Annotated in this window: 41 protein-coding genes, 3 tRNA genes, 2 rRNA genes and 1 other RNA gene; 33 read left to right on the top strand and 14 right to left on the bottom strand. The window is 58.8% G+C overall.

Annotation, left to right across the window (positions count from 1 at the left end):
- The 3 genes from AC1DA5_RS09350 to AC1DA5_RS09340 form a co-directional block, all read left to right on the top strand.
- Positions 1-485: Imm61 family immunity protein (locus AC1DA5_RS09350; protein WP_480290007.1), on the top strand; the 485-nt coding region annotated here is incomplete at its 5' end.
- Positions 486-518: 33 nt separating this feature from the next.
- The gene (locus tag AC1DA5_RS09345; protein WP_480290009.1) at positions 519-1,058 is read left to right on the top strand and encodes an Imm61 family immunity protein; all 540 of its coding nucleotides are present in this window, start codon (positions 519-521) and stop codon (positions 1,056-1,058) included.
- A 5-nt stretch (positions 1,059-1,063) separates the two neighbouring features.
- The gene (locus tag AC1DA5_RS09340) at positions 1,064-1,633 is read left to right on the top strand and encodes an Imm61 family immunity protein (protein WP_480290005.1); all 570 of its coding nucleotides are present in this window, start codon (positions 1,064-1,066) and stop codon (positions 1,631-1,633) included.
- 99 nt (positions 1,634-1,732) lie between these two features.
- Here AC1DA5_RS09340 and AC1DA5_RS09335 read toward each other — a convergent pair whose 3' ends face one another.
- From AC1DA5_RS09335 to AC1DA5_RS09325, 3 genes are all read right to left on the bottom strand, one after another.
- On the bottom strand, positions 1,733-1,864 hold the full coding sequence (locus AC1DA5_RS09335; protein WP_480290003.1) for a hypothetical protein: 132 nt from the start codon (positions 1,862-1,864) through the stop codon (positions 1,733-1,735).
- 108 nt (positions 1,865-1,972) lie between these two features.
- Positions 1,973-2,045 (bottom strand) — tRNA-Lys (locus tag AC1DA5_RS09330).
- Between the two features lie 12 nt (positions 2,046-2,057).
- A tRNA-Lys gene (locus tag AC1DA5_RS09325) sits at positions 2,058-2,133 on the bottom strand.
- 167 nt (positions 2,134-2,300) lie between these two features.
- Between AC1DA5_RS09325 and AC1DA5_RS09320 the strand changes: the two genes are divergently transcribed.
- Entirely contained in the window at positions 2,301-3,029 is a 729-nt protein-coding gene (locus tag AC1DA5_RS09320; protein WP_058236952.1) for a metal-dependent transcriptional regulator, read from the top strand.
- A 42-nt stretch (positions 3,030-3,071) separates the two neighbouring features.
- Here the strand turns inward: AC1DA5_RS09320 and AC1DA5_RS09315 are convergent, their stop codons facing one another.
- Complete coding sequence (locus tag AC1DA5_RS09315) at positions 3,072-3,518, bottom strand: HIT family protein (protein ID WP_070725198.1); 447 nt, start codon at positions 3,516-3,518, stop codon at positions 3,072-3,074.
- 181 nt (positions 3,519-3,699) lie between these two features.
- Between AC1DA5_RS09315 and AC1DA5_RS09310 the strand changes: the two genes are divergently transcribed.
- Complete coding sequence (locus tag AC1DA5_RS09310) at positions 3,700-6,606, top strand: leucine--tRNA ligase (RefSeq protein WP_480290000.1); 2,907 nt, start codon at positions 3,700-3,702, stop codon at positions 6,604-6,606.
- A gap of 34 nt (positions 6,607-6,640) precedes the next feature.
- Complete coding sequence (locus AC1DA5_RS09305; protein WP_092648656.1) at positions 6,641-7,588, top strand: Fpg/Nei family DNA glycosylase; 948 nt, start codon at positions 6,641-6,643, stop codon at positions 7,586-7,588.
- Between the two features lie 34 nt (positions 7,589-7,622).
- Here the strand turns inward: AC1DA5_RS09305 and AC1DA5_RS09300 are convergent, their stop codons facing one another.
- A complete protein-coding gene (locus AC1DA5_RS09300; protein ID WP_092648655.1) occupies positions 7,623-8,750 on the bottom strand; it encodes a glycoside hydrolase family 172 protein in 1,128 nt (375 codons plus the stop codon).
- Between the two features lie 224 nt (positions 8,751-8,974).
- Between AC1DA5_RS09300 and AC1DA5_RS09295 the strand changes: the two genes are divergently transcribed.
- The 4 genes from AC1DA5_RS09295 to AC1DA5_RS09280 all read left to right on the top strand — a co-directional run bounded on the left by AC1DA5_RS09295 (position 8,975) and on the right by AC1DA5_RS09280 (position 14,220).
- Complete coding sequence (locus AC1DA5_RS09295) at positions 8,975-10,369, top strand: ABC transporter substrate-binding protein (protein ID WP_480289998.1); 1,395 nt, start codon at positions 8,975-8,977, stop codon at positions 10,367-10,369.
- Positions 10,370-10,416: 47 nt separating this feature from the next.
- On the top strand, positions 10,417-11,325 hold the full coding sequence (locus AC1DA5_RS09290) for a carbohydrate ABC transporter permease (RefSeq protein ID WP_058236947.1): 909 nt from the start codon (positions 10,417-10,419) through the stop codon (positions 11,323-11,325).
- A 2-nt stretch (positions 11,326-11,327) separates the two neighbouring features.
- Entirely contained in the window at positions 11,328-12,242 is a 915-nt protein-coding gene (locus AC1DA5_RS09285) for a carbohydrate ABC transporter permease (RefSeq protein WP_480289995.1), read from the top strand.
- Positions 12,243-12,306: 64 nt separating this feature from the next.
- The gene (locus AC1DA5_RS09280) at positions 12,307-14,220 is read left to right on the top strand and encodes a DUF4185 domain-containing protein (protein WP_480289993.1); all 1,914 of its coding nucleotides are present in this window, start codon (positions 12,307-12,309) and stop codon (positions 14,218-14,220) included.
- A gap of 233 nt (positions 14,221-14,453) precedes the next feature.
- Here AC1DA5_RS09280 and AC1DA5_RS09275 read toward each other — a convergent pair whose 3' ends face one another.
- The 4 genes from AC1DA5_RS09275 to AC1DA5_RS09260 all read right to left on the bottom strand — a co-directional run bounded on the left by AC1DA5_RS09275 (position 14,454) and on the right by AC1DA5_RS09260 (position 17,655).
- Positions 14,454-14,972, bottom strand: a complete 519-nt coding sequence (locus tag AC1DA5_RS09275) for a GNAT family N-acetyltransferase (RefSeq protein ID WP_058236944.1) — start codon at positions 14,970-14,972, stop codon at positions 14,454-14,456.
- A 145-nt stretch (positions 14,973-15,117) separates the two neighbouring features.
- Positions 15,118-15,726, bottom strand: coding sequence for a serine O-acetyltransferase (cysE, locus tag AC1DA5_RS09270; protein ID WP_058236943.1), 609 nt, complete (start codon positions 15,724-15,726; stop codon positions 15,118-15,120).
- A gap of 96 nt (positions 15,727-15,822) precedes the next feature.
- Positions 15,823-16,764, bottom strand: coding sequence for a cysteine synthase A (cysK, locus tag AC1DA5_RS09265; RefSeq protein ID WP_070725186.1), 942 nt, complete (start codon positions 16,762-16,764; stop codon positions 15,823-15,825).
- A 249-nt stretch (positions 16,765-17,013) separates the two neighbouring features.
- A complete protein-coding gene (locus AC1DA5_RS09260) occupies positions 17,014-17,655 on the bottom strand; it encodes a YigZ family protein (protein WP_480289991.1) in 642 nt (213 codons plus the stop codon).
- Positions 17,656-17,973: 318 nt separating this feature from the next.
- On the opposite strand from AC1DA5_RS09260, the gene rpmF reads away from it, so the two are divergent.
- The 3 genes from rpmF to dcuC all read left to right on the top strand — a co-directional run bounded on the left by rpmF (position 17,974) and on the right by dcuC (position 20,745).
- Positions 17,974-18,150: a 50S ribosomal protein L32 gene (gene rpmF / locus AC1DA5_RS09255; RefSeq protein ID WP_058236940.1), complete on the top strand. Its 177-nt coding sequence runs from the start codon at positions 17,974-17,976 to the stop codon at positions 18,148-18,150.
- Between the two features lie 255 nt (positions 18,151-18,405).
- Positions 18,406-19,134 carry a Type 1 glutamine amidotransferase-like domain-containing protein gene (locus AC1DA5_RS09250; protein WP_070725182.1) on the top strand — a complete coding sequence of 243 codons (729 nt, stop codon included), beginning with the start codon at positions 18,406-18,408 and terminating at the stop codon, positions 19,132-19,134.
- Positions 19,135-19,251: 117 nt separating this feature from the next.
- On the top strand, positions 19,252-20,745 hold the full coding sequence (gene dcuC, locus AC1DA5_RS09245; protein ID WP_070725181.1) for a C4-dicarboxylate transporter DcuC: 1,494 nt from the start codon (positions 19,252-19,254) through the stop codon (positions 20,743-20,745).
- Between the two features lie 514 nt (positions 20,746-21,259).
- Here dcuC and AC1DA5_RS09240 read toward each other — a convergent pair.
- Together AC1DA5_RS09240 and ilvA are read right to left on the bottom strand one after the other, a co-directional pair.
- Positions 21,260-21,332 (bottom strand) — tRNA-Arg (locus tag AC1DA5_RS09240).
- 66 nt (positions 21,333-21,398) lie between these two features.
- Positions 21,399-22,718: a threonine ammonia-lyase IlvA gene (gene ilvA / locus AC1DA5_RS09235; protein ID WP_480289989.1), complete on the bottom strand. Its 1,320-nt coding sequence runs from the start codon at positions 22,716-22,718 to the stop codon at positions 21,399-21,401.
- A 232-nt stretch (positions 22,719-22,950) separates the two neighbouring features.
- On the opposite strand from ilvA, the gene orn reads away from it, so the two are divergent.
- From orn to rnpB, 6 genes are all read left to right on the top strand, one after another.
- Entirely contained in the window at positions 22,951-23,592 is a 642-nt protein-coding gene (gene orn / locus AC1DA5_RS09230) for an oligoribonuclease (RefSeq protein ID WP_058236937.1), read from the top strand.
- A gap of 165 nt (positions 23,593-23,757) precedes the next feature.
- The gene (locus AC1DA5_RS09225; RefSeq protein WP_480289987.1) at positions 23,758-24,255 is read left to right on the top strand and encodes a single-stranded DNA-binding protein; all 498 of its coding nucleotides are present in this window, start codon (positions 23,758-23,760) and stop codon (positions 24,253-24,255) included.
- Positions 24,256-24,436: 181 nt separating this feature from the next.
- Positions 24,437-26,119 carry an energy-dependent translational throttle protein EttA gene (gene ettA, locus AC1DA5_RS09220; protein ID WP_058236935.1) on the top strand — a complete coding sequence of 561 codons (1,683 nt, stop codon included), beginning with the start codon at positions 24,437-24,439 and terminating at the stop codon, positions 26,117-26,119.
- Between the two features lie 71 nt (positions 26,120-26,190).
- Positions 26,191-27,039: a Nif3-like dinuclear metal center hexameric protein gene (locus tag AC1DA5_RS09215; RefSeq protein ID WP_058236934.1), complete on the top strand. Its 849-nt coding sequence runs from the start codon at positions 26,191-26,193 to the stop codon at positions 27,037-27,039.
- Positions 27,036-27,767 (top strand): zinc ribbon domain-containing protein, encoded by a 732-nt coding sequence (locus tag AC1DA5_RS09210; protein ID WP_058236933.1) that lies wholly within the window; start codon positions 27,036-27,038, stop codon positions 27,765-27,767. Before AC1DA5_RS09215 ends, AC1DA5_RS09210 begins: the two co-directional genes overlap by 4 nt.
- Before the next feature lie 152 nt (positions 27,768-27,919).
- An RNA gene (gene rnpB / locus AC1DA5_RS09205) (RNase P RNA component class A) lies at positions 27,920-28,300 on the top strand.
- 5 nt (positions 28,301-28,305) lie between these two features.
- Here rnpB and map read toward each other — a convergent pair.
- Both map and panB read right to left on the bottom strand, forming a co-directional pair.
- Positions 28,306-29,226, bottom strand: coding sequence for a type I methionyl aminopeptidase (gene map, locus AC1DA5_RS09200; RefSeq protein ID WP_257525473.1), 921 nt, complete (start codon positions 29,224-29,226; stop codon positions 28,306-28,308).
- A gap of 39 nt (positions 29,227-29,265) precedes the next feature.
- A complete protein-coding gene (panB, locus tag AC1DA5_RS09195) occupies positions 29,266-30,120 on the bottom strand; it encodes a 3-methyl-2-oxobutanoate hydroxymethyltransferase (protein ID WP_058236932.1) in 855 nt (284 codons plus the stop codon).
- 176 nt (positions 30,121-30,296) lie between these two features.
- Here panB and pheS point away from each other — a divergent pair, with 176 nt between their 5' ends.
- From pheS to AC1DA5_RS09145, 10 genes are all read left to right on the top strand, one after another.
- Positions 30,297-31,382: a phenylalanine--tRNA ligase subunit alpha gene (gene pheS / locus AC1DA5_RS09190; protein ID WP_058236931.1), complete on the top strand. Its 1,086-nt coding sequence runs from the start codon at positions 30,297-30,299 to the stop codon at positions 31,380-31,382.
- Positions 31,383-31,384: 2 nt separating this feature from the next.
- Complete coding sequence (pheT, locus tag AC1DA5_RS09185) at positions 31,385-34,039, top strand: phenylalanine--tRNA ligase subunit beta (RefSeq protein ID WP_058236930.1); 2,655 nt, start codon at positions 31,385-31,387, stop codon at positions 34,037-34,039.
- Positions 34,040-34,220: 181 nt separating this feature from the next.
- Positions 34,221-34,742, top strand: a complete 522-nt coding sequence (locus AC1DA5_RS09180) for a flavodoxin domain-containing protein (RefSeq protein WP_058236929.1) — start codon at positions 34,221-34,223, stop codon at positions 34,740-34,742.
- A gap of 64 nt (positions 34,743-34,806) precedes the next feature.
- Positions 34,807-35,868, top strand: a complete 1,062-nt coding sequence (gene argC, locus AC1DA5_RS09175; RefSeq protein WP_058237811.1) for an N-acetyl-gamma-glutamyl-phosphate reductase — start codon at positions 34,807-34,809, stop codon at positions 35,866-35,868.
- Positions 35,865-37,061, top strand: a complete 1,197-nt coding sequence (gene argJ / locus AC1DA5_RS09170; RefSeq protein ID WP_480289984.1) for a bifunctional glutamate N-acetyltransferase/amino-acid acetyltransferase ArgJ — start codon at positions 35,865-35,867, stop codon at positions 37,059-37,061. The genes argC and argJ overlap by 4 nt, the downstream gene beginning before the upstream one ends.
- Positions 37,058-37,960, top strand: a complete 903-nt coding sequence (argB, locus tag AC1DA5_RS09165) for an acetylglutamate kinase (RefSeq protein WP_092648636.1) — start codon at positions 37,058-37,060, stop codon at positions 37,958-37,960. Before argJ ends, argB begins: the two co-directional genes overlap by 4 nt.
- The gene (locus tag AC1DA5_RS09160) at positions 37,957-39,210 is read left to right on the top strand and encodes an acetylornithine transaminase (RefSeq protein ID WP_058236926.1); all 1,254 of its coding nucleotides are present in this window, start codon (positions 37,957-37,959) and stop codon (positions 39,208-39,210) included. Before argB ends, AC1DA5_RS09160 begins: the two co-directional genes overlap by 4 nt.
- Positions 39,210-39,728 (top strand): arginine repressor, encoded by a 519-nt coding sequence (argR, locus tag AC1DA5_RS09155; protein ID WP_058236925.1) that lies wholly within the window; start codon positions 39,210-39,212, stop codon positions 39,726-39,728. The genes AC1DA5_RS09160 and argR overlap by 1 nt, the downstream gene beginning before the upstream one ends.
- A 42-nt stretch (positions 39,729-39,770) precedes the next feature.
- On the top strand, positions 39,771-41,009 hold the full coding sequence (locus AC1DA5_RS09150) for an argininosuccinate synthase (RefSeq protein WP_480289982.1): 1,239 nt from the start codon (positions 39,771-39,773) through the stop codon (positions 41,007-41,009).
- Positions 41,010-41,202: 193 nt separating this feature from the next.
- The gene (locus AC1DA5_RS09145) at positions 41,203-42,798 is read left to right on the top strand and encodes an O-antigen ligase family protein (protein ID WP_058236923.1); all 1,596 of its coding nucleotides are present in this window, start codon (positions 41,203-41,205) and stop codon (positions 42,796-42,798) included.
- On the opposite strand, the gene AC1DA5_RS09140 is transcribed toward AC1DA5_RS09145, so the two are convergent.
- Complete coding sequence (locus AC1DA5_RS09140; RefSeq protein ID WP_058236922.1) at positions 42,704-43,933, bottom strand: arginine deiminase; 1,230 nt, start codon at positions 43,931-43,933, stop codon at positions 42,704-42,706. The two genes, AC1DA5_RS09145 and AC1DA5_RS09140, sit on opposite strands and share 95 nt — an antisense overlap.
- A gap of 91 nt (positions 43,934-44,024) precedes the next feature.
- On the opposite strand from AC1DA5_RS09140, the gene argH reads away from it, so the two are divergent.
- The 4 genes from argH to AC1DA5_RS09120 all read left to right on the top strand — a co-directional run.
- Positions 44,025-45,500, top strand: a complete 1,476-nt coding sequence (argH, locus tag AC1DA5_RS09135) for an argininosuccinate lyase (protein ID WP_058236921.1) — start codon at positions 44,025-44,027, stop codon at positions 45,498-45,500.
- A 121-nt stretch (positions 45,501-45,621) separates the two neighbouring features.
- On the top strand, positions 45,622-46,890 hold the full coding sequence (gene tyrS / locus AC1DA5_RS09130; RefSeq protein ID WP_058236920.1) for a tyrosine--tRNA ligase: 1,269 nt from the start codon (positions 45,622-45,624) through the stop codon (positions 46,888-46,890).
- 513 nt (positions 46,891-47,403) lie between these two features.
- Positions 47,404-48,954 (top strand): 16S ribosomal RNA (locus tag AC1DA5_RS09125).
- A 264-nt stretch (positions 48,955-49,218) separates the two neighbouring features.
- A 23S ribosomal RNA gene (locus AC1DA5_RS09120) occupies positions 49,219-51,977 on the top strand; the annotation flags it as partial.

The raw sequence follows: 51,977 nt of genomic DNA, 5'->3' as shown, positions 1-51,977 counted from the left end.
CAGATGTTCATTTTATGCGCAATATACACCATCCTCGTTCGATCAGTATCAGTCATGCTGGTGATCCGATTTACCACGTGGCTCAGCTTGAGGATGGGCAGTTCGCATATGGGGAAAGCACGCGAAATGAGAGGATTTTCTTTTCGTTCTTTTCCCCGGATCTTGACCTGGTGACACGCTGGTTCATCTACCAGGCAGGCGAGGCGTTCCGCGTAAGAGCTGACTGTGCGTCCATGTACTTTCCGTGTTACACCTACGAGCAGCGGCCCGGATACGAACTGGTTGAGGTAGAAAAGTACACGTACGCTCTTAAGACGCCAGCTGGCCAGGTCCTGCCGATGCGTATGGATGACGATCTTATCAACGACTATTCAGACACGGTGCTTTTCTCCTATATCTGTGACATCCCGGTTCGGGATCTTCTTGACTCTTTTCTGGATCCTGATGGTCATCCAGCGCTGGAAGGATTCGTTGTCGAGGAATAACGTGTGTGAGGAAGGTGTAAGGCTGTGTCGTTGATGAGTCTTGACGAGCCGTTTTTCGAAGAGCTGAGGCTGCTGGCGGAATGTCGTAATGCTCTTTTTATGCGCAATATTCACCATCCTCGTTCGATCAGTATCAGTCATGCTGGTGATCCGATTTACCACTTGGCTCAGCTTGAGGATGGGCAGTTCGCATATGGAGGCAGCTCGCGAAACGGGGATATTCAATTTACGTTTTTTTCCCCGGATCTTGACCTGGTGACGCGCTGGTTCATTTATCAGGCGGGCGAATCATTCCGCTGGGCGCAGCGCGGCTACGCGTCCTTGTACTTTCCGTGTTATACCTATGAGCAGTGGTCCGGATATGAACTGGTGGAGGTAGAAAAGTACACGTACGCTCTTAAGACGCCAGCTGGCCAGGTCCTGCCTTTCCGTATGCATGACGATCTCATCAACGACTATTCAGAGACTGTGCTGTTTTCTTATATCTGTGATATTCCGGTTCGGGATCTTCTTGACTCTTTTCTGGATCCTGATGGTCGTCCAGCCCTCGAAGCATTCGTTGTCGAGGAATAACGTGTGTGAGGAAGGTTGTAAAGGCTGTGTCGTTGATGAGTCTTGATGAGCCGTTTTTCGAGGAGCTGAGGCTGCTGGCGGAAAGTTCAGACGCTCTTTTCATGCGCAATGTGTTCCATCCTCGTTCGATCAGTATCAGTCATGCTGGGGATCCGGTCTATCACGTGGCTCAGCTTGAGGATGGGCAGTTCGCATATGGGGAAAGCTCGCGGAATGAGAGGATTTTCTTTTCGTTTTTTTCCCCGGATCTTGACCTGGTGACGCGCTGGTTCATCTACCAGGCGGGCGAATCATTCCGCTGGGCGCAACGCGACTACCCATCCATGTACATTCCCTGCTACACCTACGAACAGCGCCCTGGTTATTCCCTCGTGGAAATCAACAAATTTGACTACACGCTTCAGACACCCGACCGCGGAATCCTTCCCATGCTCATGAGCGATACGTTGACCAATGACTACTCGCGTACGGTGGAGTTCTCCTATGTCTGTGATATTCCGGTTCGGGATCTTCTTGACTCTTTTCTGGATCCTGATGGTCGCCCGGCTTTGGAAGCCTTTATCGTCGAGGAATAACGTGTGTGAGGAAGGTTGTAAAGGCTGTGTCGTTGATGAGTCTTGATGAGCCGTTCTTCGAAGAGCTGAGGCCGCTGGTGGAAAGTTCGGACGCTCTTTTCATGCGCAATGTGTTTCATCCGCACTCGATCCAGCGTCAGCTACTCGAACGGGGATCACGACAATCGCCTCGCCGATCTCGATGACGGGGATGCGCATTGAGACGCCAACCATGGCCGACCCTCGGCTCACTCTGCGCAGTATCTGTGCAGGCTTTGTTGTCGACCGCCAAGACGTGCACGTGACCGAAGAAGCATGAAGAGGTGACAAACTCTCTCGGAGGAGCGGAAGCATAAAAAGTGCGCCGTGAGGGAATCGAACCCCCAACCCGCTGGTTAAGAGCCAGCTGCTCTGCCAATTGAGCTAACGGCGCATGAGTTACGGGTGGTGCGCCGTGAGGGAATCGAACCCCCAACCCGCTGGTTAAGAGCCAGCTGCTCTGCCAATTGAGCTAACGGCGCTACGTCTCGTAACGAAGTAATACTGTACTCGTGTCAAGGGGCTTCAGACAACTTGAAAAGTAGGCGATAGGACACATCTGCAGGACGCATGCACAGGCGCGCATGGGCATCTACAGTAAGAACCGGAGCGCCAACGCGTCTTTGACACTGACAAACCTGGAGGGCTGATGGAACACCACGACGATCTGCGTGACGTGCCCATCACGCAAATGACGCAGGACTACTTGAAGACTATTTACTCCGCAGGGGAGTGGAGTGGTGCCGGAGTGTCGGTGAACGATCTTGCCGCCAGAATGGGGGTCGTCGCATCAACGGCATCTGAAAACGTCAAAAGGCTCAAAGACCAGGGGTTGGTTGAACATGAGCCATACCACAAGGTTCACCTGACCGAAAAGGGCCGCGCAATAGCAGTAGGTGTGGTGCGTCGCCACCGCCTCCTCGAAACATACCTGTACGAAAAGCTCGACTTTGAGTGGGACGAAGTTCACCGAGAAGCAGAAATCCTTGAACATGCGGTCTCCGAGACGCTGCTTGAGCACCTCGACCGTGCGCTTGGTTTCCCGATGCGCGACCCACATGGCGACCCGATTCCGGCTCCTGACGGCACTCGCCTGGCTCCCGGTATGATGCCGCTGTCTGACGTTGTCGAAGGAACTGACACGGTCATCGTGCGAATCTCAGATGGCCATCCGCAGATGCTGCGCGATCTGGCCAGCAGGGGGATCGCCCTGGATGCCCGTATCACGGTGGTGCGCCGCTCACCTGCGCTGGGAACACTCACACTTGACGTGCGTGAATCTGGTGAAGAGCGCGCGCATACCGTCGAAATCGGTGACGTGGCCGCAGATGCCATTTTCGTAGCCACCGACCCCGACGATCTTCACGTCGAACAGTAACGGGCGCAATCGCGCGCCAACTGTCGCAGCCGCGCACCCGAGCTAGCTCAGGGAAGCTGACCCCATCGACGGCGGCACGTTCGCCTCGTACCCCAGGCCCACCAGTGCCTCACGCACCCTCGTCGTAGCATCGTCGAGGGCATCATCACTAGCCTGAGCAGCATTGGCGAATGCAATATCTGCTTCCGACTTCATGGGGACCACATGCAGATGGGTGTGAGGTACCTCAAAACCGGCAATGATCAGGCCGGCTCGTTCCACGTCGAAGGCTTCGATCTGTGCTCGCCCAATGATGTGGGCCACGCGCATCAGGTGCTCGGCAACCTCCACCGGCGCGTCCGTCCACGACGGGTAAGGGTGGCGCGGCACCACCAGCATGTGACCAGCGCGGATCGGCTCAATGGTGGCAAAAACAACACAAACGTCGTCAGCCCATGCGAAGCGTCCCGACCATGTTCCATCAATGATGTTCTCAAATGCTGTACTCATGGCTCTATTCTCACCCATCTTGCGCCCGCATGGGCCACCCTCGTCGCGATACCCCTCCGCACCTGCGCCCGATCGTACGCTGAACGAATCCGGTAGCCAGTGGCGCGATGAGATACCCTTAAGTGGTTGGCAACAGGCCAATTTGACGAGCATGACCGAAGAATTCGAGAGGGATCCATCAATGAGCCAGAATCAAGGTTCGGAGCCGGAATTCCGCTACACCGCACAGATGGCCAACGCCATCGAAGACAAGTGGCACAAGCAGTGGGATGACCGTGGCACATTCAATGCCGATAACCCAACCGGAGACCTTGAAGGGCCACTGGCGCAACTGACCCCTTACTTCCTGCTCGACATGTTCCCCTACCCGTCAGGCAAAGGCCTGCACGTTGGACACCCACTGGGCTATATCGCCACTGACACGATCGCACGTTTCCAGCGCATGCGCGGCTTTAACGTGCTGTACACGATGGGGTTCGACGCATTCGGTCTTCCCGCTGAACAGTACGCCATCCAGACCGGCCAACATCCGCGCATCACGACATACGACAACATTGCGAATATGCGTCGCCAACTGGCGCGCCTGGGACTGTCGCACGACAAGCGCCGCTCATTTGCTACAACCGATGACCTGTTTGTGCGTTGGACGCAGTGGATCTTCCTGAAGATCTTCAACGCGTGGTATGACACTGAAGCGACGAACCCGGCCGGCACGAAAGGCTGCGCCCGTCCGATCAGCGAACTGGAAGACGAATTCCGCTCCGGCACGCGCCCGATCGCCACATCTGAGGGCGAGGAAACATTCGACAAGGCGTGGGACGATCTGACAGCGGTCGAACAGGCCCGCGTGCTTGATTCCTACCGCCTGGCCTATATCAACGAGGCGCCCGTGAACTGGGCTCCCGGCCTGGGCACCGTGCTCGCCAACGAGGAAGTCACCGCCGAGGGACGCTCCGAGCGCGGCAATTTCCCAGTCTTTACCAAGCGCATGCGCCAATGGATGATGCGAATCACCGCCTACGCTGACCGCCTGGACGCTGACCTGGACACAGTGAACTGGCCGGACAAGGTGCGCTCAATGCAGCATCACTGGATTGGCCGCTCCACCGGCGCGCGCGTCACATTTGACGCTGACGGCACGCGGCTCGATGTGTTCACCACCCGCCCTGACACGCTTTTTGGCGCAACATTCATGGTCGTTGCCCCCGAACACCCCCTGCTCGGGGACGAGGGCGACGCTGCTGACCTGAACGTGCCTGCTGAGTGGCCCGATGGAACACGCGAAGCGTGGACAGGTGGATACGCCACACCAGCTACGGCTGTGAAAGCCTACCGTGAACGCGCTGCACGCATGACGGATGCGGAGCGAACCGCCGAAGCAGGGGGGAAGACAGGCGTGTTCTCCGGGCGTTTCGCCACCAACCCTGTTAACGGCACGAGCATCCCGATTTTTGTGGCCGACTATGTCCTGATGGGATACGGCACCGGCGCGATTATGGCTGTGCCCGCGCACGACCAGCGTGACTTTGACTTCGCACGTCGTTTCGACCTGGACATCATCACCACGATCACCCCACCCGAAGACTTCGACCGCGACGAAGCCGCGTGGGTCGGTGACGGTGTCATCACCAACTCGGCCAATGAGGAAGTGGACCTCAACGGTCTGGGCAAGGAAGCAGCCATTGAGCGCATCACACAGTGGTTGGAAGAACGCGGCCTGGGCAAGAAAACCGTGACGTACCGCCTGCGTGACTGGCTGTTCTCACGTCAGCGCTACTGGGGTGAACCGTTCCCCGTGGTGTATTCGGCTGATGGCCGCGTGCACGCGCTGCCTGATGAGATGCTCCCCGTCACCCTGCCGGAAATTGATGACTTTTCGCCGCGCACATTCGATGAGAACGATGCTGCGTCTGAGCCGGAAGCACCGCTGGGTCGGGCAACGGACTGGTTGGACGTTGAACTGGATCTGGGTGAAGGCAAACAGACGTATCGTCGTGACACGAACACCATGCCGAACTGGGCTGGCTCGTGCGCTTACGAAATCCGTTACGGCGACCCGAATAACACCGAACATTTCGCTGATCCGGTCAATGAGCAGTACTGGATGGGGCCGCGCAACCCGGGCGAATCCGGCGGTGCAGACCTGTATGTCGGTGGCGTCGAACACGCCGTTTTGCACCTGCTGTATGCGCGTTTCTGGCAGAAGATCCTCTTCGACCTGGGATACGTCAGCGCATCTGAGCCGTTCCACCGGCTGTTCAACCAGGGCTACATCCAGGCCTACGCCTACACGGATTCACGCGGCGCATACGTGCCGGCCGATGAAGTGACGGGCGACGAGGAAAGCGGATTCACCTGGAAGGGTGAGCCCGTCACACAGGAATACGGCAAGATGGGCAAGTCCCTGAAGAACGTTGTCACACCTGACGAATTCGCTCAGGACTATGGCGCGGACACGCTGCGAGTGTATGAGATGTCGATGGGACCGCTGGATATTTCCCGCCCGTGGGAGACGCGAGCCGTCGTTGGATCTCAGCGCTTCCTGCAGCGCCTGTGGCGCAATGTCCTCGATGAAGAAACTGGTGAGGTCACTGTCAGTGACGAACCGGCCGATCTGGCCACGCGCAAACTGCTGGCCCGCACGATCGCGGATGTGACGGTTGAGTTCGAGAACCTGCGCATTAACACCGCCATTGCCCGCATGATCGTGTTGAATAACCACATCACGTCGATGGATGCGGTACCGCGCGAAATCATCGAACCCCTGGTGCTGATGGTCAGCCCTGTTGCGCCGCACATCGCTGAAGAACTGTGGCACAAACTGGGGCACGGTGAGTCGCTCGCACGTGAACCGTTCCCGGTCGTTGAGGACGAATCACTGCTCGAAGAAGAAACGATTACTGCGATCGTGCAGGTCAACGGCAAGGTTCGTGCCCGCCTCGATGTATCGCCCTCAATTGACGAGGACGATCTGCGCACTCGCGCGCTCGACCTGGAGCCGATCCGCGCCATCCTCGATGGACGTGAGCCGCTGAAAGTTATTGTGCGCGCACCTAAACTGGTGAACCTGGTTCTGCCGAAGAACTAGCCGCGCACTGCCAGATTGGTAGTGGCGAGAACCTATGCCTGAAGGCGACGTTATTCATGCTCTGACCCGCACGTTCGACACGCTGTTTGTCGGACGTGCGGTCCGGGTGTCATCGCCGCAGGGGCGCTTCGCCGGCGGAGCACGCCTGATCAACGGCAGGATAGTGACGTCGGTTCGTGCGCACGGCAAGCATTTCTTCATGCAGTTGAGCGCGCCCGGACCGGTACGCGAGGGACACCCCGACGGTACGCAGGTGGCATATACCGACGACCTGTGGCTGCATGTCCACCTGGGTCTGTATGGGTCGTGGCGTTTATATGGCGGTGAATCGGTGGAGGTTCCGGTATCGATCGGAGCTCCGCGGCTGGCTGGCGACAGCGGCACAACGGACGAGTACGGCCGATGGACTCCACCCGAGCCGGTTGGCCAGGTCAGGGTCCGCATCGAAACAGATGACGCGGTCGCCGACCTGTCAGGTCCCAATCGCTGCGAAGTCATCACACCTGATGAACAGCGCCAGGTGCTGCGGCGTCTGGGTCCCGATCCGCTTTCACCCCACGCGCTGACTCGTCCCGACCTGGAGCGCGCCTTCATCGATGCGATCCGCTCACGATCGCGCACCATCGGCGAACTGGTTATGGATCAGTCTGTGATTGCCGGCGTTGGGAACATTTACCGCGCAGAATCGCTCTTCATTACGGGGATTCATCCCAGACGCCGAGGCAACCGAGTGGCCGAGGCGCGCCTGAGCCTGCTGTGGAAAACGATCTGCCCACTCATGGCACACGGCCTTGAAGTGGGCAGAATCGAAACAGTGAGCGACGAGGATGCTCCGGAACCACCCCTTGAGGGTGATCCTGAAGCATCACGCTGGTATGTCTATCACCGCACCGGTAGGCCGTGCCTGCGTTGCGGCACTCCCGTTGCGGAGGATCTGATGGCTACGAGGCGTCTCTTCTGGTGTCCGAGCTGTCAGCGCTAGGCAAAAGCCCGACGGAGACAGGAAGGCTATGACACTAGGCCAGGTCAGTGGCCGGAGCTGCTCCCAGGTGGACCTCCATGGAATCGTAGGTCGGCGCCTCGGGACGGTTCGTGACCGGACGATCCAGGTAGAACATGGCGGTCGAGGCGATGTCGTCATGCAGCGGCAGGTAGCGGCCACCTGAACGCCAGCCCAAAGCCTGAATGTCGACGCGCGGCAGTCCCTTGGAGAAGTGGATTGCATCCTGAATATGGAAGCGGTACATTCCGAAACGCTGATTGGCGATATACAGGCCATCGGGGCGGATGACCTGCGGCATTCCCAAATACGGCGTGGAGAACGTCGTGTATCCGCGGCCGGGGACATCGAAGTTCCAGGCACCACCGAAATAATCCTCAGTGCCGGTGCCACAGATCGTGGGATAGTCAGTGTCGTCGTCCATGTAGAACTTGATTTCGCCTTCGCCCCACCAGCCATTGTCATTGACTGACCATGCGATGTAGGTGCCCACGTAGTGCCCTTGGCCCTCGATGTTTTCCAGAATCGGGTGTGTGGTGAGCGTCGGCAGGGGGTTGGAGCGGCGCCACTGCGCATGGAAGTAGGCGATATCGTCCTTGGCGGCTGCGCCGTCAGCGGCGGATGAGTCACCCTCGTCAATGTCGTAGGTGATCTGGTAGTAGACGCGGGCATCCTCGTCGGAGGTGTTCTCCAGTGTCAGGCGAGCACCGGACTTGAACGGCATGGGCCAGTAGGAGTTGAAACCACCGTGCGGGTTGGCGGCGATCGGAACAGAATTAACCTGCGAGAACACGGACCAGCCATTGCAGAAGAAGTCGCCGTAGGGCACCTCAACGGCAGGTTCGTCACTGCCGTCCCAGTAGCAGCGGAAGACCAGGCGACGCCACAGTGAGGTGTGAGCGGTCATCCAGATATGAGTGATGCATCCGGCACCTGAGATGTTGGCCAGCTCGAATGTGCCGCGAGCCGGAACGTCAATACTGGGGGAGATCTTCCACGTGGATCCCAGGTCGCGTGCACATTCCGCACCGGTTCCCTCGGTCGCGCGGCCGCCACCCCCAGGTGTGCCGTCGAAGTTTTCCGGAGAGATGGAGCGAGTGGCTACGTTGCGAATTGTGGTCAGACCTGTCAAGGGGGAGAGCATCGTTGATCGCCTTTCCTGAGAAAATATCACAATGTGTGTCGAAATTTCACGAGTTGTAATCGATTACTGTATAGTGTAGAGCACCAGGTAGTCAGGGTCAATTAGCCATTGGCTTCCAGGTGCCATAATCAGCGAGTTTTCCACTGGTGGAATGCTCAAAGATCATCACAACGCGAGATAGGGCTAACGGACTCAACGTTGAGTCATATCGAAGAGGAGACACCATGAATTCAGGAAAGAGCAGGTGGGCGTGGGCAGGGATTGCGTCGTTCACCTTGGCATCTGTTCTCGTAGGAGGATGCGGCTCGGGAACGCCAGGTGAACCCGCAGGTTCAGAAAGCGGCGCAGCAGCCTCGGGGTCATCATCCGAAGGCGGCACGACCATTGAATTCTGGCACCGCACATTCACCCCCGTGGAAAATGAGTGGTACAAGAACATCGTTCAGAAGTTCAACGAAGCGCAGGACGAGATCACCGTAGTCGACACCGAAGTACCGGCCGACGCGTGGGATCAGAAGATGAAGTCGGCGCAGGCAGCAAACAAGAGTCCCGACATTTACACCTTCTCCGGACCGCTCAATGACGGCGTGAATGCCGCTCAGTTCCACGATCTGGATTCGATCGTGTCCAAGGAAGGCCTGGACAAGATGACCGACCTGGCACGTTCGGTTTCCCAGATTGATGGCACTTACTACGCATACCCGCTGGTTCTGGAGCCGCAGACAGTGCTGTTCTGGAACAAGGAAATGGTCTCCGCTGCCGGCCTTGACGCAGAGCAGGCACCGAAGACGTGGCAGGATCTGCTCGACAACTGCGCGAAGATTCAGCCAACCCTGTCGGATGGTCAGTACTGCATTTCCCCGGCATCTGATGCCGGCACATTCGGCTGGGCATCTGTGGGCCAGCAGTTCAATGCTTCTGGACACAACGCATTGACCGATGACTGGAGCGCACCGAACATCAACGACCAGGGCTACCGTGACCTCATGCAGTTCTACAAGGATCTGTGGGACAACGGCTACATGGCCAAGCAGCCTCTGGGCAGCTACCTGGAAGCCAAGGAATTCGGTGAAAAGAAGGTGGCCTACAAGGTGTCCGGTTCCTGGATGATGTCCGAGGTTGGCTCCGACTACCAGGACATGCTGACGAACACGGGTCTGGGCCTGTTCCCGAGCTCACCGAACGGAGAGGGACGAACCACCACCACACTGGGTGACTTCAAGTGGGTTGTTGACGCAAAGGCCAAGCACCCTGAAGAAGCAGGCAAGTTCCTCGAATGGGTTCTGGCCGGAGACGTTGAGAACCTCGTTCCGTTCTATGTTGCCACCCAGTTCACCAAGATTCCTCCGCGCGACGACGTTCAGGAAGGCGTGGCCGCCACTGAAGAGGCCAAATCCGCTCCGTGGTCAGACGTCATCATGACTGAGATTGCTCCTGATGCCATTCCAGGCGTTGCCTACCCGTGGGATGTCTCGATGGCAGTCGGCACGGCGATGGAGACCGTGATGAAGGGTGCCGCGACCGCTGACCAGGCGATCGACACTGCTGAGAAGGCGATCCAGACCGTGATCGATCGTGAGAGCCTTCCCGAGAAAGCACCTGCTCCCGGCGATAAGTAACTCAGCCCTGTCATAGGACTGTTCCCAGGCTGAAGAAAGGAATCCCGATGTCCAGTACAAAGGTGCGGAAGGACTCAAAGAAGTTCCGTTTCCGTGATGGACGACTCGCATACCTCTTGATCCTTCCCGCCTTTGTGCTGCTCGGGATCTTCGTGGTGTGGCCAGCAATTTACGCAGCGTACCTGTCATTCCAGGACTGGAGCTTTTACAAGCCCGCAGTATTCGTTGCGTTCAAGAACTACACGGACGTCCTCAAGGACCCGCTGTTTATCGCCGCCATTAAACGCGGTTTCATGTTCGTTCTGTTCACCGTGCCCACCACGTTGGTTCTCGCATTCCTCTTTTCCAGTCTTGTCGTATCTGTGTCGCGCAGATTTGCTGACACGTTGAAGGTCAGCATCTATCTGCCGACCATTATTTCCGGCGTTATTACCTCGATCATCTTCGTGTTGATCTATGACTACTCCGGCGGCATTTTGAACTGGTTCCTCGGGTTCTTCGGAGTTGAACCAATCGCATGGCTGGGTGACCCCCAGTGGGCGCTTCTGGCCATCGCAGTCCCGGCAATCTGGCTGGGAATGGGCCTCACATCCCTGATCATGGTGGCAGCCATGATTGACATCCCCAGCGAGTTCTACGAAGCCGCCTCGCTCGAGGGAGCGAACTGGTGGCAAAAGACCTTCTACATCACATTGCCGCAGATGAAGAATGTGGGGTTGTATCTGCTGGTAACAGGCATTATCGGCGCGATCCAACAGTACGAGCTCCCGCTGGTCATGACCGGCGGCGGGCCGTTGGATTCGACAACCACACCGAACCTGTTCATCTTCAATCACTTCCGCGGAGACATGAACGTGGGCTACTCGATTGCAGCAGCCCTGCTGATGTTCCTGGTTCTGGGAACCCTCTCCGCACTGATCTTCAAATTCGTGAACTCCGAGAAGCTGGTGGATTAATCATGTCAGTAATGTCAACGTCGACGGGTGTCAGCACCGCAATGGAGACATCGGACTCCACGAAGAAAGAACAGGCAGCAGCACCGCAGTTCCACCGGAAACAATGGTGGCCGGTCATCCTGATCAAAGGCCTGTTCGGTGCGATCTTCATCTTCGCTGCACTGTACCCCCTGCTGTGGATGGTCATCGCAGGATTCAAGGCAAAGACCGAAGTTGTTCAGACCCCCTTCCAGTTCTTCCCCGAAGTGTGGCACTGGGAAAACTACGCGCGCATCGCGCAGGATCCCACGTTCATCCGCGCATTGCTGTGGACGCTTCTGGGTGCGCTGCTCTTCATGACTGCCAGCCTGACCGTCAACTCACTTGCTGCCTATGCGTTCGCACGCCTGGAGTTCCGCTTCAAGAAAATCCTGTGGGTCGTCATGATCACGACGATGTTCATTCCGGGTATGACGATTCTGCTGACCAGCTTCATCGTTGTGACGAAGTTACGCATGCTGGATACTCTGGCCGTTCTGGTTATTCCCGGTATCGCGAACGCGGGAATGATCTTCTTTATCCGACAGTTCTACCTGTCGATCCCCTCATCCCTCGAAGAGGCAGCCATGCTGGATGGGTGCGGGCGTTTCCAGATTTTCGTGCGTCTGTTCCTGCCCCTGTCGAAGCCTCCGTTCGTCGTCATGGGCATCACGTCCTTCCTGGGATACTGGAATGCATACGTGTGGCCGATTCTGACCATCACGTCCCCGGAGAAGTACCAGCTCCAGCAATACCTTGCGACGTTCCGCTCGGAACGTACCTCTGAACTGGGTTTACTCATGGCGGGCTCTGTCCTGTCAGCGGCGCCAGTGATCATCATCTTCCTTATTTTCCAGCGCCAGATCATTGGCAACATCAAAATGTCCGGTCTGAAGTAGGAGCGTCCTCATCGATGAGGACGACGGTCACGGCCGACACACCCATCCAAGGAAAGGACACGCTATGCGTGAGTCTAGCTCACCACCAGGGCGCTGCTTATTCACTCGACGAGGAGCAATCATTGCTGCCTGCGCATGCGCCGGCGCGCTGTGTCTGGCAGGAACAGCGTGCGCTGCCGATCCAGCCGCACCCGAGGCGGAGAAGCCATACGCTCATCCTTCGGCTGCACGCGTTGTCGCTCAGCTGACAGGTGCTAAAGGTTTTACAAACACCGCCCAGACCATGAAAATCCAGGGAACCGACCTTGGAATCATGTGGGATGACGGACACGGTCATGTGTTATTCGCTGTTGGTGACACCTTCGGCGAATGGAGCGGCAATGGTGGCGGCGGAGAAGACTGGCGTTCGAATGCACTGCTGCGTTCGTCCACCAGGAACTTCGCTGAAGACGGAATCCTGTTCGATTCTGCCGTGGTCGATGAGAACGGAAAAGCGCGGGAGATCATTCCCTCGCTCAAGATCCCTGAAACCGAGCACACCACTATTCCCACCGGCGGCATCGCGGTGGGCGGCCGGCAGTATTTGGCGTTCATGTCCGTCAATAAGTGGGGCGTCCCCGGAGAATGGTTCACGAACTATTCCCGTATCGCGTACTCCGATGACGGGGGAGAAACCTGGAATACGACCGACGGCCCGCAGTGGACCAACGATGACAAGTGGTCCAATAACTTTCAGATGGTGGGCTTTGCTCACGGTCAAGGCGATGGCTTCGTCTACATGATGGGCACGCCGAATGGTCGCTTCGGTGCCATCCGCATCGCCAGGGTTGATGAGAACAAGATCCTCGAAAAGGATGCGTACCAGTACTGGAACGGCAGCGAGTGGGGTGCCGACGAGGGTGCCGCGGTCGACATCGTTGAAGCTCCGACGACGGAACTGTCTTTGCAGTACAACTCTTACCTGAACAAGTGGATGCTGATGTACACCACTGATTCAGACGAAGCGGGAATCTTTGACGTGGTGTACCGTCTGGCAGATCGTCCGGAAGGCCCGTGGTCAGACAAGACAGTAGTGGCAACCTCACTGGATTATCCCGGAATGTATGCACCGTACATGCACCCGTGGAATTCAGGTTCAGAAGTGCATTTCGCCATGTCAATCTGGGGCTCCTACAACATTTTCCAGATGGCATTCGAGGTAGATAAGAATGGCAATGTGATCCACCCGAACCTCGTTAAGGACCCCGGTTTTGAGCGCGTAGAGAATGGCGGTATGAGTCCCCATTGGCAATGCCACGGACCTTGCGGTCTTGATGGCAAGCCGGATTGGGCATATGGGTCAGAACACCAGGCATGGATGCGGAACAACCAAGGCACGTTGGAGCTTTCCCAGACAGTAACCGTCACACGCAACACTCACTACAAGATGACAGCGTTCGTGACGACTGGTCCTGACAACCCGCAGCGCACTGACAAGGGAACGGTGGGTGCGCGTCAAACCGGTCCAGGCGGACAGGTTCTTGCCTCTCAGGAATTCACACACTTGGCCGGATACACGCGCTTTGTTGTGGAATTCGACTCGGGAAGCAACAGCCAGATCGATATTTTCGTGGACGCTGCCCCTACTGCTGACCAGTGGGTGCAGATGGATAGCTTGTCTCTGAAGGCCACTGGACCGAGTAAGTCCGACACCAAGCCTGCAGATGGTGATGCAAACGCCGATGCCGATGCGGGTAAAGACGAGGGCGGGAACGCCGATGCCGGTAGTGGAAAGGGCGAGGGCAATCTTGGTGGCGACGTGAACCGGCCAGGAAACGGCAACGGGGGTAAGGCAGGAGCGGCATCCGCTCAAGCCGGCTACAAGGCAACGGTTGCGCGTACTGGCTCCACAGTCGGAAGCCTCGTGCCCGCACTTGTTGGAATCAGCCTGATTGGTGGGCTCTCCTTGGTTGCAGCAAGGCGCCGACAGGCTAGGTAATGTTCAGCTGAATACGACATTGACGAGGGTGACTCACGCACTGGTGGTGTGCACCGAACATCGGATGGGTCGCCCTCGTCAATCGTGTTAGGGCGCCTAGGTGCGGTGCCCCGCAGTGGTCATGGATGCAAGCCGGAGCTAGCTCGGGCGTACAGGCCCATGCAAAATAGAAGACGGACGAAAGCCGGTAGAGAAGCGGGGCAGACAGGCGTCTGCAGCGAGCAGGGGAGGACCTAGGACGCGGAATCGTCCGATTCGGCGTTGACCTCCACAAAACCGAGCGCGTCGTAGAACTTCTGCGCGTCGGGCGCGGATTTCAGATCAAGGCGCAAGGACAAGTCATTTTCACCCCACGACGCGCAACGGCGGGCAAGCTCGGCAATGAGCACCGTTGCAATGCCTTCACGACGACATTCAGGATCAACAATCAAGTCAATGACGAACGGACCGCGCGGAGCATCATCCCACACAACATCGGTGACGCACAGGATCGCTCCCACCAGGCTTCCGTCACGCCACGCGCCGATGAACGAGTCGTCACGAGGCTGACCAAACGCACCTTCAAAATACAGACGCATTTCATCCGTTGATTCCCACAGGTTCTCCGCAGTGGAGGGCGCTCCATAGGCGATGACATGGAGCGATGCCAACGCTGGGATGTCGTACCTCGTGAGGGTGGCAAGCTGGACGCCCTGGGGCTGATCGACATCGGCCAACGTATTCAAAGAAGCTTGCAACGTTCGCTTCGTCATGCCCTTAGCCTACGTGACCTGGCGCACGTTTGTGGGTATTTTGGCAGGTGACGTCACCTCCGGTGTCACACGCATTGGCGTGAGCGCGTGCAACATGCGGTGTGGGCCGAGGGGGAAGCGCAGCGCAGAGGCCGAGAAACCTTGGTTAAATCAGCAGGGATGGATCCACGTAGGAGTTCGGATCCACAATCAGCTCATCATCGGGCTCTTCCACCGATTCGGGGGAAGGATGCGACCTGGCCGGAACCCCCAAGGCCACCGAGCATTCCGGAACATCGCGAGTCACCACGGCGTTCGCTCCCACCTTTGAATTGTCACCGATGGTGATCGGGCCCAGAACTTTTGCGCCCGCACCGATCATGACATGGTGCCCCACTGTGGGGTGACGCTTCCCCGGGCTCATCGACACACCGCCCAGCGTGACACCATGGAAGATCACGACGTCGTCGCCCACTTCAGTCGTCTGGCCGATCACGACACCGGTCGCATGGTCAATGAAAACCTGATGGCCGATCTGCGCGGCCGGATGGATATCAACTCCAGTCATGACACGCGCGAAAGAGGAAATCAGGCGAGCCGGTATACGCACATTGCGCTGCCACAGTGCGTGCGCAACACGGTGACTCCACAGCGCGTGCACACCAGGGTAGGTCAACGCCACTTCAGTGCGCGATCGTGCAGCTGGGTCACGTTTGAGCGCAGTGTCGAGGTCCTCTCGCAGAAGCTTAAGCGCACGTGAGGGAGAAAGTGCCATGATGCCTCTTATTCAATCAGTGGCCGAGATCCCCAGTGTGGGTGACAGGAGCACATCGCTCATGCCACCCACACGTGAGACCGATCAGTATCAGTATTACTCGTTGTCGTCGCGCAGATCTTCAAACAGCGCAGTTGACAGGTATCGCTCGCCCGTATCGGGCAACACGACCACGATGTTCTTACCGGCGTTTTCAGCACGCTCAGCAACCTGGGTTGCTGCAGCCAGGGCAGCACCCGAGGAAATGCCGACAAGCAGGCCTTCTTCAGCAGCGGCGCGGCGGGCAAAGGTGAGAGCAGTGGGGGTGTCGATATCGAGCACCTCATCGACGACTTGTGCGTTATAAGTGTCGGCCACGAAGTTCGGTCCAATTCCTTGGATTCCATGGGGGCCACTTGCGCCACCGGTCAGCATAGGGGATTCGGCGGGCTGCACGGCGATGATCTGGATATCAGGGTTCTTCTGTTTGAGCGCGTCGCCCACACCTGAGATCGTGCCGCCAGTTCCAACTCCGGCAACGACGATATTCACCGTGCCGTCGGTATCCGCCCAGATTTCTTCCGCGGTTGTGACGCGGTGTATTTGCGGGTTGGCAGGGTTGGTGAACTGTGAGGCGATGATTGAGCCTTCACGTTCGTCACGAATCTTCTCGGCTGCGGCCACGGCACCGGAGATGCCGTCCTTCGGGTCGGTCAGCACCAGTTCAGCGCCGAAGGCTTTCATCAGCAGGCGGCGCTCAATGCTCATCGACGAGGGCATCGCGATGACCACGTGGTAACCACGCGAGGCGCCCACCATTGCCAGTGCGACACCCGTGTTGCCTGAGGTGGCCTCGATGATGGTTCCGCCTTCCTTGAGGGCGCCCGATTCCTCGGCAGCGTCGATGATGGCGGCAGCGATACGGTCCTTGACAGATGACGCAGGGTTGAACGCCTCTACTTTTGCGATGACGTGGGCGTTGTCGCCCGCGAGGCGATTGATAGCGACGAGGGGGGTGCGGCCAATGAGTTCAGTGACGTTTGCGGCGATAGCGGTCATGAAAAATCACTCCATAGAGAAAAAGTCAGGAAGGAAAGAAAAAGAAAAATGGGCTGGTTCGATCACCATGCGGGCGAACAGCAGTACGCATAGACGTACGGAGAAGGCTATTCGCCCTAGAGACACTCCGCCGTGCAGATACAGAAAAAGCACGCAGAAACTGCGTGCACGCAACGCCGCGCGACCTGTGTCGCGTTCATCTGGTTCGTTGCTGTGTGAATCACATGCGACACTGTACGGCCTTTTGTCTCATGCGTCCACTTCTATTCGAGTTTGTCCCGTTACGTGAACGCTGGCCCGCCCGTGGGTCAGAACCATCGCGCGGTCGGCCCACAGCTCGATGTCGTCGTCAGTGGCGGCGATGTCGAGGTGGACACGCGCATCCCACGTGCTGCCCACAATCGGCACATTCGCGCTGTGCAGCTCCGACTGGAACTTACCGGCATCATTGGGATCGACAGTGATGCGAGCAATGTTGAGAGTCTTGATGACCACGTGAGGTGCGCGGGCCAGTGCCTCACTCACCGCCGACGAATACGCGCGGATGAGGCCTCCCGCACCCAGCAGCACTCCGCCGAAATAACGGGTGACGACAGCCGTCACATTCCACGTGTCAGACATTTTGAGGGCTTCAAGCATAGGCGTGCCGGCTGTGCCCGATGGTTCCCCGTCGTCAGAGGAATGCTGGATTGCGTTTCGGCCATCCGCACTGATGAGGTAGGCCGAACAGTTATGCCGCGCCTGTGGGTGCTCCGAACGGACCATGTCGATGAGTGCGCGCGCTTCATCTTCGGTGTCGGCGCGGGCCACAGTGGCGATGAAGCGTGAGCGTTTGATCTCGATTTCATGGGTGATCAGCGTTCCTGCACGAAGCGTTCGGATATCGTTCACGGAATCTGTGTCACCCCTCCGCTTGCTCGTGGTTCCATTGATGATGCTGTCACTCTATCGTGTCGGCATGCAGTAGCGGCGCATGGTTGTCCTCGTCAATTACGACAATTACGAGGGGAGTGGAGGGCACAAATGTGGGCAAAGTCCTACAAAGAGGGAAGAAAGTCACGCCCCTGGCGTGCTAGAGTTTTTGGGTTGCCGGTACGCGAGTGAAATCACAGCGAAACTGGAGTCAGCAGCTGGCATTTTGTCAGCAGGCATGGCACAGTTATTGCCGGTAGTGATGTCCACGAATGTAGAAAGAGGAGCGGTAGGGCCATGGCAGTTCCCAAACGCAAGATGTCCCGAGCGAACACCCGCACTCGCCGGTCAGCATGGAAGGCTGATCTCACCCAGCTCGACAATCTGAAGGTTGCCGGTCGTGAGATTCGCGTGCCCCGTCGCCTGGCGAAGGCGTACAAGAAGGGCTTGCTCAGCGTCGACGATCTCGACTGAGACATTTTTCTTACGCGTCACTCGATGACGTGAGGACCCGGACACCCCGCGAGGTGTCCGGGTCTTTTGTTGTGTGTACGATCGCTGCCGCCGTGGATGATGCAACGCTGCTGATCCATGCGCTGTGCGTGCCCAGAAGGATCAGCCGAACACTCAGACAGGACGTGTCTTTCCGTTAACATAAGAACAGCACGGCAATCCGGTGCCTGTGGCCGCACATCACAGCGGCGGCATGAAGAATCTGAGAGGTGAGGGATGACTCGAGAGCGCTTTATTGTGGGCACGTCAGGCACATATCATCCGGGACGGCGGTGCGACGTTGAATATGGTCCTCTTGCCGCATACGCAGTGGAGCTGGCAGGCGTCGAAGGGCGGGCACCGAAGATCGGCTACCTCGCCACGGCGTGCGGTGACCAGAAGGCGCGAATCGCTGAACGCATGGAGGCGGCGCGGTTGCGCGGGTGGCAGCTTAACCCGTTGACCTGTTTCATGATGCCGAATGTCGACGACCCTCGCGAATACCTCCTGGACCAGGACGTCATCTGGGTTGACGGGGGATCGGTGGTGAACCTGCTGGCAGTGTGGCGCGCACACGGACTGGACGAGGTCATGCGCGAAGCGTGGGAGAAAGGCATTGTTCTGGCTGGCGTGTCCGCCGGATCAATGTGCTGGCACATCGGCGGAGCCACGGATTCATTCGGGCCGGACCTGCGTCCCGTAACCGATGGCCTCGGCTTCCTTCCCTACGGCAACGGCGTGCACTACGGAGTGAACCCGCAGCGTCGTGAACTCCTGCAGCGCATGGTGGCCGAGGGTGACTTCACTGATGCCTACTCGTCAGAAAACGGGATCGGCCTGGTCTACCGCGATACGGAACTTGTCGACGTGGTGTCGGATCGGGACGAGGTCTACGGTTGGCACACGTTCAAGGACGGGGATGAGGTTGTCGAAGAACAACTCACGCCTCGCCGTCTTGCTGATTAATTACATCATCATCACAGTTTTGGGTCTGTCCACTGATACAGTGCGACTCGTCCCCACGGCGGCACCGCACGGGTGATGCCGCTTTGGCATGTGAAACATTTCAAAGAAAGGGTCCGCATGATTGCTTTCCTCGTGATTGTTATTGCTCTGGCGGGCATTGCTGCGGTCGGATACCTGGTGATCAAGAAGGTACATCCGGCTGCGTCAATTTTCACCGTCGGCATCGTGCTCATGATGATCGCTGCAGCGATGGGCAAGATCGATAACGCAACACGCGAAATTGAAGCCACTGGCAATGCGTTCTACGACGAGCTGCAGATAGTCGAATCGATCTTCGCCAATCGCTTCACCGGAATCGGTATGGCGATCATGGTGCTGTTCGGCTTCGTATCCTACATGCGGTACATCGGCGCAGATGCCAAAGCCGTCGTCATCTTGTCGAAACCCCTCAGGGCTTTGCACGGCTCATATTGGCTGATCCCCATCGGTTTCATCCTGGGCAACATCTTGTCTCTGGTGGTGCCGTCGGCCGCATCCCTGTCGCTGCTGCTCATCGCCACGCTGTTGCCGGCGCTGGTGGCATCAGGATTGACGCCGCTGACGGTGGGCGCAATTGTGGTGACGTCGTCGACCATTGTCCCGACGCCGCTGGAAGCGGGCCTGATCCAGGGCGCTGACTTGGTTGGTATGCCTGTCACGCAGTACGTGTTTGGCCATGTGGCGTTAGCGACGATTCCGACACTGCTGATCACGGCTTTCATTCATATGTGGTGGCAGCGTCGATGCGATTTGGTTGATGCACGCAAACGTGCTGACGTGGCTGCTGGCATTGTCGCAGCGACCGGTGCGACCGGAGCTGAAATGAAGGCTGCGAAGAAGGGTGAGAAATTTGCGTCGGGCGCATCGAACAGTGCCTCAGAAGCAACGATCCAGGATGCCCTCAAGCGTGCAGCCAACTTGCCGTGGTTCTACGCATTGTTGCCGTTGCTGCCACTGCTGCTCATCATCATTTCAGCGGCTCTGAATCGTCTGGGTGTCATCCCGTTTGAGGCTGGCATCCTGCCTGTCACCGTTGTCTCCCTGTTCATTGCGATGATTGTCGAGGCTATCCGCCTGCGTTCACTGAACAAGGCGATCGATGCGGGTAAGAACTTCTTCACCGGTATGGGTGAGGCAGCGGGCGGCGTGGTTGCGCTGCTGGTCGCCGCCGCAATTCTGGTGGAAGGTATCACGCAGCTTGGTGTCATCAAGATGCTGACTGATGCGACGGAAGGTTCAAGCGGCGCTGCGGCATTGATCATCTTGATCTTTGTCGTGTCGGTCGCGCTGCTGTCTACCCTGACGGGGTCTGGTACCGCTCCGTACTTCGCTTTCTCCGAGGTTGTCCCTCACTTGGCCGAAAGCGGTGGTGTGCTGCCCATTCGTATGCTGAACTCGATGTGGGCAACGTCAAACCTGATGCGTCAGGTGTCGCCTGTGTGCGCTGCGGTCCTGATCGTATCGGGCGCCATTAAGGTCAATCCGATTGAACTGGTCAAGCGCACAGCGGTTCCGATGATCGCCGCAACGGTTCTGAACGTGATTTTCTCGTTCCTGTTCATTCACGCATAAGCGGTGAGACTGGCTCACTCAGGGGGCTTGCTCCACGCGGCGGGATTTTGGTAATCCGGCCGCAGAGAGCAGGCCCCCTGTTCGTGTGCTGTCCACGTGCATTGAGCACGCTTAGCGCATGTATGAGAACGCGGCTTATCAAACTGATTGTGGCAGGATTCAACAGGTCGAGGTAGACATCATCGGATCGAGGTAGCAGTGCCCTAGTTACAGTCAGTGAAGCGAGTGCCAGTCAACCGGTCAAGGTAGGAGTCAACGGGTCAAGGTCATCGCGTTGTCTGGAATCAACCAGTCAAGGTATGAGCGGACGATTCGGACTGAACACTTATCAGCGACAGTGACTTTCCCGCACTATTATGCGGATCTTGAATAGTGAGACGTGGCAGTAGTGGTCTCTTACCTTGACCGGTTGACGAAAAGCCCGTTCGTTTACCTTGACCGGTTGACGCACATTGTCTGTCGTACAACACGCCAGCTGAACTGGTGTCGGCACTACCAGTCGCTTCACGAAATGCGCCCCCGACAGGACTCGAACCTGCAACCTAAGGATTAGAAGGCCTTTGCTCTATCCATTGAGCTACGGGGGCTACTCGCATAAGGATAGCGTGCCTGCACCCTCGGGTGTGAATACAGGCAGGTGAAGTGGTCTCACTTCACACCAGCAGACGGAAAATCTCCGAATCCGGAGCAACTTCTTCGACATGCAGGGGAGAGGCTTCCATCCGTGTGCGCAGCCGTTCAATGTCTGCCGGATCGCTCAGATCGATCCCCACCAACGCAGGCCCGGTCTCACGATTGTTCTTCTTCGTATACTCGAAATGCACCACGTCATCACCTGGACCCAACACTTCTGACAGGAACAGGCGCAACGCACCCGGCTGCTGCGGGAAGGTCACAACAAAATAGTGCCGCAGCCCCTCATGACGCAGCGAGCGTTCCACCACTTCCGCATAACGGCTCAAGTCATTGTTGCCACCGGACACGACACAGACAATGGATCCCTCATCGCTGCCCGTGAGCTCAGCGCGCCGTTTCGGATCGGTCAGCAACGTGCGAGCAGCCGTGCTGGCCAGCGCCCCCGCAGGCTCAGCAATGATGCCGTCAGTTTGATACAGAGACACCATCTCCGTGCACACGGCCCCTTCGGGCACCGACACAAGAGAGGACACGTTTTCCTGCGCCAGCTGGAACGGCAAGGTTCCCACCGTCCCGACAGCGGTCCCGTCAACAAAGGAATCAACACGATCCAGCGCGGTAGGACCACCCTCGTCAAAGGCGCGCTGCATCGAGGCAGCGCCGTACGGCTCCACACCAATGACACGCACGTCAGGTCGCAGATGGCTGAGCGCTGTCGCAATCCCCGCGATGAGGCCACCGCCCCCGACAGGCACCAGCACGCAGGACGTGTCAGCAGGGATCTGCTCGGCCAGTTCGACACCGATGGTGCCTCCGCCCGCGATTGTTCCTGGATCATCGTAGGGGTGGACATATTCGCGTCCCGTGACGCGCGCAGCCTCCGTCGCCAAAGCGTTCGCACGGTCAAAACCGCCATCCACGATGACCTGTTCCACCCATTCGCCTCCGATGGCGGCGATACGTTTACGTTTCTGACGCGGCGTGGTCGACGGCAGATAGATGGTGCCGCGTACGTTCAGGTGCGCGCATGCGAACGCCACACCCTGAGCTTGGTTACCGGCCGAAGCGCACACCACACCCTGTTGACGCGACTGCGCGCTCAGTGCACTCATCTTCGCGTACGCGCCGCGCACTTTGAATGAGCGGCACACCTGCTGATCCTCACGCTTGAGCAAGACGGGCACGCCCAGTTCCTGCGTCAACCGTTCCGACACATCCAGCGGCGTGTGCTTGACGACGTCTTTCAGGGACAGGCTGGCACGCATAATGTCATTGAGCGTCACTGTCGATGTGTCGTTGAGTTCTGAATGTGGCGGTACGTGCTGAGATGATGCCACGGCAACGCTCCTTCCATCTGCGTGTATACGTTGTTCGTGAACTCAGTGTATTCACCTGTGTGCCGATTCGGAGAGGCTGTCCACGTGTACGACACTCCGCAGCAGGTCGCGGCAGTCGCCCTCGTTTCCCTCGACAATCCGGACGGTCCCTGTGGCCCTGAGCGTCCGCTTGACCATCCGCACACCCAAGCTAGTCACCCGCATTCCCGCGCGGGTCACTACACTGGGAGACATGACGAAGCAACTGAAGAATCCACTGGTGTGGATCGACTGCGAAATGACCGGTCTTGACGTGGCGCATGACGCCCTGATCGAAGTGGCGGTCGTGATCACCGACGCGAGCCTGACCGTCGTGGACCCCGGAATCGACATTCTGATCCAGCCCTCTGAGGAGGCGCTGAATCACATGGACGACTATGTGCGCAACATGCACACACAATCCGGCCTGCTTGACGAGCTCAAGGACGGCATCGCGTCGATGGAGGAAGCCGAGAGCATCGTCCTGGACTACATCAAGAAGTTCGTCCCTGTGTCGGGTCGCGCCCTGCTGGCGGGGAACACGGTCGGCATGGATCGCCTGTTCCTGAGCGCGAACATGCCACGCGTCATCGACCACCTGCACTACCGCATTATCGACGTGTCCTCCATCAAGGAACTCGCCAAGCGCTGGTACCCGTGCGTTTACGAGTGCTCACCTGAGAAGCATGGGGGCCACCGCGCACTGGCCGACATTCGTGAATCCATCCAGGAACTTGAGTACTACCGTCGCGCACTTTTCCCTTCTGACCAGGGACCCAGTCGCGAAGACGCCCAGAAGATTGCCGGCGAGGTTGCCGCTTTGGGCATTGTCGAGGGTGCCGCCCAGCAGAATTGACGAGGGGAACGCCCTATCCACAGTTCACTGCCAGCCCGCCGTTGTCCACAGGGATGCGGCGGGCTGAGTGTGTGTCCACAGATTGCCCGCGAAGCCTTTGGACGAGGGCCTGGCGCGGTGAGGATTGTCCTACGGCACAGGGCCGATAACACGAAAGGACAATTCATGAGCGCGAATATGACAGTGACATTACGCGGACGCATCGGAACGGACGTGAAGGGAATCAGGACTGCGACGGGACGAACGACCACACGTTTCCGGCTTGCCACACCGCGTTGGCGCATCAACGATCGGGGAGAATTCGATGAGCAGGAACCCCAGTGGTACACGATCCGCGCATGGGACAAGCTCGCGCATAATATGTCGACCTCATTTGCCAAGGGGCATCCCATCGTGCTGACTGGACGGCCCAGCGTTAATGCGTGGAAGGATGCGGCGGGTGAGGTTAAGAGCGAACTGGTTATTGTGGCGCACAGCGCCGGGCACGACCTGAACTACGGGTGGTCGCACTTCGATAGGCCAAAGGAATCACGGCCAGAGGGAGAAGCAGAACGTGACGACGGAGGCACGGGAAACCTTCAGATCCGGACCTCGCGCGATGATGGCGGCGATGCGGTCGCAGCAGATGCTCCAGCGGCCCAGATGGTAACGGCAGCGGTGTAAGGGAGGCGGTGCGAACGGGGCACTGTATGCAGGGAGCTGCCTCAATGCGGCGAATCGGCGGGCAGTGCGCTTGTGGTGAAAATCAGCCATTTCGGGTTATCTCACGTTGACCGTGGGTGGGCTTCGTGCCGTAGCATGGAGTGACACGAAGTTGACGAGTCCCTTCTTGAAATGGAGAACTGTGGCTGAGTACATATACCAAATGATCAAAGCGCGCAAAGCTCATGGCGACAAGATCATTCTTGATGACGTATCCATGTCGTTCTTCCCCGGAGCGAAAATCGGCATGGTTGGTCCTAACGGTGCTGGAAAGTCATCGATCCTCAAGATCATGGCGGGTCTGGATGAGCCAAGCAACGGCGAAGCACGTCTGACACCCGGTTACACAGTGGGCATCCTCGAGCAGGAACCCCAACTCGACGACACGAAAACCGTGTTGGAAAACGTGCAGATGGGTGCCAGGGAAACGTTCGACAAGCTCGCGCGTTTCAACAAGATCTCTGAGGAGATGGCTGAACCGGACGCCGACTTTGATGCGCTCATGGAAGAAATGGGCAAGCTGCAAAGTGAGATCGACGCTGCAAACGCGTGGGATATCGACTCCCAGCTGGAGCAGGCCATGGACGCACTGCGCTGCCCGCCTGCCGATCAGGATGTGAAGGTTCTTTCCGGTGGGGAACGTCGTCGCGTGGCGCTGTGCCGTCTGCTGATCGAAGCTCCTGAGCTGCTGCTGCTGGATGAGCCAACGAACCACTTGGATGCCGAGTCCGTGCAGTGGCTGGAAAAGCACCTGTCCACGTATGCCGGCGCGGTGATCGCAGTGACCCACGACCGCTACTTCCTTGACCACGTAGCCGAATGGATCGCTGAAGTGGACCGCGGTCACCTCTACCCCTATGAGGGCAACTACTCCACCTACCTGGAAACGAAGGAAAAACGCCTGAAAGTCCAGGGACAGAAGGATGCGAAACTGGCCAAGCGGCTGCGTGAAGAGCTCGACTGGGTTCGTTCCAATCCCAAGGGACGCCAAGCCAAGTCACGAGCCCGTCTGGAACGCTACGAAGAGATGGCTGCCGAAGCGGAGCGCACACGCAAGCTTGACTTTGAGGAAATTCAGATCCCGCCAGGGCCTCGTTTGGGCTCTATCGTGATCGAGGCAAACAATCTGCACAAGGGCTTCGGTGACCGTGTCCTCATCAATGACCTGTCGTTCTCACTGCCGCGCAACGGAATCGTCGGTGTGATCGGTCCGAACGGTGTGGGCAAGACAACTCTGTTCAAGACCATTGTTGGGCTTGAACCGCTGGACGGGGGAGACCTCAGGATCGGTGAGACCGTCAAGATCTCATACGTCGACCAGAACCGTGCGGGCATCGATCCGGACAAATCAGTGTGGGAGGTTGTCTCAGATGGCCTCGACTTCCTGGAAGTCGGCAACGTTGAAATGCCGTCGCGAGCCTACGTGTCCGCATTCGGATTCAAGGGACCGGACCAGCAGAAGCCGTCAGGCGTGCTTTCCGGTGGTGAACGCAACCGCTTGAACCTGGCGCTCACGCTTAAACAGGGCGGCAACCTGCTCCTGTTGGATGAGCCGACCAACGACCTCGATGTGGAAACACTTGGATCACTGGAAAACGCGCTGCTCGAATTCCCCGGGTGCGCGGTGGTTGTCACCCACGACCGTTGGTTCCTCGACCGCGTTGCCACGCACATCCTCGCGTGGGAAGGCACGGAAGAAAACCCTGCGAAGTGGTACTGGTTCGAAGGAAACTTCGAATCCTACGAGAACAACAAGGTGGAGCGTCTTGGTCTTGATGCAGCCCGCCCGCACCGCGTCACGCACCGTCGTCTCACGCGCGACTGAGGAGAGCGTCAAACTGACACACCTCGTCCCACCTTGTGCACATCGCATGCGAACACGCTTAGGGTAATTCCATGACTACAACGTGGACTGTGAGCGATGTCGTTACTGTGATGGATCGGTGGTATCCACCCGAAACGGCACAAGAGTGGGACAAGGTAGGCCTCATTGTGGGAGATCCCTCACGCGAGGTGCGCCGCGTTCTCATTGCCGTTGATCCCGTGGCAGCGGTAATCGACGAAGCTGTGAGCAATGAGATCGACATGATCATCACACATCATCCGCTGTATCTGCGAGGCGTGTCGTTCCTACCTGAAAGCGACCCGAAAGGGCGCGTCGTCGCCACACTCGTACGTGGCGAGTGCGCACTGTTCAACGCCCACACCAATGCCGACATCGCCTATCGGGGAGTCGCGCATGCTTTGGCAGACCTGCTGGGACTGGAACGCACGCAGCCGCTGGACCCCTCGGGACGTGACCGCGACGGCCGCTCGGTGGGACTGGGGCGCGTCGGAACAATAGATCCGGTGACCCTGCGTGAATTTGCGCAGCGAGTGGCATCTGCATTGCCTGCCGGTCCGCACGGCCTGTTCGTGGGCGGAGACCTGGAATCAACCGTCGCGCGTGTGGCGGTGTCAGGCGGTGCAGGTGATTCCCTGCTTGAGCAGGCACGCGCATCCGGTGCCGACGTGTTCGTCACCGCTGATCTGCGCCACCACCCCTCGTCCGAACACCTCGAAGGCGGAGCGCCTGCACTGATCTCAGGATCCCATTGGGCGACCGAATGGCCGTGGGTTCCGGTGCTCGCGCAACGACTCAGCGAGCAAGCCGAGGCGGACAACGTCTCCGTCGACATCACAGCGTCTACCATAGTGACAGAACCATGGACGGCTCACATGCAGACAACCGGAGGAACTCAGTGAAGGCATCACCTGAAGATCAACGCTCGCTACTCGAGTTGCAGTCATTGGATCGCGCCATCATGAAGATGCGACACCAGCGTGACACACACCCGGCGCACGCCAAGCTGCGTGAACTTGCCGGACGGGCAGAGGACCTCAAGCGTGCTGCGATCAACCAGAGTGCAGTGATAGCCGACACGAAACGTGACGTGGCGCGCATCGAAGCGGACATTGAGCGAGTCAACACACGCAAGAGTGCCCAGGAAGGACGCATCGAACGCAATGAAGTTCCCCTGCGCGACATTAACGCAATGGAACACGAAATCGCCCAGATGCGCACCCGGCTCAACAGCCTCGAAGAAGACCAACTTGAAGTTGAAGAACGCCTCGAAGCTGCCCAAAAAGCACAAGACGACATGATCCGCGAAGCGCAGGCGTTGACGCAGGACGTGGAAGCAACCAAGAAACAGTTCGAAGATGATAACGCGCAATCTGACCTCGAACTGGCTGACCTGGAGTGCAAGAGAGCTGACCTGAATGACTCGCTGCCCTCTGACCTCATCGCCGAATACGACTCGGTCTGGCAGCGGCACAGCCCCTTCGCCATCGTGGAGGTGCGAGGCGGCGTCGTCACAGGAGCCACCGGCGAAATTTCGCCCGCCGAGCTGCAGCAGATAAATGCATTGCCCGCAGACGAGGTGTACTGGTGCGTCGACACCGGCCAGATAGTGGTGCGAACCGACGCCTAAACGTCGCCCCGGCCACGCGCGGTTCTTGCCTGACCGCACGCTATTCCACCCCGCCCCCGCACGATATCACCCGACAGCACGCCGTCCCCTGAAAATCACACCGATCGAAGTAGGCCCTGGCGCCGCGCGCGTCGTAGACTCGAGGATGCAGATGAGTCGGCCGGGCGGCCGCGGCACCGCGTGATGCGGTGACGAGGAACGTCCGGGCTCCACAGGGCAGGGTGATGGCTAACAGCCACCCGGGGAAACCCGCGGGAAAGTGCCACAGAAACAAGACCGCCGCTGGCGCGAAGAACACTTCGCACCAGCGGTCAGGGTGAAAAGGTGGGGTAAGAGCCCACCAGTAGGCCAGGTGACTGGTCTAGCTAGGTAAACCCCACCCGGAGCAAAACCGAGCAGCAAGTACGAGCGGCCCGCTCCACGCTTGCGGGTAGGTTGCTTGAGGCCAGTGGCAACACTGGTCCTAGAGGAATGGTCGCCGCTGCCGACTTCGGTCAGCAGGACAGAACCCGGCGTACAGGCCGGCTCATCTGCACTCTCACGCGTCCGACGGCAGTGTCAAAATGTCGGCGCCATCTTCGGTCACCACGATCGTGTGCTCGAACTGCGCGGTGCGGGAACGATCGGCCGTGACAACAGTCCAGTCATCATCCCACTGCTCCCATTCGACAGTGCCCAGCGTCAGCATCGGCTCAATGGTGAACACCATGCCCGGCTCCATCACCGTGTCATACAGTGGTGCAGCATCATAGTGCGGAATGATCAAACCCGAGTGAAAGGCTTCGCCCACGCCGTGTCCGGTGTAATCGCGCACCACGCCGTAGTCAAAACGCTTCGCATACACCGAAATGACACGTCCGATCACGTTGATCTCACGGCCAGGTTTGACCGCCCGGATCCCACGTATCATCGCTTCGCGTGTCCTCTCACTGAGCAGACGCGACTCCTGATCAACATTTCCCACCTCAAACATGGCGCAGGTGTCACCGTGGACACCCTCGTAAAACGCCGTGATATCGACGTTGACAATGTCGCCATCTTCGAGGGGGCGATCATCAGGAATGCCGTGGCAGATGACCTCGTTGATGGAAGTACACAGCGACTTCGGATACCCCATGTAACCCAGGCATGACGGGTAGGCGCCAGCACCGACAATAAAATCATGTCCGATGCGGTCGAGCTCATCGGTTGTCACACCGGGGCGAACCGCCTCACCCACGACACGAAGCGCATCGGCGGCAATGCGGCCAGCGTGGCGGATCCGTTCCACAGTGTCCGCATCCTTAATATCCGAGGCAGTGACGTTTTCAGGGCCATCGTGGAACATGTACTCGGGGCGTTCAATCGACTCAGGCACCGAGCGCATGGGGGAGATACGTCCGGCAGTCAGGTTGCCCAGCGGCGCGCGACGCGCATTGGCAGATGCCGGAATACGACCAGAATTGTCAGAACTACTCATAGCCCTAGCCTAGATCTTTTGCCGACCAGTGCTGGGATGTCACTGCTGGTGATAATTCTCCGGAGCAGGAAATGTGCCATCTTCCACACTTTCCACATACTCGGCAGCAGCCGCCGTGATCTCACGCCCGATCTGCGCGAAACGATGGACGAACGAAGGAACCCATTCCTGCATCCCCACCATGTCCGACCACACCAGTACCTGCCCATCGGTGTGCGGGCCAGCACCGATACCAATAGTGGGAATCTCCAGCGCAGCAGTGACGTCAGTGGCCACGTCGTCAGGCACCATCTCCAACACAACGGCAATCGCACCGGCATCCTGCAAAGCCAGCGCGTCAGCAATCATCGCATCGCGCTGATCGCCACGGCCACGCATACGCGGACCGCCGATCGTGTTCTCTGATTGCGGCGTGTACCCCAGGTGTCCGACGACGGGAATACCGGACTGGCTCAGTAGTCGGACAGCTTCCACGCGCGGTCGGCCTCCCTCGAGTTTGACCGCATGGGCACCAGCGCGCATCAATTGGGAAGCCGATTCAAACGCCTGCTGTGCACTGGCCTCGTACGTTGCGAACGGAAGGTCTGCCACTACCAGGGCGCGGCGTGTGGAACGTGCCACTGCTGCAGTTGCTCGAACCATGTCGTCCAACGTGACGCGCAACGTGGAGTCATACCCCAACATCACGTTGCCGTAGGAATCACCCACCAGCAGCATGTCAACACCTGCCGCATCCAGCAGCGGGGCAATAAGCGCATCATAAGCTGTCAACATCGTGAGTTTTCGGCCCTGCTGCTTAGCTTGAGCAAGGTGGTGGACGCGAACTTTTTTCGGTTTCGTCGGCGCGGGGACCGTATCAACGGCCGCAGCGTCGGAGGGCGCAAGTGAACTCATATCTGTAGCCTAGACGCTTTCGTCAGTGCACCGGGCTTACACGCGATCGCGCTCAGTGAACTGTCCAGCCAATGGCGACGAATGGGCGGACTCGCTTCGACGGCTAATATGGGGGAAGAGGAAACGTGGAGTTTTCCCGTATGACCGATTGTCAATTTCGACCGAGGAAGCAGGATATGGCTGACTGTGCTCCTGAGCTCAATCCGCTTGACGGTGAAGCGGTGAGCGCCCTCGTCACTGATGCGCTGGCGCGTATCAGTGAGGCGAGTTCGCTGGCCCAACTCAAGACCGTTCGCACCCAGGTGATGGGTGATCAGGCACCCCTGATCCAGGCTAACCGCACGATCGGGTCACTGGACCCCGCTGACCGTGCGCAGGCAGGCAAGACACTGGGCGGTGCCCGCAAGCAACTCGCCACTGCGCTGTCCGAACGTGAATCAGTGCTGCGCGACGAAGAGGAAGCCCGCGCGCTGGAGACGGAAGCCGTGGACGTCACGGTGCCGACCGGGCGCCAGAGTCTGGGCGCGCGTCACCCTCTGGAAACCTTGATGGAGGAAGTGGCCGACCTGTTTGTGTCGATGGGATGGGACATCGCAGAAGGCCCGGAAATCGAGCACGAATGGTTCAACTTCGATGCGCTGAACTTCGACATTGACCACCCGGCTCGCCAGATGCAGGACACCCTCTACGTCGATGGCCGCTCCGTCGGTGGCGACCACGAGGATGACGGTCACCTGGTGATGCGCACGCACACCTCGCCAGTTCAGGCCCGCTCCATGCTCGCTCGCGGTGTTCCGCTCTACGTCGCATGCCCCGGTAAGGTATTCCGCTCCGACGCGCTCGACGCGACACATACACCTGTTTTCCACCAGGTTGAGGGTCTGGCAGTTGATCGCCACCTGACGATGGCGCACCTGAAGGGAACGCTGGATCACTTTGCGCGCCAGATGTTCGGCCCTGACGCGCGCACGCGGTTGCGCCCCAGCTTCTTCCCCTTCACTGAACCGAGCGCCGAGATGGATCTGTGGTTCCCGCAGAAGAAGGGCGGCCCCGGCTGGATTGAATGGGGTGGCTGTGGCATGGTCAACCCAAACGTGCTGCGCGCCTGCGGCGTCGACCCTGACGAGTATTCCGGTTTCGCATTCGGCATGGGTATTGAACGCACGCTCATGCTGCGTCACGGCATCGCTGACATGCACGACATCGTCGAGGGAGACGTGCGCTTCTCCCAGCAGTTCGGACTCAACGGAAGGGGATACTGAACATGCCTATGGTTCCATTGTCGTGGCTTCGTGACCACGTAGAAATTCCCGCCTCCGTGACGGTTCCGCAACTGGCCGCAGCGCTGGTGAAAGTGGGCCTGGAGGAAGAAACAATTCATCCCGCCCGCGTGACGGGCCCGCTTGTCGTGGGCAAAGTGCTCACACGCGAGCCGAAAGAACAATCCAACGGCAAAGTCATCAACTACTGCCGCGTCGATGTCGGCCAGCACAACGACGAGCCGGGAACTGGGAAAGAGCCATCTGACCTGCCCAGTCGCGGCATCATCTGCGGTGCTCACAATTTTGATGTGGGCGACCTGGTGGTCGTCAGCCTGCCGGGCGCAGTTCTGCCCGGCCCCTTCGAGATCTCTGCCCGCAAAACCTACGGTCACATCTCTGACGGCATGATCTGTTCGGAGCGCGAACTGGGCCTCGGGGAGGACCACAACGGCATCCTCGTTCTGACCGACAAGTTCGATGCCGACCAGATCCCCGCTCCCGGATCAGATGTGATCCCACTGCTGGGACTGGGGGAAGAGGTCCTCGAAATCAACGTCACCCCTGACCGTGGCTACTGCTTCTCCATGCGTGGCGTGGCGCGCGAATACTCCCACTCAACGGGAGCAACCCTGACTGATCCCGGTCTGCCCGATGGCCTTGACCTGCCCGAACACTCCGACTCAGCTTTGAGCGTGGAAGTTGAGGACAAGCGCCCGATCCGCGACCACGTCGGGTGCGACCGCTTCGTTACACGCATCGTGCGCGGCGTCGACACGCACGCTCAGACGCCCAAATGGATGGTGGAGCGCCTGGAGATGGCAGGCATGCGCTCAATCAGCCTGCCCGTCGACGTCACCAACTACATCATGTTGGATCTGGGCCAGCCGATGCACGCTTACGACCTCGGTTCTGTGGCAGCACCCATCGTGGTGCGCAGAGCTGAAGAAGGTGAACATCTCGTCACCCTCGATGGTGAAGATCGCGCACTGAACGACGAAGACCTGCTTATCACGGATTCTCCACAAGGCCAGCATGGATCGCGCATTATAGGACTTGCCGGAGTGATGGGCGGCCTCGACTCTGAAATCACTGAGGGGACAACAGACCTGGTCCTCGAAGCTGCGCACTTTGATTCCATTTCAATTGCGCGCACGTCCCGACGCCACTTCCTGGCCTCTGAAGCCTCGAAGCGTTTCGAACGCGGTTCGGATCCGGCGATTCCGCCCGTCGCGATTGCCCGGGCTTGCGCGCTGCTTGAAGAATACGGCGGGGGACGGGCTGACCCCCACGTGTTCGAGGTCAATACCGTGCCCGAAGCTCGACCGATCGACATGAAAGTGAGTGAGACGCAGCGCCTGACCGGACTCGAATTGCCTCCGGCACGCATTCGCGAACTGCTGGAAACAATCGGCTGCCAGGTTCATGGCGAGGACAGCGAGGCCCAATGGCAGGTGACACCTCCGAGCTGGCGACCTGACCTGACCGGGCCTGCCGACCTGGTCGAAGAGGTCGCGCGCCTGCACGGATACGATGAGATCCCGTCAATCCTGCCGCAAGCCCCCGCTGGACACGGCTTGACCACGGCGCAGAAGGCTCGCCGTGACGTCGCACGCGTCCTGGCCAATGCTGGACTGACCGAGGCAGAGTCCTACCCCTTCATGTCCACTGCTGCCCATGACCGCCAGCAGCTGGCTGCCGATGACCCGAACCGTCAGGCAGTGCGCCTGCGCAATCCGCTGGCCGACGATGCGCCGCTGCTGCGTACACGCATCCTGGACACGCTGCTCGATGTTGCCGGACGCAACATGTCACGCGGTATGAACCACATCGCGGTCTTTGAGATTGCGAAGGTTGTGCGCCCGGCAGGAACGGTTCCATCCGATCTGCCGTCCGCTGAGCAGCGTCCCTCTGCCGAGGTGGAAGCTCAGCTCCAGGCCGGCGTTCCCTCGCAGCCGTGGCATGTGGGAGCAATCTTGTGCGGAAATGCCACAGGTAACGGGGTGTTCGAGCAGCCCCGCGTCTACGACTGGGCCGATGCCATCGACCTCGTCTGGCGCGTCGCACAGTCACTGGGCGTCAAGGTGGAAACAGCACGCGGCTGGCTTCCTGAATCTACCCCCGTGCGCAAGGGGCCGCCGATGCCTCAGGCGAGCAGTGACCCGCACGCAGTGGCACCGTGGCATCCAGGCAGGATGGCGCAGGTTTTCGTCCGCAACGGCAAGACTCTGACTGTTGTGGCGCGAGCCGGCGAACTTCACCCGCGTGTATGTGAGGCATTCGGTTTACCCAAGCGCTCATGCGCACTGGAGCTGGACGTCGACGCGCTGGTGGCGCATATGGCGGAAGAACCAATCCAGGTGAGCGGCGTGTCAACGTTCCCGGTGGCAAAAGAAGACTTCGCACTGGTTGTCGCCAATGACATTCCCGTTGCCCGCGTTGCTCAGGTGATTCGCCAGGCGGCAGGTGCCCTGGCCGAAGAGGTATCCCTCTTTGACATTTACGAGGGCGACCAGGTTCCCGACGGTCACCGCTCGCTGGCCTTCACTGTGAAACTGCGTGCCGATGATCGCACTCTGAGTGCAGATGAGGTTACGCGCACACGCAACGACATCATTTCTCGCACAGGTAAGACGCTCGGGGCGCAACTTCGCGCATAACGAATGCGCGAATCGTGATCAGTGCGGCCGGTGCGTGAAGCGCCGGCCGCACTGGCGCATACGCGTGTGCTCGGGCGTTAGTCCTGCTCAGAGTCTGAAACGTATGCACAGCAGGGCAGTATTTGCGACTTCTTGACCGATTCGGCTCACATTGGCGCGCCAAAGCGTCCATACTGGGATTATGAAAATCCTCGTCACTGCTTCGTCAAAACATGGTGCAACCCGTGAGGTTGCCGAACGTATCTCTGACCGTCTGCGCTCGCACGACTTCGATGTCGAGATGATCAATCCGGAGGATGTGAAGTCTCTGGAATCCTACGATGCTGTTGTGTGCGGTTCAGCCGTGTACATGACGCAGTGGATGGCGCAGGCGAACGATTTCATGGAGCGTTTTCGCCCGAACCTGCTGTCGATGCCAGTGTGGGCTTTTTCAGTGGGTCTGTCCGGAGTGCCGAAGCATTCGCTGCAGGATCCCTCGCGCATTGGTCCGGTGCTGATGAAGGTGCCGATTGTTCACCACCAGAAGTTCCCGGGTCGTTACGACCCCTCGCGCCTGTCACTGCGTGAGCGCACCATCGCGCGCCTTGCCGGTGCGGTAGAAGGTGATTTTCGGCCGTGGGACGAAGTGGATCAGTGGGCAGATGAGATAGCACAGGATCTGAAGTTGGGTAATACGGCACCGCAGGAGTCGGACGCTCAGTAGTCCTGGTGTCCATATAGAGGACACCCGTTATGCAAATTATGCATGACTGTGTATAGTCATGCATATGAATTTTCGGGCAGCTATTGCAGGAGTATCGGGATACGCAGGAGGCGAAATCGCACGCCTCCTTACCGCGCATCCTGACATCACGCTCAGCATAGTTACGGGAGCATCTTCCGCCGGCAACACCCTGGCACAGATGCATCCGAACATCACCGGGCCCCAAGGTGCGCTGGTGATCCAGGACACAACAGCCCAGGCTCTCGGCGGCGTTGATGTGATTTTCCTGGCCCTGCCACACGGACACTCCGCCCGACTTTCCGATGAGCTCGCACGCGCAGGCACGTCAGCACTGATCATCGACTGCGCTGCCGACCATCGACTGACCGATGCAGACGAATGGCATCGCTACTACGGCACCGACGCAGCCGAACCGTGGACCTATGGAATGCCAGAGTTGCTGCACAGCGGCGAAACACAGATGACACGTCAACGCGACGCCCTCGCACACGCCGGTCAGATCGCCGTGCCCGGCTGCAATGCGACAGCAGTCACCCTGGCAATACAGCCAGCCATCGCCGCGCACATCGTCGAACCCACCCTATGCGCCACCTTGTCAGTGGGTTATTCAGGTGCCGGTCGATCACCCAAACAGCATCTGCTGGCCTCCGAGGCACTCGGCGCGATCGTGCCTTACGGCGTGGGAGGGACCCACCGGCACATCCCCGAAATCATCCAAAACCTGCGCATCAGCGGGGCGGACGACGTTCGCCTGACATTCACGCCCGTTCTGGTCCCCACAGCTCGCGGCATCGTGGCGACAGTGGTGGCACCGCTGCACGCATCCGTCAGTGCAGATGACGTGGCCCACGCCTACAGCATCTACGATAATGAGCCGCTGATCGGTGTCAGCCACGAGGCACCCTGGCCGTCCACTGCGCCTGTCAACGCGACCGGCTGTGCCCTCGTCAATGCAGTGATTGACGAACGTGCCCACAGTCTTGTCACTATCTGCGCACTCGACAACCTCGGTAAAGGAACTGCGAGTGCAGCCATCCAGAGCGCAAACCTTGCGCTCGGCCTGCCTGAACTGACCGGAATCCCCACCATCGGAGTGACACCATGAACCAGACAGCACCATTGGTCGGCGTGACAGCACCTCAGGGATTTCTCGCATCAGGGGTTCACGCAGGGATCAAAGCCAGCGGTAACCGTGACGTCGCCCTCGTCGTCAACACCGGACCGACCGAGCTTCGCGCCTCGGCAGCAGTCTTTACCTCCAACCGCGTCGCCGCTGCTCCCGTCCATCTTTCCCGCGCACACTTCGCCGCGGGCACTGTCAGTGCCGTCGTGTTGAACTCCGGGGGAGCAAACGCCTGCACGGGCGAGCAGGGCGCACGTGACGCCCAACAGATGGCCGACCACGTCGCGCAGGCACTCAGCCTGGCCGACAGCATGCAGGTCGGTGTGTGCTCCACCGGTTTGATCGGTGAGCTGCTGCCGATGGAGGCAGTAATCAGCGGAATTGATATGGCGGTGGGCGAACTTGCTGATACGCCTGAAGCGGGAGCCAACGCTGCCGATGCCATCCGAACCACCGATACCGTGAACAAGACGATCGAGATTCATGCAGACGGCTACACGGTCGGAGGAATGGCGAAAGGTGCAGGTATGCTCGCGCCGGCACTGGCGACCATGCTGTGCGTCCTGACAACCGATGCAGTCGTTGACCAGCGTGAACTTGACGCCGCCTTGCGTGAAGCGGTCCGCACGACGTTTAACCGCGTGGACTCAGATGGATGCCGCTCCACCAATGACACGGTCATTGCACTGGCTTCTGGAGCATCCGGTCACCGCGCCGATGCACAGGAACTGACCGAACATCTGCGCAGCGCCTGCGCCACGCTGGCACGTCAGCTTATCGCGGACGCCGAGGGTGCCACCCACGACATCGACATCACCGTGCGCGGTGCACACAGTGAAGAAGCCGCCGAGATTATCGCCCGGGCCGTCGCGCGATCGAACCTGCTCAAGGCCGCAATTTTCGGCAATGACCCGAACTGGGGGCGTGTCCTGTCAGAAATCGGCACAATCCCTGAAGAGGTCGCACCATTTGACCCGGATGCCATTGACGTGAGCTTCAACGGTGTGCAGGTCTGCCAGGCAGGGGGAGTGGGGCAGTCGCGAGACCTCGTCGACATGACGGATCGGCAGGTCAATATTGAGGTCGATCTGCACAATGGTTCAGCCAGTGCCACCGTCATCACCTCCGACCTGACCTACGACTACGTCCACGAGAACAGCGCGTACTCATCATGACCACACTGACCGCGCAGGATAAGACCGCTATTTTGCTGGAAACAATGCCGTGGCTGCGTCACCACCGCGGCAAGTATGTCGTGATCAAGTATGGCGGCAATGCGATGGTGGACGACTCACTCATGCACGCATTTGCCCAGGATGTCCTTTTCTTGCACCAGTGGGGTGTCAAGCCGGTCGTCGTTCACGGCGGTGGTCCTCAGATCAACCAGATGCTGTCCCGGGTGGGCCTTGATGCGCCCTTCACCAAAGGGCTGCGGGTCACCACCGAGGACGTCATGGAGATTGTGCGCATGGTGCTGATTGGAAAAGTACAGCGCGAACTGGTCAGCCTGCTCAACGTTCAGGGTTACCAGGCCATCGGACTGGCAGGAGAAGACGCGGGTCTGTTCCAGGCTCAACGCACACCCGCATGGGTCGATGGTGAAGCCGTTGATATTGGATTGGTGGGAACTATTACCCACGTCAACGCCCAGCCACTGATGGCGCTGGTGGATTCGGGTTTCATCCCGGTAGTCTCCTCCGTTGCACCCAACCAGGATGCGCCATCTGGAGTGCTCAACATTAACGCCGATTCTGCTGCAGCAGCACTGGCTGGCGCGATCGGTGCTGAAAAGCTCATCATGTTGACCGACGTGGAAGGACTCTACGCAAACTATCCGGATCCAAACTCTCTGATCAGTCGCCTCTCGCGCAGCGAACTGGCCGCCCTCGTTCCCACCCTTGATTCGGGGATGGCGCCGAAGATGACTGCTGCGCTGGCCGCCCTCGAACAGGGTGTGCCGCGTGTCCACGTCATCGACGGCCGCCAGCCGCACTCCATGCTGCTGGAAGTCTTTACTGACGAGGGCGTCGGAACGATGATCACCACCGACGGAAATGAAGGGGAGGATCAATGACCTGGGAAAATCGCTACCATGAGGCGCTCATGGACACATTTGGACCTCCTCAGCGTATCCTCACGCGTGCACAGGGCTGCACGGTTGTGGACGACACCGGAGCAGAGTACCTGGACCTGCTGGGCGGAATTGCCGTCAACGTGCTGGGACATTGCCACCCGGCCATTGAGCGCGCAGTGAGTACGCAACTGGCAACACTGGATCACGTCTCCAATTTCTTTGCCACACCGCCGCAGATTGAACTGGCCGAACGTGTTCTCGGCATCGTGTGCGCGGACGCCGTTCCAGACGGATCACGTGTCTTTTTCACCAATTCGGGTACGGAGTCCAACGAGTGCGCCATCAAAATGATCCGCACCTGGGGCAACAGGAAGATCGACGAGGGTACCAAGGGCTTTTCTGCCGACACGACACCTCGCATCATTGCGTTGACTGGCGCATTCCACGGACGCTCAGCGGGCGCACTCTCAGTGACCTGGAAAGAGGCTTACCGCACGCCATTTGCACCGTTGCTCGAAGGAATCGAATTCATTGAGCCGAACAATTTGGACGCACTCGACCGCCACCTGACCCAAGGCGTGGCAGGCATCATCGTTGAACCCATCCAGGGAGAAGCAGGCGTCTACCCGCTCAGTGATGAGTACCTTCAGGCCGTGCGTCTGCGCTGCAATGAGATCGGCGCACTGATGGTCGTTGACGAAGTACAAAGCGGCATGGGACGCACCGGACAGTGGATGGCGCACCACCACGCAGGAATCACGCCCGACGTCGTCACCCTCGCCAAAGGACTAGGTGGAGGCATGCCGATTGGAGCCTGCGTCGGTATCGGCCAGGCTGGATCGATCCTGACCCAGGGAATGCACGGCACGACTTTTGGCGGCAACCCGGTGTGCGCCGCCGCAGGCCTGGCCGTCATCGACACCATCGAAAACGATGCGTTGCTGGCACACGCCCTCACGCTGGGTGAACAGTGGCGCGCCGAACTGCGTGAGACAGGCGGAGCGGCGGTGCGCGAGGTGCGCGGACGCGGCCTGCTTATTGCGGTCGAATTTAATGAACCGTGCGCCAGTGCGCTTGTGCGCCATGCAGCTGACGAAGGATTTATCATTAATGCGCCAAACGCCCATACAATCCGTCTGGCACCACCGTTAACGCTGTCACACCAGCAGGCTCAGTCCTTCACTGAGGCTCTGCCTGCATTGGTTCACAGCGCCCGGCAGACACTCGGCCACGCACACAAGGAGGACTGATGACAGACCACGCCGGCCCTGACACGCAAGGCATCCCGTCGTCACGCACCGCTCGACGCGGAGCCATTGTGGACATCCTTGCCGATCAGCAGATCTCCTCTCAGAAGGAACTGCGTGAAGCACTGGCCGTATTGGGTATCGAAACGACGCAGGCCACTTTGTCACGTGACCTCGTGGAGATGCACGCCACGAAGATTCGCACGGCCTCAGGTAAACAGATCTATTCAGTGCCGGACCTGGACGGGGAACAGACGCGTCGTGGAGAAGAATCACTGGCGCGCCTGGAGCGATGGGCTCAGGACCTGCTCGTTGCAGTAGACACCGCCGGCACATTCCTGGTTGTGCGCACACCAGTGGGCGCAGCCAACCTGCTCGGATCAGCCATCGACACCGCGCGGCTCGAGGGAGTCGTTGGCACCGTGGCAGGAGATGACACTATTTTCGTCGCATGTCGCAGCACTGAGGACGCCGTGGAACTTCAGTCAACACTGATCGCACTGGTCGAGCCTCGCCAATAAGCGTGAATCATTCGAGTACGACAATCAAAGGGTAGAAACGAAATGAGTGAACACAAAGACCGCGTTGTACTGGCCTACTCCGGTGGGCTTGACACCTCTGTTGCAATCGGCTGGATCGAACAGCAGACAGGTATGGAAGTGGTTGCCGTTGCCGTTGACGTGGGGCAGGGCGGCGAAGACCTGGAGGTGATCCGCCAACGCGCCCTCGACTGCGGCGCCGTGGAAGCATACGTCGCAGATGCGAAGGAAGAGTTTGCTTTCGACTACTGCATGCCCGCGCTGAAAGCCAACGGACTGTACCAGGGGCGCTACCCCCTCGTATCTGCGCTGTCACGCCCGCTGATCGTTAAGCACCTGGTGCGCGCCGCACGGCAATTCGGCGCCACCACCGTGGCACACGGCTGCACCGGCAAAGGCAACGACCAGGTCCGCTTCGAAGTATCCCTCACATCGATGGCTCCTGACCTGAAAACGATCGCTCCCGTGCGTGACCTCGCGTTGACCCGCGACGTGGCCATCGACTACGCCAACAAGCACAATCTGCCCATTGAGACGACGAAACACAATCCCTTCTCGATCGACCAGAACGTGTGGGGTCGTGCCATCGAAACAGGGTTCCTTGAAGACATCTGGAACGCGCCGACCAAGGACGTGTACAACTACACCGACGACCCGACCTACCCGCCACTTCCTGACGAGGTAGTCATCACCTTCGAGCAGGGTGTCCCCGTCGCCATCGATGGGCGTGCCGTGACTCCTCTGGAAGCCGTTCAGGAAATAAACCGCCGCGCTGGCGCGCAGGGCATCGGCCGTATCGACATTGTCGAGGACCGCCTGGTGGGCATCAAGTCGCGTGAAATATATGAAGCACCAGGAGCCGTGGCCCTGATCGCCGCTCACCAGGAGCTTGAAAACGTCACCGTCGAGCGCGAACTGGCACGCTACAAGCGCCGCGTGGACGAACGCTGGTCCGAACTCGTCTACGACGCGCAGTGGTACTCACCGCTCAAGAATGCGCTGGACGCTTTCATCGAGAACACGCAGACCTACGTCAGTGGTGACATTCGCATGACGCTGCACGGTGGGCGAGCAACGGTGACAGGTCGACGCTCCGACTCCTCCCTGTACGACTTCAACCTTGCGACCTACGAGACGGGCGATACCTTCGACCAGTCCCACTCGCGCGGCTTCATTGAAATCTACGGAATGAGCGCCAAACTGGCAGCAGCCCGCGACGTGCGTTTCGGACGCGGTGTGAACTTCGACGAGGACGCGCACTAGTCGGCGCTTCCTCTCGTGATCGAACCGTAACCGGATCGTTTCTAAAGAGCGTCCGACTCCTCATCGAACCGATTAGGACTTACCCCCGGTTTTTCGTACCCTCGTATTCTGAGGCATCGAAGCCGGGGGTTGTCCCTGCCCACGGCACGAACCTCCGCTTCTTCATTTCACCACCAGGTTTTCGAGGGGACACATGGCGCACCACCTTGCGATCGCATCCTCCTCGTCACGGCGTCTTCTTGACCGGACAGTGACGAGGGAGGCTTCCTCGGATGTGCGCCCTCGTGAGCTGCGCGTCACCATGTCGTCTCCGCTGCGAAACGCCGGCTGGGCGCTCAGCACCTTGACGTGGGCAATTCGCAGAGCACGCCTGAATGCAACACTTCGGTGGGGTGCTCACGCCAACGAATACCTCGAACCCATGATTGCCTGGGTCTTTTTCCTGACATTCAGCGGAACGGGATTTCGCGCGCTGATCGGATGGGTCGGATACGGCATCATCGTCGTGCTGTCCGCAGCAGTATTCATCGCGATGTTTGTCATTGCGGGGCGGCGCGTGACGATCCGCCGTGTCCCGTGGACGATCGCGGCATTCCTACTGGTGTGCTGGATGTCAGCCCTGTGGGCCGAGTATCCGGGGATCTCAGCGTTAGCATCACTGGGCAGCACACTGAGCGCTCTCATTGGAATCATGATCGCCATCGCGGTGCCGCTGGAGCGCCTCATCGACGCGTTCGCCGCAGCGATGCGATGGTCGGTGGGAATCAGCCTGGTGATGGAGCTATGGTGCGCCATCTTTGTCGGCCATCCGATCGTTCCTGTGTGGCTGCGCGGCCAGGGTAACGTGGGCGCCACGCAGCTGTGGACTGAATCCGCACTGTTCAGAGGTGGCCCCATCCAGGGGTTTGTCGGCAACCGCAACCCACTGGCCGCAATCGCACTGTTCGGCATCATCTGCACGGTGATTCAGCTCCGCGCGCGACGCATGAGCTCCAGGCGTGCCCTCACATGGTTCGCCCTCTACGCGGCGACACTGGCGCTGACACGGTCAGCTACCGTTTTCGTGGCGCTGCTGGCATGCGCCGGAGTATTCCTGGTTGGAACCGTTCTACGGCGCGTGCGCGCGCACAGGCGGCAGCGCGTCCTGCGAATTTCGGCGATGGCTCTGCTGATCGTCAGCGTCGTCGGAGCGCTCCTGTACGCCCCGATCGCTGAGTTTATCGGTCGCGACGCAGACCTGACGGGACGCTCTGACATCTGGCGTGCAGTGTTTGAGCTGTGGAAACAACGGCCCATCGGCGGGTGGGGATGGGTCATGCTGTGGCCACCGTGGATCCCGATGTATCGCGATCTGGTGATTCGTCAGGACGGCGCGCCCACGCCTCACGCCCACAACGCATTCGTGGACGTGTCGTTCCAGACCGGACTCATTGGCCTGGCCGTCTTCGTCATTGCCATCTGCGTCATCGGTATTCGCGTCTTGCACGTCGCCATTCGCCGTATCGACGGTGACGTGTACTCGCTGGCACCGGCACTGATGATGACGGCCATTTTGGTGCAGTCCCTCACTGAATCGCGCCTCCTATTCGAAGGCACATGGATTCTGTTCGTCGCCCTGGCCACATGGCTGGTCGTCAGGGTCGAACAGGAAGACAGCGAAGTGGGCGTGGGGGTATTGTCCCTGCCGGTCCCGCCTAGTCCTGGTCAACGGGGTCGCGCACCACAGGACACGACATACAGCGCGGACCGCCGCGGCCGCGTCCCAGCTCAGCCCCCTGAATCTCGATGACATCGATGCCTGCGCGGCGCAACGCAGCATTACACAGCGGGGAACGATCATAGGTAATCACCTTGCCAGGTGCAATCGCCAGCGCATTGAAACCGTCATTCCACTGCTCGCGATCCACGTCGGAGAAGGTGCCATCTGGACTGATGAAACGCAACGAGCGGCCCATCAGCACTTCCAGTGCGCGTCGAAGATCGTAATGCATATCCTCGACGATCGGAGCGCCCCCATCGGGGCCGGGTCGCAACGTCATCGTGCGCACGTCACCCAAGCGCGGATACAGCAAGAAAGCATCCCGGTCGACCTGCGTCAACACTGTGTCCAAGTGCATGAAGGTACGCACATGCGGCAATACGACAGCCAGGACCGTGTGGGCGTGACCGGCCTCGAACATTTTGACAGCCAAGCGCTCAACACCTTGCGGCGTGGTGCGTTCCGACACGCCAAACACACCGATCCCATCGCCCACCACCAGAGCGTCGCCGCCCTCGGCACTGCGAATAGCACCTGATGTGCCGCGCGACCACCAGTGGAAATCCCAGGGGGCAAAACGTGGATGGTACTGGTAGATAACCGAATAGTGCAGCGATTCGCGCTCGCGCGCCAGACGTGACATCGAATTGACGGCCACACCACCGTGAATCCACGCAGACGCATCCCTCGTGAACAGGTGGTTTGGCAGGGGACGAATCAGGAAATCTTCATCTTCGAGCGTGCGTGTCACCAGCGAGCGCACAGGCGACACGCTCTTCCACTCATCGACCGTCAAACCGTCCACACACATGGCGGTCAGGCGATCTGCCGACAGATCCGCCGTCCATTCGCGCAGCGCAGGGGTGAGCACCGGTCCGAGCCGGCGTTCATTGAGCGTGCGATCCAGTACCGCCTGGCGGGCCTGCTCGTGGTGCAGTGTCTGCGACAACAATGTGCGCAGCTTGTGCACCTCGATGCCTTCGCCCTCCATGACTTCGACGAACTGATCGTGCTCAGCTCGTGCACGGCCCGGATCCATCAGATCATCAAAAAGAAGCTCAGCATGATTGAGGGGAGTGAGCCGTTCGACTTCCTGACCGGGGCGGTGCACGATCACCTCACGCAGCCGACCGATCTCGGAATCCACACGGGGATTGACGTCCACTGTTCCTCCTCACATTGCTGCAGTGCTGAGTATATGCATTTTGTCTGTGTCGATGTTGGCATCGCGGCGTGCGAACAGGCATCATGAAACTATGAGCGCAAACTCGACATTTGATGCAGCACAACGCCAATCGTCTCCCGCCCGTCCCGTCGCATTGTGGGGTGGACGATTTTCAGGCGGCCCCTCTCAGGCGCTTGCCAGATTGTCCGTGTCAACTCACTTTGACTGGCGGCTGGCCCAGGCTGATCTGGCCGGCTCGAAAGCTCATGCACGCGCCCTAAACAGAGCAGGGCTGCTGACCGACGAAGAACTGGACGGCATGGAATCCGCTCTCGACGAACTCAGCGCAGAAGTCGCATCGGGCGCCCTCGTCCCTGACCCTGATGACGAGGACGTGCACACTGCGCTCGAACGCGCATTGATCGACAAAGCGGGCGCTGAACTGGGTGGGAAGTTGCGCGCCGGCCGCTCACGCAACGATCAGATCGCTACGCTCATCCGCATGTATCTGCGCGACGAGGCGCGACACATTGGAGCGCTGACACTTGACGTTGTGGACGCACTGCTCGAACAGGCTCGCCTGGCGGGGGATGCGATCATGCCCGGACGCACTCACATGCAGCACGCGCAGCCCGTTCTGGTCGCCCATCACCTCGGCGCACATGTGTGGCCCTTACTGCGCGATGTGGAACGTCTGCGTGACTGGGATCAACGAGCTGCCGTCAGCCCGTACGGTTCGGGCGCACTGGCAGGAAACACGCTGGGAATGGACCCACAGACCATTGCCGAGGAACTGGGCTTTACCGACAGTGTCGCCAACTCTATCGACGGCACAGCTTCGCGCGACGTGGTTGCAGAGTTCGCCTTCGTCATGACGATGATCGGAATCGACCTATCGACCCTGTGCGAAGAAATCGTCATCTGGAATACCCGAGAATTCGACTATGTGACTCTGGATGATTCGTTCTCCACGGGCTCATCGATCATGCCGCAGAAGAAGAATCCCGACGTGGCCGAACTGGGACGAGGCAAGGCCGGGCGCATGATCGGTGACCTCACGGCGCTGCTGAGCGTCCTCAAAGGAATCCCGCTGGCTTACGATCGAGACCTGCAGGAAGATAAGGAACCTGTCTTTGATCAGATCGACACGCTTGACGTGCTGCTGCCGGCCATTGCCGGAATGGTCTCCACGATGCGCCTGAACTTCGAGCGAATGGCGCAGCTTGCACCACAGGGTTTCTCGCTGGCTACAGATATTGCCGAGTGGCTCGTCAAACAGGGAGTGCCTTTTAGAGTGGCGCACGAACTGTCCGGTGCGTGCGTGCGCCAGGCAGAGGCACGAGGCGTGGAATTGTGGGACCTGACCGATGACGAATTTGCTGCGATCAGCGAGCACCTGACACCTCGCGTGCGCGACGTGCTCAGCGTTGAGGGATCGGTTGCTGCCCGCAATGCCCGAGGAGGAACGGCGCCGGACCGGGTGCGCGAGCAGTTGTCCGAGGCGACCCGTCTGGCCAGCACGCATCGCGCCTGGATTCAGGAGGGCGTGGCGTCGTCTCATTCGTAGTGGACACGTGTGACGAGGGTGGCCCGACCCGACTAAGCTAACCGCAGTAGGTGAACGCCTGCCTGGCGCGCGCCTGAGAGAAGAAAGCCAACACGACCGCGATCATAAGGAGAGCAGAGCGGTGACACAGGATTTAGTGGACGAACTACAGTGGCGTGGGCTGATTGCTCAGCACACGGATTTGGATGCGCTGCGTGCGCACCTGAACGCTGGTCCGGTCACCTTCTATTGCGGTTTTGATCCAACTGCCGCCTCTTTGCATCACGGTCACCTGGTGCAGGTGCTTCTCATGCGGCACCTGCAAAACGCTGGCCACAAGCCGTTGGCACTGGTTGGTGGCGCAACGGGCATGATCGGTGATCCGCGCCTGTCCGGTGAACGCCAGCTTCAGTCACGCGACGTGGTGGGACAGTGGGCGGACAGACTACGCGCCCAGCTTTCGCAGTTCCTTGAGTTCGACGGGCCGGCCGCGGCACGCCTCGTCAATAACCTTGACTGGACCAGCCAGCTGTCCGCGATCGACCTGCTGCGCGACGTGGGCCAGTACTTCCGAGTCGGCACCATGCTGTCAAAAGATATCGTCGCTCGCCGCCTGAATTCTGAAGAGGGAATCTCGTTTACCGAATTCAGCTACCAGATCCTCCAGGCGCATGACTACCTGCAACTGTTCCGGAACTACGGCTGCACCTTGGAAACCGGCGGAAACGACCAGTGGGGCAACATGATTGGCGGTGTGGAACTGATCCGCCGAGTCGAGGGCGCCACCACGCATGTGATGACCACACCGATCATCACGAAGTCTGACGGCACCAAGTTCGGCAAGTCCGAGGGCGGCGCGATCTGGCTGGATCCTCAGATGATGAGCCCGTACGCGTTCTACCAGTTCTGGCTGCAGGTCGCGGATGAGGATGTCGTGAAGTTGCTGAAGGTCTTCACCTTTGATTCCCGCGAACGCATCGAAGAGCTTGCCCAGTCGGTTGCCGAGCGTCCACATCTTCGCGAAGGACAGAAGGAGCTGGCCGAAAAGGTCACCACGCTGGTGCACGGTGCAGATGCAGTCGCTCGCGTGCAGGCTGCGACAGAAGCGCTGTGGGGCAGAGGAGATCTGCGTGAAGTTGACGAAGAGACGCTGGTTGCTGCGACTGGCGAACTACCATCCGGTAGCATTCGCGTTGGCCATGACACGATTGTGGATGCCTTGATTGCGTCGGGCCTGGAGAAGGGCCGCTCTGCTGCGCGCCGTACCGTCGCATCCGGTGGTGCGTATCTGAACAATGTCAAGGTCGAAGACGAAGACGCCCCGATTGAAGCATCAGACCTGCTCGCCGGCGGTCTGGCGCTCATTCGACGAGGGCGCCGCAACCTTGCTGTTGTGCATGCCAATCAGTGAACAAGTGCTGACTGAACCGAGGTGCGTGCAGGTGGCCGTGAACCGGCCTGAACGCGATGCTTGCCACTGACACGGCTCGGCTTAGCGCTACGTTGAGAATGTCGAGTGGCGAATCGACGATGCCAGCTGGCGTATTGAGAATATCGACCGGCGCGATGAGAACGTCAACGAGCGTGGTGAGAATGCCAATCGGTACGTGAGACTTGACGAAGGGCCGGGATCTGTGATGCAGATCCCGGCCCACTCATTTGACAGATCGCCCCGATTGTTCGTAGAGTATTTTCTTGTCGCCCGGGCGGTGCTGATTGTTTGTGGTTGGTGTTGTTTGTGGTGGTTGTCCCGCGTTTGTGGCCTTTTGTTTGGGGTTGTGGGCGTGTGGGGGTGTTGTTTGTGAACTCGATAGTGTGTTTGTTTTGTTGATGCTTGTTTTTGTTTTTTGAGTTTTTTTGGTTGGGATTGGCTGCCCTGTTGTGGGGTGGTTGTTTTCTGAGCAGATTATGGTTTTTTGTTTTTTGTTTGGAGAGTTTGATCCTGGCTCAGGACGAACGCTGGCGGCGTGCTTAACACATGCAAGTCGAACGGGATCTGCGTGGCCTTTGTGGTTGTGTGGTGAGAGTGGCGAACGGGTGAGTAACACGTGAGTAACCTGCCTTTTTCTTTGGGATAACGCTCAGAAATGGGTGCTAATACTGGATGTTCTGCGCTTTCCGCATGGGGGGTGTGGGAAAGGGGCCTTTGTGGTTTCTGGAGGGAGATGGGCTCGCGGCTTATCAGCTTGTTGGTGGGGTGATGGCTTACCAAGGCTTTGACGGGTAGCCGGCCTGAGAGGGTGGGCGGTCACATTGGGACTGAGATACGGCCCAGACTCCTACGGGAGGCAGCAGTGGGGAATTTTGCACAATGGGGGGAACCTTGATGCAGCGACGCCGCGTGAGGGATGGAGGCCTTCGGGTTGTGAACCTCTTTCGCTCGTGTGCAAGCCGCTATTTGGGTAGTGGTGAGTGTAGCGGGTAAAGAAGCGCCGGCTAACTACGTGCCAGCAGCCGCGGTAATACGTAGGGCGCGAGCGTTGTCCGGATTTATTGGGCGTAAAGGGCTTGTAGGCGGTTTGTCGCGCCTGTCGTGTAATCCTCTGGCTTAACTGGGGGTGTGCGGTGGGTACGGGCAGGCTTGAGTGCGGTAGGGGAGATTGGAATTCCTGGTGTAGCGGTGGAATGCGCAGATATCAGGAGGAACACCGGTGGCGAAGGCGGGTCTCTGGGCCGTTACTGACGCTGAGGAGCGAAAGCGTGGGGAGCGAACAGGATTAGATACCCTGGTAGTCCATGCTGTAAACGTTGGGCACTAGGTGTGGGGGCCGCCCTTGGTTTCTGCGCCGTAGCTAACGCTTTAAGTGCCCCGCCTGGGGAGTACGGCCGCAAGGCTAAAACTCAAAGGAATTGACGGGGGCCCGCACAAGCGGCGGAGCATGCGGATTAATTCGATGCAACGCGAAGAACCTTACCAAGGCTTGACATGCGCCCTGAGCGCCTAGAGATAGGTGTGCATTTGGTTGGGGGTGTGCAGGTGGTGCATGGTTGTCGTCAGCTCGTGTCGTGAGATGTTGGGTTAAGTCCCGCAACGAGCGCAACCCTTGCCCTATGTTGCCAGCGCGTTATGGTGGGGACTCGTGGGGGACTGCCGGGGTTAACTCGGAGGAAGGTGGGGATGACGTCAAATCATCATGCCCCTTATGTCTTGGGCTTCACGCATGCTACAATGGCAGGTACAGAGGGTTGCGATGCTGTGAGGTGGAGCGAATCCTTTAAAGCTTGTCTCAGTTCGGATCGGGGTCTGCAATTCGACCTCGTGAAGGTGGAGTCGCTAGTAATCGCAGATCAGCTACGCTGCGGTGAATACGTTCTCGGGCCTTGTACACACCGCCCGTCACGTCACGAAAGTTGGTAACACCCGAAGCTTGTGGCTTAACCTTTTTGGGGGGAGCAGGTGACGGTGGGATTGGCGATTGGGACGAAGTCGTAACAAGGTAGGCGTACCGGAAGGTGCGGCTGGATCACCTCCTTTCTAGGGAGCCCTGTTTGTGCGTTTGTTTCTGCTCTTTTTGGGGTGGGGCGCGTTGTGGGGTTGCAAGTGTTGGCGGAGCAGACACATTGTCGGGTTTTCTTTCAATTCCTGTGTGTTTTGGAAGTGTTTGTTGCCTGCGTCTGGCTGCTGCTGTTGTGGTGGTTGGGTGTGTGGTGGGTTGTTTGTGAACTGTATAGTGGTTGTGAGCATCTTTATTGTGTTTTCTGTGTTTTGTTGTTTTTGCATGTTTTCATGTTTGTGTTGTGTTTAGTTTTTGTGGGCATTCGGTGGATGCCTTGGTACCAAGAGCTGATGAAGGACGTGGCGGCCTGCGATAATCCTTGGGGAGTTGGCGAGCGAGCGTTGATCTGAGGGTGTCCGAATGGGGGAACCTGGCTGGGGTTGTGCCTGGTCACTATCATCTGAATTCATAGGGTGGTAGGGGGAACGCGGGGAAGTGAAACATCTTAGTACCCGTAGGAGAAGATATTTCGTCAGTAGTGGTGAGCGAAAGCGGATGATGGCTAAACCGTGTGCGTGTGTGACTCGGCGGGGGTTGCGTGTGCGGGGTTGTGGGGCTCTTTTTTCTCATCTTCTGCCGGGGGTGGGGGTGTGTGCGTGTGCGTGTGGTGAACATCTTGGGATGGGTGACCGAAGTATCGTGATAGTCGTGTAGCTGTGTGTGTGCGTGTGTGCTGAAGGGGTGCCCGAGTAGTGCGGGGCTCGTGGAATCTCGTGTGAATCTGCCAGGACCACCTGGTAAGCCTGAATACTTTTTGGTGACCGATAGTGCATAGTACCGTGAGGGAATGGTGAAAAGTACCCCGGGAGGGGAGTGAAATAGTGCCTGAAACCGGGTGCCTGTAAGCCGTCAGAGCCTGCTTTTGTTGGGTGATGGCGTGCCTTTTGAAGAATGAGCCTGCGAGTCAGTGATGCGTGGCGTGCTTAACCCGTGTGGGGAATGCGTAGCGAAAGCGAGTCTTAATTTTGGGCGTGTGTCGCGTGTTGTGGACCCGAAGCGGGGTGATCTACCTATGGTCAGGGTGAAGCTATGGTAAGACGTGGTGGAGGCCCGTACCCACCAGGGTTGAAAACCTGGGGGATGAACTGTGGGTAGGGGTGAAAGGCCAATCAAACTCCGTGATAGCTGGTTCTCCCCGAAATGCATTTAGGTGCAGCGTCACACTGGGCTTGGTGGAGGTAGAGCTACTGGTTGGTTGATGGGCCGTGTTGGTTACTGACGTCAGCTAAACTCCGAATGCCATTTCAAGTGGGTGTGGCAGTGAGACTGCGGGGGATAAGCTTCGTGGTCGAGAGGGAAACAGCCCAGATCATCGGCTAAGGCCCCTAAGCGTGCGCTGAGTGGGAAAGGATGTGGAGTCGCGTTGACAGCCAGGAGGTTGGCTTAGAAGCAGCCATCCTTGAAAGAGTGCGTAATAGCTCACTGGTCGAGTGGTTGTGCGCCGATAATGTAGCGGGGCTTAAGCGTGCCGCCGAAGCCGTGGCAATAACTTTTTGTTTTTGGGTAGGGGAGCGTCCTGCTCTGGGTGAAGCTGCCTGGTGATGGGTGGTGGACGGGGTGGGAGTGAGAATGCAGGCATGAGTAGCGTTTCGTGGGTGAGAATCCTACGCGCTGATTGACTAAGGGTTCCAGGGGCAGGTTTGTCCGCCCTGGGTTAGTCGGGTCCTAAGGCGAGGCCGACAGGCGTAGTCGATGGGTGACCAGTTGATATTCTGGTACCGTTTGTTTTCCGTCTGACGCTGCATGCTTTCGCGTCGTGTGCTTGCCGTGCGTGGTGTTGTCTTTCGGGATGATGCTGAGTGTGGCTGTGTGTGGTGTGGGGTGTGTGGTGAGCATTGGGGTGACGCAGGGAGGTAGTTGCTGCACACTGGTGGTTATGTGTGTCTAAGGTTGTGGCCTGTTTCTTGGGTGAAATCCGGGAAGCTGCGTTTGATCGCGTGGGTGAGGGCTGATGGGGCTGCCTGTTGGGGTGGCTAGTGGTGATCCTGTACTGCCGAGAAAAGCCTGGATGTGAGGAAGATGAGCGCCCGTACCCTAAACCGACTCTGGTGGTCAGGTAGAGTATACCGAGGCGTGCGAGTGAATCATGGTTAAGGAATTCGGCAAATTGCCCCCGTAACTTTGGGATAAGGGGGGCCCTGCTGGTGTGCCTGCTGTGCGTGGGTGGTGCTGGTTGGGGTCGCAGAGAATTGGGAGAAGCGACTGTTTATTAAAAACATAGGTGTGTGCTAAGCCGTAAGGCGCTGTATACGCACTGACGCCTGCCCGGTGCTGGAAGGTTAAGAGGACGACTTAACTGCTTTTTTGTGGTGAAGGTTTGAATTTAAGCCCCAGTAAACGGCGGTGGTAACTATAACCATCCTAAGGTAGCGAAATTCCTTGTCGGGTAAGTTCCGACCTGCACGAATGGCGTAACGACTTCTCCGCTGTCTCGACCGTGATCTCGGTGAAATTGCAGTACGAGTAAAGATGCTCGTTTCGCGCAGCAGGACGGAAAGACCCCGGGACCTTTACTATAGCTTGGTATTGGTGTGTGTTTGTGCTTGTGTAGGATAGGTGGGAGACTGTGATGCCGTGCCGCTAGGTGTGGTGGAGTCGTTGGTGAAATACCATTCTGGTTCAAGTATGCATCTAACTTGGAGCCCTGATCGGGTTTGGGGACAGTGCCTGGTGGGTAGTTTAACTGGGGCGGTTGCCTCCTAAAGGGTAACGGAGGCGCTCAAAGGTTCTCTCAGCCTGGTTGGTGATCAGGTGGTGAGTGTAAGTGCACAAGAGGGCTTGACTGTGACACTGACGGGTGGAGCAGGTACGAAAGTAGGAACTAGTGATCCGGCCATGGCTTGTGGAAGCGTGGTCGCTCAACGGATAAAAGGTACCCCGGGGATAACAGGCTGATCTTGCCCAAGAGTCCATATCGACGGCATGGTTTGGCACCTCGATGTCGGCTCGTCGCATCCTGGGGCTGGAGTTGGTCCCAAGGGTTGGGCTGTTCGCCCATTAA

Source organism: Pauljensenia sp. C0254C2, assembly GCF_056583835.1.
The sequence above is the reverse complement of the archived record's forward strand: the minus strand, read 5'-3'. Positions and strand labels throughout refer to the sequence as shown.

What these genes read in the sequence shown, in the direction of transcription:
- AC1DA5_RS09345 (WP_480290009.1), top strand. Translation starts at nt 519, where the DNA reads ATGAGTCTTGACGAGCCGTTTTTCGAAGAGCTGAGGCTGCTGGCGGAA.
- AC1DA5_RS09320 (WP_058236952.1), top strand. Translation starts at nt 2,301, where the DNA reads ATGGAACACCACGACGATCTGCGTGACGTGCCCATCACGCAAATGACG.
- AC1DA5_RS09315 (WP_070725198.1), bottom strand. Translation starts at nt 3,518, where the DNA reads ATGAGTACAGCATTTGAGAACATCATTGATGGAACATGGTCGGGACGC.
- AC1DA5_RS09310 (WP_480290000.1), top strand. Translation starts at nt 3,700, where the DNA reads ATGAGCCAGAATCAAGGTTCGGAGCCGGAATTCCGCTACACCGCACAG.
- AC1DA5_RS09305 (WP_092648656.1), top strand. Translation starts at nt 6,641, where the DNA reads ATGCCTGAAGGCGACGTTATTCATGCTCTGACCCGCACGTTCGACACG.
- AC1DA5_RS09300 (WP_092648655.1), bottom strand. Translation starts at nt 8,750, where the DNA reads ATGCTCTCCCCCTTGACAGGTCTGACCACAATTCGCAACGTAGCCACT.
- AC1DA5_RS09295 (WP_480289998.1), top strand. Translation starts at nt 8,975, where the DNA reads ATGAATTCAGGAAAGAGCAGGTGGGCGTGGGCAGGGATTGCGTCGTTC.
- AC1DA5_RS09290 (WP_058236947.1), top strand. Translation starts at nt 10,417, where the DNA reads ATGTCCAGTACAAAGGTGCGGAAGGACTCAAAGAAGTTCCGTTTCCGT.
- AC1DA5_RS09285 (WP_480289995.1), top strand. Translation starts at nt 11,328, where the DNA reads ATGTCAGTAATGTCAACGTCGACGGGTGTCAGCACCGCAATGGAGACA.
- AC1DA5_RS09280 (WP_480289993.1), top strand. Translation starts at nt 12,307, where the DNA reads ATGCGTGAGTCTAGCTCACCACCAGGGCGCTGCTTATTCACTCGACGA.
- AC1DA5_RS09275 (WP_058236944.1), bottom strand. Translation starts at nt 14,972, where the DNA reads ATGACGAAGCGAACGTTGCAAGCTTCTTTGAATACGTTGGCCGATGTC.
- cysE (WP_058236943.1), bottom strand. Translation starts at nt 15,726, where the DNA reads ATGGCACTTTCTCCCTCACGTGCGCTTAAGCTTCTGCGAGAGGACCTC.
- cysK (WP_070725186.1), bottom strand. Translation starts at nt 16,764, where the DNA reads ATGACCGCTATCGCCGCAAACGTCACTGAACTCATTGGCCGCACCCCC.
- rpmF (WP_058236940.1), top strand. Translation starts at nt 17,974, where the DNA reads ATGGCAGTTCCCAAACGCAAGATGTCCCGAGCGAACACCCGCACTCGC.
- AC1DA5_RS09250 (WP_070725182.1), top strand. Translation starts at nt 18,406, where the DNA reads ATGACTCGAGAGCGCTTTATTGTGGGCACGTCAGGCACATATCATCCG.
- dcuC (WP_070725181.1), top strand. Translation starts at nt 19,252, where the DNA reads ATGATTGCTTTCCTCGTGATTGTTATTGCTCTGGCGGGCATTGCTGCG.
- orn (WP_058236937.1), top strand. Translation starts at nt 22,951, where the DNA reads ATGACGAAGCAACTGAAGAATCCACTGGTGTGGATCGACTGCGAAATG.
- AC1DA5_RS09225 (WP_480289987.1), top strand. Translation starts at nt 23,758, where the DNA reads ATGAGCGCGAATATGACAGTGACATTACGCGGACGCATCGGAACGGAC.
- AC1DA5_RS09215 (WP_058236934.1), top strand. Translation starts at nt 26,191, where the DNA reads ATGACTACAACGTGGACTGTGAGCGATGTCGTTACTGTGATGGATCGG.
- map (WP_257525473.1), bottom strand. Translation starts at nt 29,226, where the DNA reads ATGAGTAGTTCTGACAATTCTGGTCGTATTCCGGCATCTGCCAATGCG.
- panB (WP_058236932.1), bottom strand. Translation starts at nt 30,120, where the DNA reads ATGAGTTCACTTGCGCCCTCCGACGCTGCGGCCGTTGATACGGTCCCC.
- pheS (WP_058236931.1), top strand. Translation starts at nt 30,297, where the DNA reads ATGGCTGACTGTGCTCCTGAGCTCAATCCGCTTGACGGTGAAGCGGTG.
- pheT (WP_058236930.1), top strand. Translation starts at nt 31,385, where the DNA reads ATGCCTATGGTTCCATTGTCGTGGCTTCGTGACCACGTAGAAATTCCC.
- AC1DA5_RS09180 (WP_058236929.1), top strand. Translation starts at nt 34,221, where the DNA reads ATGAAAATCCTCGTCACTGCTTCGTCAAAACATGGTGCAACCCGTGAG.
- argC (WP_058237811.1), top strand. Translation starts at nt 34,807, where the DNA reads ATGAATTTTCGGGCAGCTATTGCAGGAGTATCGGGATACGCAGGAGGC.
- argJ (WP_480289984.1), top strand. Translation starts at nt 35,865, where the DNA reads ATGAACCAGACAGCACCATTGGTCGGCGTGACAGCACCTCAGGGATTT.
- argB (WP_092648636.1), top strand. Translation starts at nt 37,058, where the DNA reads ATGACCACACTGACCGCGCAGGATAAGACCGCTATTTTGCTGGAAACA.
- AC1DA5_RS09160 (WP_058236926.1), top strand. Translation starts at nt 37,957, where the DNA reads ATGACCTGGGAAAATCGCTACCATGAGGCGCTCATGGACACATTTGGA.
- argR (WP_058236925.1), top strand. Translation starts at nt 39,210, where the DNA reads ATGACAGACCACGCCGGCCCTGACACGCAAGGCATCCCGTCGTCACGC.
- AC1DA5_RS09150 (WP_480289982.1), top strand. Translation starts at nt 39,771, where the DNA reads ATGAGTGAACACAAAGACCGCGTTGTACTGGCCTACTCCGGTGGGCTT.
- AC1DA5_RS09145 (WP_058236923.1), top strand. Translation starts at nt 41,203, where the DNA reads ATGGCGCACCACCTTGCGATCGCATCCTCCTCGTCACGGCGTCTTCTT.
- argH (WP_058236921.1), top strand. Translation starts at nt 44,025, where the DNA reads ATGAGCGCAAACTCGACATTTGATGCAGCACAACGCCAATCGTCTCCC.